Genomic DNA, 53677 nt, shown 5'->3' with positions numbered 1-53677 from the left:
GGATCGCGGCCGCCGGGCTGCTGGCCCAGGCCGTCGCGCCGACCACCGTGGTCACCGTCGCCGCGGGGGCGGGCGTCGTGGTCGCCTTCGTCGCCGGAGCGGGCTGGTCACGGGCGGTGTCGTCCCGCCGCGGCCCGGAGGATCCCGAAGATCCCGTGGGGCCAGCCGGCGGGACGACACCCGTTGGCGAGCATGGTTCCTGACTCGATCGGCTCATCACGTCCAGTTGTTGTCACGACGGGTCGTCCAGTTGTTGTCACGCACCGCTTTCACCTCCCTTCGCGAAGCCGCTCGCTCGTGGGCGAGATCACTCACGTCCAGTTGTTGTCACGCCGAGTGGTCCAGTTGTTGTCCCGCATGCCGTTCACCTCCCTCGAAATAGCGATGTATCAGGCGAAACATTCACCAGTTGTTGTCCTGCATCGGTGCACCTCCCTCGTTCCGGTTGGGCTGTCCGGGGGAATTCGAGGCCGCGCTTCTTATCGTCCGGACAACGACGGTCGTCGCAGTCCCGGTTCGATTACGGTGTAGATCACCGACGGAAGAGGGTGTGTGGACGGACGACTCGGCGGCGCGCGGCGGAGGCTCGGGGCCTGGCACCTGTGGAGCCTGCCGCGACCTGTGCGTTCCTACGTCCTGGTCGTGAATCTCATCGCGGTCCTCTCGACCGCCGCGACGGCCTGGCTCGTCCCGGTGACCGGTACCGACCTGGTCCGCTTCGGCGTCTTGACGCTGTGCGCGGCCATCGCGATCGAGGGCACCCGGCAGATCGAACGCCAACGGGAGTACGACAGAGCACCGTCGGTCGCCTACGTCGACACCAAGGCGGTCTGGAGCGTCGCCGCCGTCATCGCGCTGCCGCCGGTGCTCGCCGCCGCGATGGTCGTGATGACCTACACCATCGCATGGCTGCGGATCTGGCCACACCAACGGCCGGTTCTCCCCCATCGGTGGATCTTTTCCGCCGCGACGGTGCTGTGCGGCACGCAGGCCGCCGTCGTCGTCCTCAGCCTCGGCCTGCGGCACTACCCCGGTCCGCCCGACTCCGGACTGCTCGCCGGGCTGGGCGATCTGGCCGTCATCATCGTGGCCGCGGCCCTGCGCTGGGCGATCAACACCGTGCTGGTGATGATCGCGATCGCGCTCTCGTCGCCCCCGAAGTCGATCGGGGAGCTGTTCTCCGGTTTCGGCGACCAGATCCTCGAAGCTGGCGCGCTCGGCCTCGGCCTCGTGACCGCCGTCGTCCTCGTCCAAGCCAACCCGCTGGTGCTGGTCGGGGTAGTCATCGCGCTGGTCGCGCTGCACCGCGGGCTGCTGCTGACGCAGTACCGGCGCGACGCGCACACCGACGCCACCACCGGGCTCGTCACGAAACGCCGCTGGCGTCAGCTGGCCGAAGAGCACCTCGGCCGGACACGCGCCGGGCGCAAACTCGGGGTGTTGTTCCTCGATCTCGACAACTTCAAGACGATCAACGACACCTACGGTCACCCCAACGGCGACCTCGTCCTGCGGGCGGTCGGTGACGCGCTGCGCGCCGAGATCCGCGAACAGGACGTCTGCGGACGGTGGGGCGGCGAGGAATTCGCGATCGTCATCCCGGACATCCACGGCGAAGAAACGCTTCGCCAGGTGGCCGAACGGATCCGGCACCAGGTGGCGGTGGTCTCGGTCGCGCTGCCCGATCGCGACACCGTGCTGACCGACCTGACGGTGTCGATCGGCGGGGCGTTGTACCCGGCGGCCAACATCACGAGCGTCGACGACCTGCTTGTGGCCACCGATACCGCCCTCTACCAGGCGAAGCAGGGTGGCCGCAATCGTGTCGAGTTGGCGCCTCCCACGCAGTAGATTTCGCTTTCCTCTCACCGCGCCAGGACCGATCCGCGATTTCCCTTCGCTCCGACTCGTCGGCACTGTCGCCGAACCATTCGTTGCCGAAAATCGGCGACGGTCTTCATGGCCGGAATTGTCGGTGGCCGGTTGTACGGTTCTCCACGTGGACACTTCTAGAGCCTTTTTGGCTTCATACAAGGATTCCTCTACTTTGACCGACGAGGAATGCGTGTTGCTCGCGCAGGAGGCGTCGGCGGATATCGCGCGACTGGAGGCAGTCCGGTTCCGCGCGATCGCGCGGTTGTCCCGCCATCGTGGTGGTACTTCGAGCGTAGTGCAGGAGGTGGCATTCGCACTGTCTGTTGTGGACGGTCATGCGGCGGCGCTGGTGTCGACGGCGGAGGCGTTGACGACTCGTCTGCCGCGCACGTTGGGGTTGATGGATCAGGGGTTGGTGAGTGGCGCGGGCGCGGCGAAGGTCGCCGCGGCGACCGCGTGGCTGTCCGACGACGACGCGCGCGCCGCGGACGCGATGCTGGAGGATCGGCTGGAGGGCCGGAATACCGAGCAGATCCGGAAAGCGGCGAGTCACGCGGCGGGGGTGGTGGACAAGGAAGGGGCCGCGCGGCGTACCGAGCACAGTCGTGCCGGGCGTCGTCTGATGGTGCGGCAAGGTGAGAGCGGGGTGGCGTCGATCGAGGTCGAGGACGGCCCGGTCGAGAAGGTGGCTGCCGCGTATACGCGGATCGATCGGGAGGCGCGGGCGTTACGGGCTGGTGGTGAGACGCGGACTTTGGATCAGTTGCGTGCCGATGTGGCGTTGGATCTGTTGCTGGGCGGGCAGGGCGGTGCCGGGGAGCGGGCGGAGGTGTTCCTTTATCTGGACTTGGCCACCTATCTCGGTCTGAACGAGGATCCGGCGGAGTTGGCGGGGCATGGGGATATTCCGGCGTCGCTGGCGCGGGAGATCGCTACCGGGGCGGATACGGTGTTGCGGCGGATCATCACGGATCCGTTGTCCGGGCAGGTGCTGGATCTGGGCCGGGAGCGGTACCGGCCGACCGCCGGTCTCGGCGAGTTCGTGCGGGTGCGGGACCGGGAATGCCGAAGACCCGGTTGCCACCGTGTCGCGCAGGCCTGCGATCTCGACCATTCCGTGCCCTGGCAGTTCGGTGGTCACACCAGCGCCGCCGACCTCGCCGCGTTGTGCCGCCGTGATCATCGGCTGAAGGACGAACCCGGCTGGATCTATCACCTCGCGCCCGACGGGGCGTTGACCGTCACCACCCCGACCGGGCAGCGCCACACCAGCGAACCGCCTCCTCTGCACGAACCCCGCCCGACAACGCCCCCGGACGACGAACCACCACCATTCTGAGCCCGTCGCCGAAAAACGGCCACGGAGACGCGGCATCGCCCACGCCTCACGCGCACCGAGCCACAGGGGCCCACCCGCCTTTGTCGCCGAAAATCGGCCACGGCCCCTCCAATGGGGCAGGCCTCCACAGGAAACCCTCGCCGGGCAACGAGAGTCCTGCCTGCGTCCCTCGTCGTGCGGTCGCGGTCATCGGCTCAAGGACGAACCTGGCTGGGTCAGCCGCCTCGCGCCCGGTGGCACGTTGATCGTCACCACCCTGCACGCACGTTGCCCGACAGTGTCCGCGGAAGACGAGCCGCCGTTCTGAGCCCGTCGCCGAAAAATGGCCACGGAGACGCGGCTTCGCCTACGCCTTACGCGCACCAAGCCACAGCGACCCATCCGCCTTCGTCGCCGAAAATCGGCCACGCCGTCTCCAATGGAGCAGGCCTCCACCGGAAAACCCCCTCCGGGCAACGAGACTCCTGCCTGCGTCCCTCGCCGTGCCGCCGCGACCACCGGTGGAAAGACAAACCCGGCCAGCCCCGCGCCCTCGCCTGGACGACGAACCACCACGCGTTCTGACCCCGTCGCCGAAAAAAGACCACGGAGACGCGGCTTCGCCTACGTCTCACGCGTACCAAGCCATAGGGCCGACCCCGCGTCGCCAAAAAACGGCCACCCCGCCCCTGCCCGAGCATCACTCCCCACGAAGCGCGTAGCCTCGTCCCCCAACCGAGCGCCCCAGCCGAGCACCGTCGCCGAAAACCGGCCACGAACCTCAAGTGAGCACCCCCGGCCCCAACCCTCGACGCCCAGCGCCGCGACGAGCACCCCGCGCCGGGCCAGCCGTCCCGGCAACCCCGATGAAACCGGGCGTGAACACCTGATGACAGCTCACGAACCCGACTAGCAAGTCCAACCCCCGATTGTCCACTTCATCACGTCATCAGGGCCCTCTACTAGGTGTTCCAGGACACTTTTTGGCGGGTTCCTACAAGCACCGGCCCTCGGCATGCGTCACCGACGACATTCTCGTACCGGCCGGTAAGAGGCAGGCTGTTAGACAGGTACAGGAGACTGTCCCCCGTGTGATCCGGCGGGACGTCACCCTGTTGTGCTGCGTACTTGGGAGGCTCAGTCGGTGTTCAGTCGTGTCGCCATCGTCAACCGCGGAGAGGCCGCGATGCGGCTCATCCATGCCGTCCGCGAGCTGTCGGCGGAGACCGGACAGCGGATCGAGACCGTCGCTCTCTACACGGACGCGGACCGGTCGGCGACGTTCGTGCGGGAAGCCGACCTCAGCCACAACCTCGGTCCCGCGTCGGCACGTCCGTATCTGGACTTCGCCGTACTGGAGCGGGCGCTGACCGAGACCGGGGCCGACGCGGCCTGGGTCGGTTGGGGCTTCGTGGCCGAGGACCCGGCCTTCGCCGAGCTGTGTGAGCGGCTGGGCGTCACCTTCATCGGCCCGAGCGCGGACGCGATGCGCAAGCTCGGCGACAAGATCGGCGCGAAGCTGATCGCCGAGGAGGTCGGCGTGCCCGTGGCGCCGTGGAGCCGCGGCGCCGTCGCGGACCTCGACGCGGCCATCAGCGCGGCCGAGGACATCGGCTACCCGCTGATGCTCAAGGCGACCGCCGGCGGTGGCGGCCGCGGTATCCGCGTCATCACCTCCGCCGACGAGCTCAAGGACGCCTACGAGCGCACCAGCCTGGAGGCCGAGCGGGCCTTCGGCAGCGGCGTCGTGTTCCTGGAGCGCCTGGTCACCGGCGCCCGGCACGTCGAGGTCCAGGTCATCGCCGACGGCCAGGGCACCGCGTGGGCGCTCGGCGTCCGCGACTGTTCGGTGCAGCGCCGCAACCAGAAGATCATCGAGGAGTCCGCCTCCCCGGTGCTGAGCCCCGAGCAGGCCGACGAGCTCAAGCGGTCCGCCGAGCGGCTCGCGCTCGCGGTCGACTACCGCGGCGCCGGCACGGTCGAGTTCCTCTACCACCCGGGCGACAAGCTGTTCGCCTTCCTCGAGGTCAACACCCGCCTTCAGGTCGAGCACCCGATCACCGAGCTGACCACCGGCATGGACCTGGTCAAGGCCCAGCTGCACGTCGCGTCCGGCGGCAAGCTCGACGGCGTCCAGCCCGCCGAGTTCGGTCACGCCGTCGAAGCGCGGCTCAACGCCGAGGACCCGGACCGCGACTTCGCCCCGTCACCCGGCCGCATCGCCCGCCTGGACCTGCCCGCCGGACCCGGCATCCGGGTCGACACCGGGGTCAGCGAAGGCGACACGATCCCGGCCGACTTCGACTCGATGATCGCGAAGATCATCGCCTACGGCCGCGACCGTGACGAGGCGCTCGGTCGTCTGCGCCGGGCGATGGCGCAGACCACGGTCATCATCGAGGGCGGCGCGACCAACAAGAGCTTCGTCCTCGACCTGCTCGACCAGCCCGAGGTGATCGACGGCAGCGCCGACACCGGCTGGATCGACCGCGTCCGCGGCGAGGGCAAGCTGGTCACCCACCGCCATTCGGCGATCGCGCTCGCGGCCGCCGCCATCGAGGCCTACGAGGACGAGGAAGCCGTTGAGCGCCAACGTCTTCTGTCCACCGCGCACGGTGGCCGCCCGCAGGTTCAGCACGAGAGCGGCCGCCCGCTCGACCTCAAACTGCGTGGCGCCGCGTACCGCGTGAGCGTGGCCCGGATCGGTCACCGCCGGTTCCGGGTCGGCGTCTCCGCGGGCGGCGGCGACATCCACCCCGCCGACGTCGAGGTCGACCGGTTCGACGAGCACACCGGCCAGATCACCGTCAACGGGACCCGGTTCCGCCTGGTCACCGGCACGCACGGACCGATCCACCTGGTCGAGGTCGACGGCGTGACCCACCGCATCAGCCGCGACGAGGGCGGCGTCGTCCGCTCCCCCGCGCCCGCGCTCGTCGTCGCGACGCCGCTCGAGGTCGGCGCGGAGGTCGAGGCAGGCGCACCCGTGCTGGTGCTGGAAAGCATGAAGATGGAGACGGTGCTCCGCGCGCCGTTCCGGGCGAAGCTGCGTGAGTGCGTCGTCTCGGTCGGCAGCCAGGTCGAGACCGGCGCTCCCCTGCTGCGGCTCGAACCGCTGGCGGAGGAAGGCGAAGAGGTCGCCGAGGACACCGGCAGTATCGAGATCGAGCTGCCCACCGAACCGGACGGCACGTCGGCGGCGCAGCGGATCACGCGCGGGCAGCAGGACCTGCGCAGCCTCCTGCTCGGCTTCGACGTCGACCCGCACGACGAGCGCCGCACGCTCAGCACGTACCTGGCCGCCCGTGCCGAACTGGAGGGCAACGGCGACCGCCCGCTGGAGGGCGAGGTCGAACTGCTGACCGTGTTCGCCGACCTGTCCGAGCTGATGCGCAACAAGCCGGCGCGCGAAGAGGCCAAGTCGGACACCCGGGTGCACAGCTCCCGCGAGTTCTTCCACACCTACCTCCAGAGTCTCGACGTCGAACGCGCCGGGCTGTCGGAGTCGTTCCAGAACAAGCTCAAGAAGGTCCTGGCCCACTACGGCATCACGGACCTGGAGCGGACGCCGGAGCTGGAGGAGGCGGTCTTCCGCATCTTCCTCGCCCAGCAGCGGACCTCGTCCGACGTCGCGGTCGTCACCGCGCTGCTGCGGCAGTGGCTCACCGAGGCGCAGCCGTTCGAGTCGATGCGCGAGCCCGCGGGCAAGGCGCTGGAGGCGCTCATCGCCGCCACCCAGCTCCGCTTCCCGGTGGTCGGCGACCTGGCGCGCAGCGTGGTGTTCCGCTGGTTCGCCCAGCCGCTGCTCCGCCGCACCCGCGCCGAGGTCTACAGCGAGGTCCGAAAGCACCTGCGCCACCTCGACGTGAACCCGGACTCCCCGGATCGCGCCGAGCGGATCGCCAGCATGCAGGCCAGCGCGCAGCCGCTGGTGCGCCTGCTCGGACAGCGGATCGGGCGCCCCGGCACCGATCACACCCCGCTGCTCGAAGTGCTGAGCCGCCGCTACTACGGCAACCGCGCGCTCACCGGCGTCGGCCAGCTCACCGTCGGCGGCTGCACCTTCGTCACCGGTGACTACGCCGACGAGAACGAGCGGTTCCACATGGCCACCACCGCCGTCGACCGGGCCGGGCTGCCCGGCGCGATCAAGGCGGTCGCCGATCTCGCCGCCCAGCTGCCCGCCGACACCGACGTCGAGGCGGACCTCTACCTCACCTGGGACGACGAGTCGGCCGACGACGACGCGATGGCGGCGGGCCTGCGTGAGATCCTCACCGCCGAGTCGCTGCCGAGCCGGATCCGGCGCGTCACCACCACCGTCGCCGGGCACGGCGGCGCGGTGACGCACCACCACTTCACCTTCCGCCCGTCCTCGACCGGTTTCAGCGAGGAGCGGCTGATCCGCGGTCTGCACCCGCTGATCGCCCAGCGGATGCAGTTGCAGCGGCTGGCGAACTTCGACCTCACCCGGCTGCCGTCCGGTGACGAGGACGTGTACCTGTTCAAGTGCGTCTCGCCGATGAACCCGTCGGATCAGCGGCTGGTCGCGCTCGCCCAGGTCCGTGACCTGACCCCGTTGCGGGACAACGACGGCAAGCTGCTGGCCCTGCCCGCGGTCGAAGGCACGCTGGCGGGCTGCCTCGACGCGATCCGCGAGGTGCAGGCGAAGCTTCCGCCGAAGAAGCGCTTCGACACCAACCGGATCATGCTGTACGTGTGGCCGACCAGTGAGCTCACCGGCGAAGAGCTGGACACGGTCGCGCAGCGCGTGCAGCCGTCGACGGCGGGCGCGGGTCTCGAAGAGGTCCAGTTCCTCGGCAGGCAGCGCGACCGCGTGACCGGTGACGTCACCGAGGTCGCCGTGCGCATCGGCTACGACGTCAGCGGTGGCGTGCAGATGTCGCTGTCCGAGCCGACCACCGAGCCGATCCTCCCGCTCGACGACTACCGCCAGAACGTGCTGCGCGCCCGCCGTCGCGACACGGTGTACCCGTACGAGCTGACCGAGATGCTCGGCTCGTTCAGCGAGTACGACATGGACGACACCAACACGCTCGTCCCGGTCGACCGGAAGAAGGGGCGCAACACGGCCGCGATCGTGGCCGGTGTGGTCACCACGCCGACCGAGCGCCACCCGGAGGGCGTCAAGCGCGTGGTGCTGCTGGGCGACCCGACGAAGGCGCTCGGCGCGCTGTCGGAGCCGGAGTGCTCCCGGGTGATCGCGGCGCTGGATCTGGCCGAGCGGCTGCGGGTCCCGCTGGAGTGGTACGCGCTGTCGGCCGGCGCCCGGATCTCGATGGAGTCCGGCACCGAGAACATGGACTGGGTCGCGGCCGCGCTCAAGCGCATCGTGCACTTCACCCAGGACGGCGGCGAGATCAACATCGTCGTCGCCGGGATCAACGTCGGCGCCCAGCCCTACTGGAACGCCGAAGCGACGATGCTCATGCACACCAAGGGAATCCTGGTGATGACGCCGGATTCCGCGATGGTGCTGACCGGCAAGCAGTCGCTCGACTTCTCCGGTGGCGTCTCGGCCGAAGACAACTTCGGCATCGGCGGCTACGACCGCGTCATGGGCCCGAACGGCCAGGCGCAGTACTGGGCGCCGAACCTCGCCGCGGCCCGCGACGTGCTGATGTCGCACTACGACCACACCTACGTGGCGCCGGAGGAGACCGGCCCGCGCAAGGCGGTCACGAACGACCCGATCGAGCGGGACATCTCGCCGTTCCCGCACGCGGCCGTCGACAGCGACTTCACCACGGTCGGCCAGATCTTCTCGCGGGAGGCCAACCCCGACCGCAAGAAGCCGTTCGACATCCGCACGGTGATGCGCGCGCTGTCCGACCAGGACCACCCGGTGCTGGAGCGCTGGCCGGGCATGGCCGACGCGGAGACCGCGGCCGTGCAGGACGTGCACCTCGGCGGGCGGCCGGTCTGCCTGCTCGGCATCGAGTCGCGTTCGGTGCCGCGCCGCGGCTTCCCGCCCACCGACGGCCCGGACACCTACACCGCGGGCACGCTGTTCCCGCGGTCGTCGAAGAAGGCGGCGCGGGCGATCAACGCGGCCAGCGGCAACCGGCCGCTGGTGGTGCTGGCGAACCTGTCCGGCTTCGACGGTTCGCCGGAGTCGATGCGGAAGCTCCAGCTGGAGTACGGCGCGGAGATCGGCCGGGCGATCGTCAACTTCGAAGGCCCGATCGTGTTCACCGTGATCTCGCGGTACCACGGCGGCGCGTTCGTGGTCTTCTCCAAGGCGCTGAACCCGAACATGACCGTGCTGGCGCTGGAAGGCTCGTTCGCCTCCGTACTCGGTGGCGCGCCCGCCGCGGCGGTCGTGTTCGCCGGTGAGGTCAACGCGCGGACCGCGGCGGATCAGCGGGTGCGGTCGCTCTCGGACAAGCTCAGCGGGGCGACCGGCGCCGAACGCGCCGCGCTGGCCGCGGAACTGGCCGAGGTCCAGTCTTCGGTGCGGGCCGAGAAGCTGGGCGCGGTCGCTTCGGAGTTCGACGGCGTGCACAGCATCGAGCGCGCGGTGAAGGTCGGTTCGGTGGACGCGATCATCAGCGCGGCGGAGATGCGGCCGCGCATCATCGAGGCGATCGAGCGAGGCCTCGCGAAGAAGTAGTACTCGACTGCAATGAAGGGGCCTTTCATAGCAAATTTTGCTATGAAAGGCCCCTTCATTGCACGGGTCAGTGGCCAGGTCCGGCGTCAGGTGGCAGGTCCCCGAAGTCCTCCGGCACGATCTTGTCCAGCGCCGCCCGGAACTTCTCGACCTCTCGCTCCTGCGCGACCGGATCCGGCGGCACCGACGGCAGTTCCGCGTCAGGCCCCGCCCCCACGATCTCGACCCGCACCGAAGCGACCTCCAGCACCGAATCCGCCACCTCGATCACGACACCGGCGCGCAGGCCGATCGCGACCGCGTCGCTCGGCCGGGCCGAGATGCGGATACCGGACTCGAACACCAGGTCGGCGAAGAAGATGCCGTCCCGCAGCGCGGTCACCTCGACCCCGGTCACCCGGTGCCCGAACGACTCGACCACCTTGCCGATCAGTTCGATCGTGCCGGGCCGCGGCAGCCGGATCTTCTCCTGCGCGAGTGCCACGGCGCTCGCCTCGGGGCCACCGATCGTGATCGCCAGCCAGCGGCGTTCACCCTCGCGCTCCCGCAGCAGCATCACCGGAGCCGCCTCCGGAGCCAGGACTGCCATCCCTTCGACGTCCATCGGGATCATGCGCGGTACCTCATTCCTTCGGTCGACTGGAGTGTCCCTCGGCGCGCAACCGGGGGACCATGTGCGGGTAGTGGAGTTCGAACGCCGGCCGTTCGGACCGGATCTTCGGCAGATCGAAGAAGTTATGCCGGGGAGGCGGGCAGGTCGTCGCCCATTCCAGGGAGTTCCCGTGTCCCCAGGGGTCGTCGACTTCGACGACCTCCCCGAACCTGAAGCTGCGGACCACGTTCCAGAGGAACGGCAGCACCGACGCGCCGAGCAGGAAGGCGCCGATCGTGGAAATCGTGTTGAGCGCGGTGAATCCGTCCGACGTGAGGTAGTCGGCGTAGCGGCGCGGCATGCCTTCGTCGCCGAGCCAGTGCTGGACGAGGAACGTCGTGTGGAAGCCGATGAACGTGGTCCAGAAATGCCATTTCGCGAGCCGCTCGTCGAGCATCCGGCCGGTCATCTTGGGGAACCAGAAGTAGATCCCGGCGAAAGTGGCGAACACGATGGTGCCGAACAGCACGTAGTGGAAGTGCGCGACCACGAAATAGCTGTCGTGCACATGGAAGTCCAGCGGCGGTGAAGCGAGGATGATCCCGGTCAGCCCGCCGAGCAGGAACGTCACCATGAACCCGACCGACCACAGCATCGGCGATTCGAAGGTCAGCTGCCCTTTCCACATCGTGCCGATCCAGTTGAAGAACTTGATCCCGGTCGGCACCGCGATGAGGAACGTCATGATCGAGAAGAACGGCAGCAGCACCGCGCCGGTCGCGAACATGTGGTGCGCCCACACCGCGATCGACAGCGCGGTGATCGAGATCGTCGCGAACACCATCGTCTTGTAGCCGAACAACGGTTTCCGGCTGAACACCGGGACGATCTCGGTCACGATGCCGAAATACGGCAACGCGACGATGTAGACCTCGGGATGGCCGAAGAACCAGAACAGGTGCTGCCACAGGATCGCGCCACCGTTGGCCGGGTCGAAGACGTGCGCGCCCAGCCGTCTGTCGGCTTCCAGCGCGAACAGCGCGGCGGTGAGGATCGGGAACGCGATCAGGATCAGGATCGTGGTGAAGAGGATGTTCCAGGTGAACAGCGGCAGCCGCCACATGGTCATCCCCGGCCCGCGCAGACAGAGGATCGTCGTGATCATGTTGACCGCGCCGAGGATCGTGCCCAGCCCGGAAACGATCAGGCCCATGATCCACAGGTCGGCGCCGACTCCCGGCGCGTGCGCGGCGGCCGAGAGCGGGGTGTAGGCCGTCCAGCCGAAGTCGGGTGCGCCGCCCGGCGTGACGAACGACGTCAGCGTCATCGTGCCGCCGAAAAGGTAAAGCCAGTAGGAAAACGCGTTCAGCCGGGGAAACGCGACGTCGGGCGACCCGATCTGCAACGGGAGGATGTAGTTGGCGAAGGCGAAGAGATTCGGCGTCGCGTACAACAGCAGCATGATCGTGCCGTGCATGGTGAACAGCTGGTTGTACTGCTCCGGTGAAAGGAATTGCAACCCCGGCCTGCCGAGTTCGGCGCGCATCAGCAGCGCCATGATCCCGCCGGCGAGGAAGAACGCGAACGACGTACCGAGGTAGAGCAGGCCGATCGTCTTGTGGTCGGTGGTGCGGACGACGCTGAGGAACACGGAGCCTTTGGGGGCGCGAGGCCGCCCGCCGAAGCGGATGGCCTCCGGTCGGGGCGTTGTCTTCACTGTGGTCACGGCGACTCCCAGCACGAGGACACACCTTCGGAAAGCTGGTACCCCTCCAGGAGAGTCCCTACACGCGAGCTTTTCAAGGGCTAGCCGAGTAGGGCCTCCAGGTGGTCGGCCGCCGTCGACGCCCCGCCCGCCTCCCGGAACGAGTCACCCACCTTTGCGGCGGCCGAGCGATACGCCGGATCGTCCAGCACCTTGGTCACCGCGGCCGCGATCCGGTCGGGTTTCGCGCGGCCGAACGCGGACCACCGGGTCGCTGTCGAACCGGCGATCACGCCAGCCCTCGATCTGCGCCCACACCCGGCCGCGGTGGACCAGCTGGACGTCGGCTTCGAGTTCCGAGCCGGTGACCGAGACGACGCGGACGACACAGTCGAGCCGCTCCCCCGGCAAGGGGTGCTCGCCGTAGAACCGGATCCGCCGCATCCCCACCGGGAACACCGTGGTGCGATCGCTCAGCCGGGACATGATCCAGTACCCGAGCAGCTGGCCGGCGTTGTCCAGCAGCGCCCCCGGCGCCTCGGGGGTCCGCAGTACTCCGCGCACGTGCCGCTCACCCACCGCGACCAGGTCCTCGACGCCCTGGTACTTCGGCCCGTGGAACATCCAGCGCTCGGTGTAGAGCTGCTCGGCGAGCAGGTCCGGCGTCTGCTCGCTCCCGTCCGGGAACGTCCAGGGCCGAGGCCGATCGGAGGGGAACCCGGCGGCCAGGCCGACGACGGCCCGGGAGTACTCGCCGAGCGACACACCGGCCTGGGAAGTGCCCTGGGGCGCCACGTTCACCGGCACGTCCAGCGTCGGGGTCGCGGCGATCCACTGGTCCAGCCGGACGTCCTCCAGTTCGACCGCGCGGCCGCCCGGCGCCGCCTGTTCGGCGAAGTCCATCAGGTGCCCGATCACCGTCGTGGCGGGTACGACCGGCCACGCGTCGGAGGGCTGTTCGAAGACGCAATAGTCGAGCAGGTACGGCATCGTCTCGACGGAGACCCGCAGTTCGGTGCGCAGCGGCTGGAGGCGGGGCGCCTGCCTGGCGGCGGACAGCTCGGCCGCCAGCGGGTCGCGCTCCCCGATCCGGTCCAAAGTGGACGCCCGGGCCGCGCGAGGGCGAAAGGCGCGCCAGACGCTCTCGTCCAGCGACAGCGGTGGCCCGCCGAGGTCGAGGCGGATCGTCCGGCCGCGCTTCCCGCCGTCGCGGCCCGGCAGGAGCTCGAACGCCGGATCGCCGCCGTCGGCCCACAAGGCGGTGGCGACCCGCAGCAGCTGCGGAAGACCCTGCCGGTGCGCGGAATGCGCGGCGACGACCAGGTGCTCGCGGTCGTGCAGCGTGTTCCCGATCAGCGACCCGAGCTGACCGGCACCCGCCTGCACGAAGGCGCGGAACCCGGCCGCGTACATGTTCTCGACGAGACCGCGGAACCGCACCGGTTCCAGCAGGTGCCGGACGAACAGCGCGCGGATCTCCCTGGCCGACGGCGGATAGCGCTCCCCCGTCGTGGCGGACCAGACCGGGAGATTCGCCGGACGCAGGGTGCAGCGCTCGGCGGCCTCGCGGATCGGGCCGAGGTACGGCGCGAGCATCGGGCTGTGGAACCCGGACCGGAACGGCAGCGCCTGGGAGATCACACCGTCGGCGCGGAAGGCGAGTACGAAATCTTCGACGGCTTCCGAAGGGCCGCAGATCATCGACTGGTTGGGCGCGTTGTCATGCGAGAGGACCACTTCGGACTGTCCTTCGAGGACTTTCGTGACGACGCAGGCGTCCGCGCCGATCACCGCGAAAGCCAGTCCAGGCAGCTTGAACTCGTCTGGATCGAAGCCCGCCAGGAGCGCGTCGACGTCCGCGTCGGCGTGGATCCCGGCGGCGGCCATGGCGGTCCACTCCCCCAGGCTGTGCCCGGCGACCGCGTCCGGCGTCACGCGAAGCCCGCGCAACACCGTGTCGAGCAGCCTGCCCAGCCGGAACACACCCTTGCCGTGCCCGCCGACGGTGACGTCCGGTGAATCCCAGCGAAGGCCGAAGTGCCGGGCGACGTCGTCGGCATGGGCCTCGAAGTCGTTCTCCAGGCCGGGGAAGACGAACGCGAGCTTGCCGCCTGCCGCGCCGAGCAGCGGTTCCGGGACGAACCAGAGGTCGTTGCGACCGCGCCAGGACCTGCCCTTCGCGACCACTTTCCTGGCCAGGTTGAGCCGCTTGGGCGTCGGATCCACAAGGCCGAGCCGGATCCGGCCGCGTCCGCTTTCGCCGTCGCTCAGGAGGTCGTCCCGGTCGAGCAGGCAGCCCATCTCGGCGACGGTCGGCGCGGACAACCGCAGCACACGTTCGGGTTCGGAGACCGTGACGGCCGCCCGCGCCGCGGCCTGTTCCAGGACGACGTGGGCGTTGATCCCGGCCCGGCGCACGAGCCGCCGGTCGTCGGTCTGCCACACCTTCGCACCGGCGGGCGGCTCCTCGCAGTACGAGGTCGGTGGGAGAACCCCGTGGTACACGGCCAAAGCGGCCTTGACCAATCCGGCGACGCCCACCGCGGGCTGCCCGACCACCTCCGCGGTGGTCCGGCCATCGCCGGCCACGCCGGTGCCGGTGACGACGGCGTAGACCCGGTCGCCGTCGCGTTCGGCGTCTTCGAACCGCTTCAGCACGACGACGCCGGTGACGTCGTGGCAATGGTGCGCGTCACCGGCCAGCACCACGTCGCAGCGCCCGGTCGCCAGTTCGCGCACGGCGTGGTCGACGGCGACGAGCGACGACGCGCAGGCGGCGTCCACCGTGTAGGCGGGGCCGCGCAGGTCGAGCCGGTTCGCCAGCCGGGAGGCGGCCAGGTCGGGCACTAGCCCGATCCCGGCTTCGGGGGCTTCGGGCATCACGCCGCGGCCGAGGATGACGCCGGTCCGCTGCCGGTCGGCGGGCAGCCGCTGCTCGCCGCCGGCGTCGGCGATGGCCTGCGCGGCCACCCGCAGCGCGATCAGCTGATCGGATTCGGCGCCCGGGTCCCAGCGGCCCGCCGACATCCCGACGATCGCGATCGGGGGTGTTTCGGCCACCGGTCACCACCCCGAGGCGGTGCAGGTGACGGCGGTGAGGCCTTCTCCGGGGTCGATCGGTTCGATCCCGCGCCGGGCGCAGTCCCGCATCAGGCCGGCGCCGAAGGGATGCGCCGCGATGAACAGATCCGCCGTACCGGTCGACAATGGGGCAGGAGAAGTGTCGGAGCCACGAAGCGACTTAAACGCAGGTGCGGCTTCACGTCAATACTCGGCAGTAGGATTTCCGGTCACAGGAACCGGATGGCCGTACGCCGGCCTGCGAAACGCGAGGATCGCCGAGTTTTCCCGCAGTACCAGGGAAATGTCGTCAACGACCAGGTGTCCCAACAGCCGATACGCCATCCGGTCTGTTACCCGGAGTTCACGGTTCCCTATTCGCCAGTACGCCGTAAATGGCGACACTCGCCCATTCCGGGGAATTGAGAACGATTCGCCCTATCGTCGGTATCCACGCGGACAGGGCTTTCGGTATCACGCGCGAATGAAGGGCCGTTCACAGAAGGACAGGAATGGACTCATCGGGATTTCGCGTTCCGGACCGCGATCGCCAGCAACGCCGCGGCCGGTCCGGCGAGCCGCCGCCCGGCGGGCCACACCGCGCGCAGTTCCCGGCCGAAGTCGACACCCTCGACGGCGACCGGGACGAGCCTCCCTTCGGCGACGTCCCGGACGATGGCGAGTTCACTGATCACCGCCGGACCGGCACCCGCGATCACCGCGTTGCCGACCGCGGAGGCGGAACCCAGTTCCAGCAACGGTTTCGCCGGTCCGACCCCGGCCTTGCGCAGCGCGGCGTCCACGGTCTCCCTTGTCCCGGAACCAGGTTCGCGGACCACGAGTGGTGTGATCGCCAGTTCGGCCGCGGTCACGGGACGGCGCTTGCGCGCCCACGGATGACTTCCGGGCACGACGAGGACCAGGTGATCGGTGGCCACCCGCCTCGACGAAAGTCCGGGCAAGGAACCGGGCGACTCGACGAATCCGAGGTCGACCTTGCCCTCCCTCGCCAGTTCCGCGGCCTGATCGGAGTTGGTGACCTCCAGGCCGAGGTAGAGCCCGGGGTCGCCGCGTTTGAGCTCGCCGATCCAGCCCGGCACCAGATATTCGGCCAGTGTCATGCTCGCGGCGACCCGCAGCTGCGCCTCGTGCTGGGTGCGCAGCGCTTCGGCACCGTCGAGCAGACCGTCGAGTTCGGACAGCACGCGCTGCGCCCAGCCCGCGATGACCCGGCCGTCGGGGGTGAGCGCGGACCCCCGCCGCGTACGGTCGACCAGCACCAGCCCGAGCCGTCGCTCGACTGTGGACAGTCGTTTGCTCGCCGACGGCTGAGCGATCCCGAGACTGGCCGCCGCCTGCCCGATGCTGCCGAGCTCGTCCACGAGTACCAGCAGGCGGAGAGAGTCCAGGTCGGGTGCGGTCATAGCCCGAGTGTATGACCTACCCCTCGCATTCCCGGCTACCGACGCCACCCCGTCCGGGCGAGGCTCGGACCATGAGCACCACGCACGCGAGACCGACGAAGCCCTATCTGACCGCTTTGGCCGTCACCGGTGCCGGGGTGGCCGCCGCGTACCTGGTCGGTACGGCGTTCCCGGTCGTCAGCGCGCTCACCATCGCCGTCGTGCTCGGCATCCTCACCGGCTCGCTGCCGTCGTGGTCGGACGAGACCCGGAAGGCGATCTCCGGGGTCACCAAGAAGCTGCTTCGCGCCGGTGTGGTGCTGCTGGGCTTGCAGCTCTCGCTCCCGTCGGTCCTGGCGCTGGGGCCCGGGACGCTGCTCGCCGTCGTCCTCACGGTCGGTGTCACCTTCCTCGGCACGATCGGCCTCGGCAGGCTCCTCGGCGTGCCGCGTGGCCTGGCGATGCTGGTCGCGACCGGGTTCTCGATCTGCGGCGCGTCCGCCATCGCCGCCATGGAAGGCGTGGTCAAACGCGAGGATTCCGACGTCGCGACCGCTGTCGCCCTGGTCACCTTCTACGGCGGGCTCGCCATCGCGGCCGTCCCGCTGATCGGCGGCTGGCTGCACCTGGACGCGGCCCGGATCGGCGAATGGGCCGGGCTCTCCGTGCACGAAGTCGCGCAGGTCGTCGCCGCGGCGACCCCGGCCGGGAGCGCCGCCATCGCGGTCGCGATCGTGATCAAGCTCAGCCGGGTGGTCCTGCTGGCCCCGATGGTCGCCGCGGTCGGCGTGGCCGAACGCCACCGTCCCGCCGACGGGAAGCGGCCGCCGCTGGTCCCGCTGTTCGTCCTCGGTTTCCTGGCGATGGCCGCCCTGCGCAGCACCGGGATCGTGCCGGGGTTCGCGCTCGACATCGCCAAGGTCGCCTGCACGCTGCTGCTGGCCGGCGCCCTGTTCGGGCTGGGCTGCGCGGTCCGGATCGGGAACCTCGTCCGCACCGGGGGCCGTGCCCTGCTGCTCGGCCTGCTCTCCACCCTGCTGGTCGGGACCACCGCGCTGGTCACGCTGACCGCGCTCGGCTGAGCACGCCGACCGCGAGCGACGCGAGCACCCCTCCCACGACCATCACGGTGGGGATCGAGACCCAGTCGACGACGAACCCGCCGAGCAGCGCGCCCGCCGAGAGGGTCGCCTGGAACGACGAGGTGAACAGCACCGACGCCGCTTCGGGCGCCCGCGGCGCCGCGCGCGCGAACCACGTTCCCGAACAGACCGGGACGGCTCCGTAGGCGAAACCCCAGACCACCAGCAGCGCGAGCGCTCCGGCCTTCGAGTCGCCGACGAACGGCAGCGCGCACGTCGCGACCCCGATCAACCCGGCGGCGGCGAGGAAGGTCAGCCGGAGGTCGCGGGCGATCGCCGCGCCGGCGACGAAGTTGCCGGCGATCCCGGCGGTGCCGTAGACCAGCAGGAAGACGGTGATCAGCTCCGGGCTCACCTGCGTCACCTGCCGCAGGAGCGGCGTGATGTAGGTGTAGGTCCCGAAGTGGGCGAGGACGACCAGCACCGTGACGAGCAGGCCGAGCCGCGTCGCCCGCTCCCGGGTCATCTCGCGCAGGACACCGAGCCTGGTCGCGCCTTCGGCTGGCAGTGGAGGCAGCGCCCACGCCAGCGCCACGAGGACGCCGATCGTGAAGATCGCCAGCGCGGCGAAGGCCGCCCGCCAGCCGAACAGCTCACCGACGAAGGTCCCGGCGGGCACGCCCAGCACGGAACCGAGCGGCACCGCGGAGAAGATCACCGCGGTCGCGCGGCCCGCGTGCCCGGGTCCGACGAGCCGCGCGGCGAGCCCGGAGCCGATCGCCCAGAACGCGCCGATCACCAGTCCGACCAGGACTCGCGAGATCAGCACCGCCCAGTAGGCCTGCGCGGTCGCCGCGAGGACGTCGGCCAGCGCGAGCACCACCATCAGCGCGCAGAGCAGGATCCGGCGGTCGAGCCGTCCGGCGGCGACGGTGACGGCCGGGGCGGCGAGCGCGGCGAGGAACCCGGGCAGGGTCATGGTCAGGCCCGCCGTCCCCGGCGTGATCCGGAAGTCCTCGCCGATCGGGGTCAGGAGGCCGATCGGCAGGATCTCCGTGGTGACGAGGGAGAAGATCCCCAGCGTCACCGCGAGGACGGCGAGCCATCCCTTCAGCGGGGTCCGGGTGGAGGTGTCGAGGGTCGAAGCGGTCATGTGCTCCAGCCCATCACCACGCGGACACCGCGGTCTGGCGGATTCGCGACGTTGATCTAGCTCCGCGAACGCTGGGTCACGACGATGCAGGCGACGACGATCAGCGCCGTCACGGGCGCAGCCGCCGGGAGGTGCTCACCGAGCAGCAGGACCGCCCAGACCAGGGTCAGCAGCGGCTGGGCGAGCTGCAGCTGGCTCGCCCGCGCGACGCCGATCTCGGCCATTCCCCGGTACCAGGCGAAGAAGCCGCCGAACTGCGAGATGAGCGCGACGTAGAGCAGGCCGACGATCCCCTCGCCGGTGACGTGCAGCGGCTCGGTCGCCAGTCCGAAGACGGCGAACCCGGCGGTGAACGGCAGCGCGAGGACCAGCGCCCACGCGATGACGTGCCAGCCGGCCATCTCCCTGGCCAGCCTGCCGCCCTCGGCGTACCCGAAGGCGCACAGCACGAGCGCGCCGAACAGGAACAGGTCCGCCGTGGACAGTCCACCGCCGCTCTGGCCCACGGTGAACACGACCACCGCGCTCGCGCCGACCGCGGCGGCGAGCCAGAACCGGCGGGACGGCCGGTGCCCGGTCAGCCTCGACGAGATGACGGCGGTGGCCATCGGCAGCAGCCCGATCACCACCGCGGAATGCGCCGTCGACGACGTCTGCAACGCGAGGGTGGTCAGGATCGGGAACGCCAGGACACAGCCGAGCGCGACGACGGCCAGACCGCGCCACTGGTCCCGCCTCGGCAACGGGACACGGAAGACGCGAAGACAGGTGCCGGCGACCAGCGCGGCGAGGACGCTTCGCAGACCGGTGGCCGTCCAGGGTTCGAAGCCCTTGAGCGCCCACACGGTGGCGGGGAACGTGAACGAGAAGGCGAGGACACCCAGCGCCGCCAGCAAGGTCCCGGAGCGGACCGCTACTGCCCGGTCCGCGATAGCGCTATCATCCAGTCTCATGTCCGATGGTAGCAGCGTCGCCAGCCTGGTCACACAGCTGAGGTCCGAGCTTGAGCGCTATCCGATCGAAGGAAAGCTCCCGTCCAGCCGGGAACTGGTCCGGCAGCTGAAGGTGAGCCCGGTGACGGTCTCGCGCGCGATCTCCGCGCTGGCCGCCGAAGGCCTGGTGATCACCCGTCCCGGCGCCGGTGTCTTCCGCGCCCCGCCGCCCCGCGAGGTGGTGGTGACCGGCGACGTGTCGTGGCAGGAGGTGGCGCTGAGCTCGCAGTCCGGCACCCGCGCGATCGACGCGAGCGGCGTGCTCACCGCGCTGAGCGACCCGCCGTCGGGCGTCATCGACCTGAACGGCGGCTACACGCATCCGAGCCTCCAGCCGGAACGCGAGCTCGCGGCGGCGTCGGCCCGCGCCGGACGCCGTCCCGGCGCGTGGACACGGCCGCCGATCTGCGGTCTGCCCGAACTGCGGGCCTGGTTCGCCCGCGACATCGGCAGCCCGGTGAACGTCGAGAACGTGCTGGTCACCTCGGGTGGGCAGAGCGCGCTGACGACGGCGTTGCGCGCGCTCGGCGCCCCCGGCGCGCCCGTGCTGGTGGAATCCCCGACGTACCCGGGCATGCTGGCCATCGCGCGGGCCTCGGGGCTGCGCCCGGTCCCGGTGCCGATGGACCGTGACGGCGTCCGGCCCGAACTGCTCGCGGACGCCTTCCGCGACACCGGCGCCCGCCTGTTCGTCTGCCAGCCCGCGTTCCAGAATCCGACCGGCGCGGTGCTGTGCGCCGAACGCCGGGCCGAGGTCCTGCGGATCGCGCGGGACGCGGGCGCTTTCGTCATCGAGGACGATTTCGCGCGGCTGATGGCGCATCCCGGCAGCCCCGCTCCCCCACCGCCGCTCGTGGCCGACGACCCCGACGGCGTCGTGGTGCACATCCGGTCGCTCACCAAGCCGGCGTCACCGAGCCTGCGGATCAGCGCGCTGGCCGCCCGCGGCCCGGCGCTGGAACGGCTGCGCGGCCTCCACGCCGTCGAGAGCTTCTTCGTGCCGCGGCCGTTGCAGGAAACCGCGCTCGAGCTGGTGAGCTCCCCCGCCTGGACGCGTCACCTGCGGACTCTCGCCGCCTCGTTGCGGGAGCGCCGCGACGTCGCCGTCTCGGCACTGCGGGAGTTCCTGCCCTCGTGGGCCACCGTCCCGGTCCCGACCGGCGGGTATCACCTGTGGCAGCCGCTCCCCGGTTTCGCCGACGAAACGGCGCTGACCAGCGCTGCTTTCCGAGCCGGAGTAGCGGTCACCCCCGGCAGGCTCTACTTCGCGGCCGAGGCGCCGGGGCCCTATCTGCGCCTGAGCTACGTCAGCGCCGCGACGGGCACCCAGCTGCGGGACGGCATCCGGCGCCTTTCCCAGGCATACCAAGAGATCCCCGGTTAACCCCCGGCGCGGTTTGCTCGTACCATCGCGCACGGAGGCGACGAAAAGGAATGACACAGCCCGCGGCGGAGCCGCAAGATTCACCCGGCAGGCTCTGGGAGCTGCTCGACGACGGTCAGCGCAAGGCGCTGCGCGCCGAGGCCGAGCTGCGCCGGTACCCGGCCGGGACGGTGATCATCCGCGAGGGTGACCGGTCGGACTGGGTGCTGATCCTGATGACCGGGCGGGTCAAGATCACGTCGGTGTCCACCGGCGGGTACGACGCCGTGCTGGCCGTCCGCGATCCGGGCGACATCATCGGCGAGATGGCGTCGATGGACGGCAGCCTGCGCTCGGCCACGGCGATCGCCGTCGAACCGGTCACCGGGCTGTGGCTGTCCGCGCGCGCGTTCAGCGCCGTGCTCCGCGAACAGCCCGGCATCTCCGTGGTCCTGCTCCGGATCATCACCTCGCGGCTGCGCTACGCCAACTCGCGCCGCACCGAATTCGGGGACAGCACGGCCGCGGAACGCATCGCCGCGATCCTGGTCGACCTCGCCGAGCGGTACGGCGTACCCGTACCCGACGGCACCCTGATCGCCCTGCGGATCAGCCAGCGCGATCTGGCGGGACTCGCGTCCGCGTCACGGGAAGCCGTCGCGAGGACCCTTCGGACGCTGCGCGCCGACGGGCTGCTCAGCACCGGGCGCCAGCGGCTGGTCGTCCGGAGCCTGCGCGACCTCAAACAGCTCGCACCCGACGAGCACTGAGCCGCCACGGCAGGCCGAAGTGCCGTTCCACGCGCGCTCCGGTGGCGGAGAACAGTTTCCGCACGCGCGGCTCGTTCTCCGGGTCGAAGTCCGGCGTGGTCTCGATCAGCGTCGCGAGTTCGCGGGTGAGCCTGGCCGCGGCCTTCCCGGGCACCAGCAGGACCCGCACCGGCGCGAGGCTGCGCACGGCGGGCGGCGGCGCGATCAGGTCGATCCGGGCGCGAACGAGGCCGGTCAGTCTCACCAGCCAGAGGACGGCCCCGGTGAGCGTCCAGGCCAGGATTTCCGCCAGGAGGAACGGCGACAGGATCAGCGCGAGCCCGGCCGTCTGCGTGACGGCGAACACCAGCATCAGCACGTCTTCGAAGCCCAGGCGTTCCCTCTCGGCCGACCGGCCGCGGTGCCGGGTGAACGACACTTCCCGGTAGCGCTCGCTTTCGGTGACGATGGCGATCGGGCGGATCCGGCGCAGCCACGGCGCGAACCGGCGCACGACCAGCCACTCGCCGCCGCCGGGATCGGTCACCCGCATCGCGTTCCCCCTTCATCGGTGCGCGGATCTTGACACAGATCTCCGACGAAGCAGGGTCCGGTGCCGTTCCACGCGCACGCCGAACCGGGTGAGGACCTCGCGCACGTCCGGGTCGCCGGGGTCGAACGTGACGCGTTCACGGAGCAGGCCGCGCAACTCGGTCACCAAGGGCACCGCAAGGTCGTCGTGGACCTTGAGGATCGTCAGCGAGGCCAGGCCGTTCTGTTTCCTGTGCCAACCGGCGACGTCGACCCTTCCCGGTGCCCGCCGGAACCGCCGGACGGCCAGGGCGACGGATCCCGCGATGCCTTGGCCCAGCAGTTCCAGCAGCAGGAACGGCAGCAGGAGAAGCCCCAGCAGCACGTACACCGGGAGCTGCACGAGCGCTTCCACCGCGACCAGCAGCCCGAACAGGCCCGTCGCCACCTTCGCGAGGGCGCCGTCATCGCGGCGCTCGGCGTCGTCGGCACGGGCCTCGGACGCGTCGTCGAAGTCGAGCCACCAGTCCGGCGCGAGCCGGTAGCGCCGGTAACCGCCCTTGAACAGAGCGAACGGCTGCACCCACCGACGCCACGGCGCGAACCGGCGATCGATCGTCCATTCACGCCCCTCCGGATCGAACACCTTCATCGGCCCTCCCCCTTCCGATCTCGCGCCGTGGCCGGCGAGATCGAGCTTGGCAGCGGAAGCGCCCTCGTTCTGCGTCACCTGACACAGAACGCGAAACCGGGTTGTACGCGCCTTGTACGACGGCTGTACGAGCCGGAAGGACTCTGATGCCCCGTCACCCGGAACCCAACCCAGGACGGAGCATTCCCGTGAAGATCTCCCGCGTCGCACAGGGCCTTTTCGCGGCCCTCGTCGCCACCGCGGCGGTCGGCGCATCCCCGGCCACCTCACTCGCCACCCCGGCCACCGGCGACCGGATCTCGGCGGCCGCCGTCGGGAACACGGTGGTGTACAAACAGAAAACAGAAGGTTACGACTGCTTCAGGATCCCCGCGATCGTCAAGGCGAACAACGGCGAACTGCTCGCGTTCGCCGAAGGCCGCCGAGGCGGCGCCAGCTTCTGCAACGACCGCGGCGACATCGATCTGGTCGTGAAACGCTCCGCGGACAACGGCAAGACCTGGAGCGCCCCGAAGATCGTCATCGAGGGTTTCGGTGACACCAAAGGAAACCCGACACCGATCGTGATCCCGTCCACCGGGCGGATCGTGCTGCTCTCGGTGATGGAATGCGTCAAGAACCCCGACTGCAACCGGATTCCGCGCGTCTCGATCAGCGACGACCACGGCAAGACCTGGACCGCGCCGAAGGTGCTCACCACACAACTCGGATTCGACGCCGCACCGGGCTGGCTCGCGACCGGCCCCTCGCACGGCATCGTGCTGACGCGCGGCGCGCACGCCGGCCGCATCGTCGCCGGCATGAGCTACACCGACGACGACAAAAACAGCGGCGCGCTCATCTACAGCGATGATCAGGGTGTCACCTGGAAACGCGGCGCCACCGAAACCCTGGCGAAGTCGGCCCCGCTGAACCCGCAGGAGATCAGCGTCACCGAACTACTCGACGGCCGGGTCTACGCGGCGGCGCGCAACCAGGCCAACAACGGCGACAAATGCCTCAGCGGTGGCGCGAAGAACCGCGCCTACGCCATCAGTTCCGACGGCGGAGCCAGCTTCTCCACCAAGTTCACCTTCGAGGAGGACCTGATCACCCCGGTCGTGCAGGGCTCGACCGCGCGGATGACCGCGACCGACAAGGCGGGCAAGTACAACCGGATCCTGTTCGCCGCGCCGTCGGTCTGCGACCGTCGCAAGGAACTCGTCGTGCGGTCGTCGTTCGACGAGGGCGCGAACTGGCAGGGCAACTCCGCCGGAACGCTGGTGTGGAGCGGTGACGCCGCGTACTCCGACATGGTCCAGCTGTCCTCGGGCTCGGTCGGCGTGCTGTACGAAGCGGGCCCGGCGGGGAACGCCAACGAGACCATCCGCTTCTCGACCGTCACCGAGACGACGCTCGGCGCCCCGGTGTGCGGCGGCGGGTACGGCGTCATCGACTCGGCTCCGCTCGGCACGGCGGGCACGGTCTACCTGTCCTACAACGCTTCCAACGGGCAGAACTGTGTCAGCACGATGAAGAGCGCGTCGGCGGGCACCGCGACCGCGACCTCGGCTTACCTCGAGGTCGCGGGGTCGTCCCGGAACACCGACTCCGGGTCGTTCTCGTGGTTCGCCGGACCGGTGAAGGCGGCCGCGGCGGACAAATGCGTGAAGTGGGGCGGTTCCGCGGGCGGGGTCAAGTACGACAGCCCGTCCGAGCACTGCGGCTGACCTGTCTGCCCGTCCCTCGTTCAAGTACATGAAGGCCCCCTTCCTTGCATTATTGAGGGGTAAGGCAGACGTGTCGTTGGGGTGTGCGCCGAATGTGGCATTGGGGACGTTGAGTGTCCCCAATGCCACATTCGTGGCACCCGGGATCGGTGCCGCGACTTGGGACATGCTCCAGCGAGGCCCGGGCACCGGCGGGGCTTGACGCGAAGGGAGCCTTCCCCGCGTGCGATGCGGCGAAAGTCCCTTCACCCCGGTCACTCGCGACAGGTCACTTCGGTGGCCGCAGCCGCGGTGAAAGCTTCGTCAGCGCCAGCTTCTCCAACTGCCCCGCGATCTCCGCGAGCCCGGCGTCGAACCGGTCCAGGTCCACGCCCCGGCCGGACAGGTCGTCGCGGACGTGCTGCTCGACCTTCGCCCAGTCGTTGCGGTACCGGGTCGCGAGTTCCTTCCACGGCACGCCCGCCAGTTCCTCGGCGAGGCCGCCGTCGTAAGCGATCACGCCGCGCTCCATCAGGTACGCGATGCCCGGGTAGCCGAGGTATCCCTGCCAGTAGGACCCGTTGTCGTTGGCCGTGATCGAGCCCGCGGCCGGATCGTGGCGGACGTCGTAGGTCTTGGCCTTGTCCGACGACGCGACACGCGCCGTGTCACCGTCGATCTCGACCCGCCCGTCGGCCACCGCGCCGAGCGCCTCGTAGATCTTGATGACCGGCGACGGCTTCCAATCCGCGGCCAATTAGCCCTCCAGCCTTTCGAGCAGGACGACGTCCACGATGTCGCCCTCTTCCTTGCCGATCGCCTTGCGCACGTCGGCCTTCACGGGGAGCTTGTGGGTGCCGTCGCCCAGCGCCATGAACGAACTCCGGAACGGATGCCCGTCGATGGTCCCGCGCACCTTCACCAGTCCCCTGGTGCCGAAGAACTCGGCGGAGCCGGGCATGACCACGTACGTCCAGCCGCCCTTCTCAGGGCTCTTGAGCAGCGTCGCGGTGAACTTCTTGTCCATCATCGCACCCTACGACAGGGCACCGACGAAACCCGTACTTCAAAGTGCGACGCGGATGCGGACGCGGCGGCCGACGTCGCGCGCCCAGGCCCGGATCGACGGCCAGTCGCGGAAGTCCCCCGCCCACGGGCCCATGGCCCTGATCTTCCAGAGCGGACCGTGCGCGGTGGCCGGCGTGAGCCTGCCGCCGAAGGTGGCCGTGCGTTCGGCGTCGATCCGCGCGGCGAGCAAGGCGACCCCCGCGGGCAGGCTGACGTGTTTGCCCGCGGCGAACGGCCCGCAGGGCCCGCTGTGGAACAGCCAGACCGGACGGTTCCGGAGCGCCTCCTCGTGCTCGGTGAGCAGGCGCACCGCCTCCGGACGCCATCGCCGGTGGTGCAACGCGCTCCCGACGATCACCGCGCCGTAGGGTTCGACGTCCTCGACCTCGGCGGCGTCCAGCAGATCGGCCGTGAGCCCGCCTTCCCTCAGCTCGGCGACGATCACCTCGGCGATCTCCCTTGTCCCACCGGACCGGCCGGCGTGGGCGACGAGCACTGCGGTCATGCCTCCATTGTCCGCGCGGCCGCAACCCATGCCACCGTCCGGCTTATCGACACGCCGCATTCGGCTCACCTCTTCACCCGTCAGTGCCCTACCCAGGAGGCAGGAACGCCGGTCTCGCGGCCGGATCGGGTTCGTCGTAGTAGCGGTGGAAAACCGCGGTCTGCCCGCCGGACAACGGCGGGACGATCCAGCTCCACTCGGCCCGGCAACGACGGCCCGCGCGTTCTTCCTTGGCGATGTGCGTGAGGAACCGCCGCGATTCGGTGTGGTGATCGGCGACGGTCACGCCCGCCGCGTCGAAGGAGTGCTGGACGGCGAGGGTCAGCTCGACCAGTGAGCGGTCGCGCCACAGGGTGCGTTCCGATTTCGTCGACAGCCCCATCAGGTCCGCGATCACCGGCAGCAGGTCGTAGCGGTCGGTGTCGGCCAGGTTGCGCGCGCCGACCTCGGTGGCGAGGTACCAGCCGTTGAACGGCGCCGCGGGATAGGTGATCCCGCCGATCACCAGCCGCATGTTGCTGATCGCCGGCACCGCGTGCCAGCGCAGCCCGAGCCCGGCGAACCACCGGTGGTCGGGATGCGACAGCGGGACCTCCAGCACGGCGTCCGAGGGCAGCCCGAACAGCTGCCGGTCCCCCTGTTCGGCTTCGATGAGCAGCGGCAGGACGTCGAAGGAGCCTTTGCGTTCGGGCGGGCGCCAGCCGTGCTCCTGGACGGTCTCGGTGAAGTCGGCGTGGCGCGGATCGCCCAGTACCGAGCCGTCGCTGAGCCGATAGCCCGCGTAGCGGATGAGCTGGTCGTTGTGGATCTTCGGTCCCGGTCCCGCCGGGCCGTCCGGCGCGAACACGGTGATCATCGAGCGGATCCGGCCGTCCCGGGTCGCCTCGCGCAGGTGGGCGACGCACTCGTCGGCGATGGCGTCCGCGCCTTCGACGTCACGGCGATCTCGCACCTTCAACCCCTGCCAGTACAGCCTGCCGATGCACCGCGCGGAATTCCGCCAGGCCACCCGGGCGCCGAACTCGACCTCGGCGGTGGTGTGCCGGTAGGTGCCGGTCTCGTCGATCTCCGCGCGAACCCGGTCGAGCCGCTCGCGCAGTCGCTCGGTCCCGCCGTCCGACTCGGCGTGGAAGAGCCGGAGGAAGTCCTCCGCCTCGGCCACGTCCACGTTCCGTCCCCGCGGCCTCACCTCCGGAGGCAAGCGAGGGATATCCGTCACCCGCATGGAGGCTGTCGATACCTCTGCCTCCCACTCTCCGAATTCGACGCCGGCACCGGCGGCGGGAACGATCACCATTCCTCCTGCACTCGGGAATGCCCGGAGGATCATGCCTGATCGGCGAGACGGCCGGGTCCGGACCAGACGAAAGAGGATACCCCACAGAAAGAAGAGCACGATCCACCAAACGGCAGAAGCCGCCGCCGAGATGACATTTTCGCAGGCAGAAAGCTTGTAGACGACAATATTTGGAATCGATTACCACTTCGCGGGATATTAACGGAATTGCACTCGGTAAAATGATCACGCTCACCCAAGATCAATTAAGTGATCGTTATTCATCACTCTTTCGAGCGTATTCATCCACCTGCTCTTCTGTTCTTTCCCCATGCCGGTGTATTGGCCCGCGTCCGCCATCGCTAGAGTGCGGGCATCCCGGCGGAAAGGAAAATCGTGGTCGACAGGCGGATTCCGGTCATCCTGGTAGCGGGCTTCCTCGGATCCGGCAAGACCACGCTGCTCAACCACCTGCTGGCCAACCGCCAGGGCGCGCGGATCGGGGTCGTGGTCAACGACTTCGGGAGCATCGCGGTCGACGCGATGGCCGTCTCCGGCCAGGTCGACACCATGATGTCGTTCGGCAACGGCTGCCTGTGCTGCGCCGTCGACGCGAGCGGCCTGGACGCCATGCTCGCCAAGCTTTCCGAGGCCGAGGCCGGCATCGACGTCATCGTGATCGAAGCCAGCGGGCTCGCCGAACCGCGTGACCTCATCCGCCTGATGATCGCCAGCGAGAACCCCGCCATCGCCTACGGCGGCCTCGTCGAACTCGTCGACGCGGCCGAGTTCGAGGCGACCAGGAAGCGGCATCCGGAACTGGACGAGCATCTCGGGTTCGCCGACCTGGTCGTGCTCAACAAGACCGACCGGGCCGACGAGGAGTCCCTGACCAAGCTGCGCGGCACGATCGACGAGATCGCGCCGGGCACCCCGGTGATCGCGACCTCCCACGGCCGGATCGACCCCACCCTGTTCTTCGACGCCCGGCCGCGCGAACGGGCCGGGCAGATGTCGTTCGACGACCTCCGCGAGGAGGAGCACGATCACGAACACCACTTCCACACCGCGTACGACAGCGTCGCCTTCACCACCGAGCGGCCGCTGGACCCGCGACGGCTGATGGACTTCCTCGAACAGCGCCCCGGCGGGCTCTACCGGATCAAGGGTTTCCTCGATTTCGGCCCGAACGGCCCCCGGTCCCGGTTCGGCCTGCACACGGTGGGCTCGTTCATCCAGCTGGAGCGCTCGGCGTGGCCGTCCGGACAGGCGCGCCGGAGCGAACTGGTGCTGATCGGTTCGGGAATCGACACCGAGGCCGTCACCGCGCGCCTCGAAGAATGCGTCGCGGACGATCCCGAGGTCGTCGACGAGCGGGGAATGCTGCGCGTCCTGCGGTTCATTCAGGACTGAGTTCGGCACTGACACGCCGAAAGGCCTCGAAATACCGGGTATCCCCGCGCGTCTCCTTGACACTGTTCCGCGGAAGGAATCTCGAGCTGGACCACCTGTATCGGGAGGACAGTTCCATGACGAACACCGCCGGACGCTGGTACCTGGTCGGCGCGCTGCCGGAGGACTCCCCCGCCGCGCATCTGATGACCCGCTCCGAAGACCTCCGCTACCGACGTTCCGCCTGCGGGGACAAGGAATCCCGGATGTGGACGCCGGTCGATCTCACCGCCGGCGACGTCGCCCCGTGCCCGCGCTGCGCCGCGACCCTGCCAAGCCACCGGTCCACGCGCAAGGCCGAACCCGCCGTGAACACGCAACTCGCCTTCGACCTGCCGCTCTGACCCGCATTTAGTCCTCTGGATGCGGTAGTTGCGCGCGCAAGGACCGCATCCAGAGGACTAAATGCGGTCCTTGCGGCGGGCCCGCGCCCTTACTCTTTCTTGGCGCGGCTCGGCGCCACCCGTGGCGGCTCATTCGGCATCTTCGGGTAGACGGGCGGCCAAGGCGCGTCCATGAGCCCGTTCTCCATGTCCTTCCGGGACATTTCCAGCAGCGGCTCGATCGACTGCGGTTTCGTTCCCTCCCAAGGGTCTCCGCGTTCGGCGAACCGAGCGGGCACAGTGGACAGTGTGAGCTTGTCCGGCTCGACGGTCTCCAGTTCGTCCCAGCCGATCGGCGTCGACACCTGACCGCCGACCCGCGGCCGCACGCACCAGGCGCCGAACACCGTCTTGTGCGGCGCGTTCTGATTGAAGTCGACGAACACGCGGGAGCCGCGCTCTTCCTTCCACCACTGCGCCGTCATCTCCTCCGGATGACGGCGCTCGAGCTCGCGGGCGAGCGCGACGGCCGCCGCGCGGACCTCGTAGGCGTCCCATTTCGGTTCCAGCGGCACGTAAAGATGCAAGCCTCGTGAGCCCGAAGTCTTGATCTGCGCGGTGATGCCCAGTTCGTCCAGCAGCGCCTTCGTCAGCACGGCACCGCGCCGCAGTTCGGGGAACCCGATGCCCGGCGACGGGTCGAGGTCGACGCGCAGCTGGTCGCTGATGTCCGGCGTGTCGGCGCGGTTCGGCCAGACGTGGAACCCGAGACAGCCCTGGTTCACCGCCCAGATGACGTGCGCGAGGTCCTTCGCCACGAGCGCGTCCGAAGTGGTGCCGTTCGGGGTGGACACCACCGTCGTGGTCAGCCAGCCGGGCGCGTTCTTCGGGACCCGCTTCTGGAACCACGACTTCCCGCCCGCGCCGTCGGGATAGCGTTCCAGCAACAGGGGCCTGCCACCGAGTTGCGCCAGCAGCGGCTTGGAAACCGCGCGGTAGTACTCGACCAGGTCCAGCTTGGTCTCGCCGTTCTCCGGGAAGTAGACCTTGCCCGGATTGGACACCGTGAACTCGACGCCGTCGAGGTCCAGCGTCAAGGGTTCCGACTTCATGTTTCCCCCAGCTCGGTGAACAACGTGGCCAGCTCGGCGGGCGGGACCTCTTCGAGCTGCGCGTACGTGCACGAGGCCGGCTCGCGGTCCGGACGGAAGCGCACCAGTCTGCCGCCGTGGCGGAACCGCGTGCCCTCGACGTGCTCGTAGCGGACCTCGGCGACCCATTCGATCCGGACCGGCTCCCAGCTCAAATCCTTCCCCGGCGCCCACCGGCTGCCCGCGCCCGGCATGCGGCCGCCCGCCTCCTCGTGGGCCTCGGCCCACTCGCGCCAGGGGTGGTTCTCCAGCGCGTTCTCGCGCAGCGGCGCGAGCTCGTCCACCAGCTCACGGCGCCTCGCGGCGGTGAAGCTGCTGGCCACGCCGACGTGCTGGAGGACGCCTTCGTCGGTGTAGAGGCCGAGCAGCAGCGACCCGACGCCGACGCCGTCCTTGTGCCGCCGGAACCCGGCGACGACGCAGTCCGCTGTCCGCTGGTGCTTGACCTTCCACATCACCCGCTTGTCCTGCTCGTACGGCGCGTCGGCGGGCTTCGCCATCACACCGTCGAAGCCCGCGCCCTCGAACCGGGTGAACCAGTCCTGGGCGACGTCGGGATCCTCCGACAGTGGCGTGAGGTGAACGCGGGCGAACTTCGTGTCGACGACGCTTTCGAGCAGCTTCCGCCGCTCCGCGAACGGTTCCTCCGTCAGGTCCCGGTCGTCCAGGGCCAGCAGGTCGAACACCACGAAACTGGCCGGCGTCTCGGCGGCCAGCTTGTTCACCCGGGACGCCGCCGGGTGCAGGCGCAACTGGAGCGCCTCGAAGTCGAGCCCGCCCTCGGTGACCAGCACGATCTCGCCGTCGATGACGCACCGCTCGGGCAGCGCCTCCTTGAGCAGCTCGACCAGTTCGGGGAAGTACCTCGTCAAGGGCCTGTCGTTACGCGAGCCCAGCACGACTTCGTCACCGTCGCGGAAGACCACGCAGCGGAAGCCGTCCCACTTCGGCTCGTACAGCAACCCGGGCGTGCGCGGCAGTTCGTGCACGGCCTTGGCCAGCATCGGCTTAACGGGTGGCATCACGGGCAGTTCCACGAGGTGATCCTAAGCCGGACCACCGACAAAAGCGCGACGTCAAAGCTCCGCCAGCAGGAGCCCGCTACGCGGTTTCGGCGTGAAGTACGTGGCCTTCCTCGGCATCCGCGCACCGGCCGCGTGCACGGCGAGCACCTCCGCGTACGGGACCGGGGCCAGCAACAACACCGCCTCGGCGTCCTCGGGCACCGGGGCCCCCGGAAGCAAGGGCCGCACCCCCGGACCTTCCGGGTCGACGCCGAGCGCCTCGCGGAGCAGTCCCTGCTCGACCACGGCGTGATCACCGCCCGCCTTGCCGAGCACGACCCGGTACGCCGACGCCCCCGCCAGCACGGTGACCTCTCCCGGTTCGACGGGCGGCTCCGGTGGGCCCGGGTGGACGTCGAACCCCGCCTCCGTCCATCGCCGGATCAGCGTCGCCGCGTGGAGACCGGTGCCGGTGAGCACCCGGTGGATGGGCCCGATCCGCAGCCCAGGTCCGCCGGTGACCAGCGCCAGCAACGCGCCCCGCCCCGACGCGGCGGCGGCCGCGACCCGGTGGTTGCCGTCCGCGACCAGGAGATCCAGTCCGTCGAGGGTCGCCAGCAGTTCGTCCTGGCCTTCGCCGGGGCCGGCGAGCCACAGCTCGTGCTTGCGGCCCGCGCCGTCCACTGTGGACAAGGCGGGCACCTGTCCCCGGCAGATCAGTTCGATCTGCGCGGTCAGCTCCCGGCCGCCCGTCGCCGGGACCAGCATGGCGGCGCTCGTCGCGATGCCGAGCCCGGCGAGCATCGCGGCCCGGTCCGCGACGACGTCCGGATAGACGTCCTCGGTGTGCCGGACCCGGGTCACGCCGTCGTCGCGGACCGCCGCCGGGTCGACGAGGCACAGCACGCCCAGCGCGACGCCGTCCGGCCCGTCGATGCGATACGGCGCGACGACGGCGGACACCGGGCGATAGTGCTGTTCCCGGATCCGCTCGAAAGTCGCTCTGGCCTGCGGCAACGCCTCCTCGATCGAGAGACCGCCCGCCAGCGCGGCCGGGGTCCTGGCCGGATGCTGGACCGCCAGCAGGCTGTCTCCGCGCGCCTCGGCGAGCGCGGCGGCGACCCGGTCCGGATCGGCGAACTCGTCGACGTCGGGCCCCGGGACGGTGTCGCGGACAACCCAGCCACGGTCGATCGGGCGGATCCAGGTGCTCATCCGATCCATTTTGCGGGATACCTCACGGAAAAAATCGGTCCCATGACCGGGTGTCTCCATGGAATGCTTACCCATGCGAAGTAGTTGACGCCCTTCATGAGCCCGAGGAGAGCCCCTCAGATGACCACCCCGGCCCCGGTCGCCGCGAAGGAAGGGGTCGGTTTCCGTTCCGAACGCGGCCCCGTCCTGATCGCCGTGATGCTGTGTTCCGGCCTGATCGCCCTCGACTCGACCATCATCGCGACGGCGGTGCCCTCGGTGGTCGCCGATCTCGGCGGGTTCTCGCAGTTCCCGTGGCTGTTCTCGATCTACCTGCTGACCCAGGCGGTCACCGTCCCCCTCTACGGCAAGTTCGCCGACGTGCTCGGCAGGCGGCCGGTGATGTTCTTCGGGATCGCGGCGTTCCTGTTGGGCTCGGTGCTGTGCGGCGCGGCCTGGAGCATGCCGGTGCTGATCGCCGCCCGCGCGGTGCAGGGCATCGGCGCGGGCGCCATCCAGCCGATCGCGCTGACCATGGTCGGCGACATGTACACCGTCGAGGAACGCGCCAGGGTGCAGGGCTATCTCGCCAGCGTGTGGGCCATCTCGTCGGTGGTCGGGCCGACGCTGGGCGGTGTGTTCGCCGAGTACCTCGACTGGCGCTGGATCTTCTTCATCAACCTGCCGCTCGGCGCGCTGGCGGCGTGGATGCTGTTCCGGAACTTCCGCGAACGCGTCGACCGCCGCTCGCACCGCATCGACTACCTCGGCGCCACCCTGCTCACCCTCGGCTGCTCACTGCTGATCCTCGGCCTGCTGGAGGGCGGGGTCGCCTGGGGCTGGGCGTCCGTGCCGAGCCTGGCGATCTTCGCCGGTGCGGTGCTCCTGCTGACGGCGTTCGTGTTCGTGGAGCGCAAGGCCGAAGAACCCGTGCTGCCGCTGTGGATCTTCACCAAACGGACGCTGATCGGCGGCAACCTGGTCGCCGTCGTCGTCGGCATGCTGCTGATGGGACTCACCTCGTACCTGCCGACATTTTCCCAAGGCGTACTCGGCACCGGCGCGCTCGTCGCCGGATTCGCACTGGCCGCGCTGACCGTCGGCTGGCCGATCTCGGCGTCGCTGGCGGGCCGGATCTACATGCGGATCGGGTTCCGGGACACCGCGCTGATCGGCAGCGGGGCCGTCATCGCGGGCGCGGGGCTGACCGTGTTCCTGTCGGCGGGGTCGTCGATCTGGCTGGCCGCCTCGGCGGCGTTCGTCCTGGGGCTGGGACTGGGCCTGACGTCGAGCCCGACGCTGATCGCCGTGCAGTCCACCATCGGCTGGGAACGCCGCGGCGTCGTCACCGCGACCAACATGTTCAGCCGGTCGCTGGGCAGCGCGGTCGGCGTGGCGATGTTCGGCGCGATCGCGAACGCCACCCTGGCGGGCCGCTTCGCCAACCCGCCCGCCGGGGTCTCCGGCCTGCCGTCCGGTGTCGACGCGACCAGCGTCGTCCTGGGCGGCGACGGCCCGGACACCCCGACGACGACGTTCGTGCGCGACGCCCTCGCGGGCGCCACGCACCACGTCTTCCTGGCGATGCTGGTGGTCGCGGTGCTCAGCGTCGGCGCGCTGCTGCTGATGCCGCGGCGGACCGAAGAGCTGAAGTTCGACTAGGTCTGCAGCGGGATCGCGTGTTCGGCGAAGTTCTCGACGAACCGCTCGATCGGCTCCGGCCCGGCCGGGTACAGCACGAACTTGCTGAGCCCGGCGTCGATGTGCTCGGCGATCAGATCGCGGGCGGCGCGCCAGCTGCCCGCGATCAGCCGGGACGGATCCGCGTCGGACCGTGCCGCGATCGAAGCCGCGAGCGCGTCCGGGATCCCGTCCTCGGCCACGATGAGACTGATCCCGAAATGGTCGGCCTCGACCTCCCGATCCGCCTCGGCGGCGGCCTTCTGGATCGCCTCGCGCCCGGCCCGGGCTTCCTCGGGCGTGAGGAAACTTGCCAGCCAGCCGTCCGCGAGCCTGCCGACCCGCCGCAGCGCGCCGGGTGCCTTCCCGCCGAGCCAGAGGTCGAGCCGTTTCACCGGGCGCGTGCCCAGACCCACGCCCTCGACGCGGAAGAACTCGCCCTCGAAGGTCACCTCTTCCTGTTCCAGCAACGCCTTGATCAGGAGCAACGACTCGTCGAACACCGCGGCGCGACGGCCTTGCGGTACCGGGAAGAGCGGTAGTTCCGCGTCTCGGGCGGGCTTCAGGCCGAAGACCGGGAGGACCCTTTTCGGCGCGAGAGCGGCGAGTGAGGCGAGTTGTTTGGCGACGAGCACCGGGTCGCGGCCGGGCAGCACCATCACGCCGGTGCCGACCTTCAGTTTCGAGGTGCGGGCGAGGGCGTGCGTCAGCCCGACGACCGGGTCGATCCTGGGCGAGTACACCGCCTCGGGCAGCCAGAGCGAATCGACTCCCGCCCGCTCCAACAGGTCGACGGCGGCGCCGAACTCCTCGGGCGCCGTCCCGGTCCCCAGCCCCGCGCCGACCCTGATCTTCAGGTCCTCCGCCACACTCGCTCCCTTCCGCCTGGCCCGGATCCGGGCCGGAGTCCGGTGTTCACACCGGACCCTGACGTGAACAACCCCGCACACCCATGGACTCTTCCCTCGAATTCCCCGTACATTCGAGTGTCGTGCGGGCCGTTCCCGCACGGATTGGGGGACTTTTCCATGGCAGGGCAGGCTCTTCGCGGTTGGACACGGTGCTTCCATCCGGCGCCGGCGGCCGAGACGCGGCTCATCGCCTTCCCGCACGCCGGTGGCTCGGCGAGCGCGTACCGGTCGCTTTCGGCGGCTCTCTCGCCCACCGTCGAGGTGCACACCGCCCAGTACCCGGGACGGCAGGATCGCATGGACGAGCCGGTCATCGACGATCTGCACGTCCTCGCCGAGCGGCTGGTGGACGTCGTCGCCGCGATCCCGAAGCCTTTCGCCCTCTTCGGCCACAGCATGGGCGCCATCCTCGCGTTCGAGATCGCCCGGCGGCTGGAAGCGCGCGGACTCGTTCCGGCGGCGTTGTTCGTTTCGGCCCGGCGCGGCCCGGACATCTTCAAGGAGCGGTCGCACCACCTCGCCGACGACGACACCTTCCTCGCCGAAGTCAGCAGGCTCGGTGGCACGGACGCGTCGATCTTCGACGACCCGGACATCCGCGCGCTCGCGTTGCCCGCGCTGCGCGGCGACTACAAGGCCGTCGAGACCTATCGCTACCGGCCCGGCCCCGACGTGACCTGCCCGATCGTGGCGCTCGCCGGGGACTCGGACCCCGTCCTGGAGCTGCCGGACGCCGAAAACTGGCGCGAGCACACCACCGGCACCTTCGAGATGGACGTGTTCCAGGGCGGGCACTTCTTCGTCGACGCCAACCTGGACGCCGTCGCCGCGCGCATCCTCGGCAAGCTGACCGTCAGCCCCTGAGCGTCAGGCCCAGGCGGAAAGTTCCTTGGCGAGCGCGGTCGGTCCGCCGGCGGTGCGCAACGTGGGCGCACCGGGCCAGCAGTCCTGGTGGTCACCGGTTCGCAGGGTCTCGGCGAACCGGGCCACCAGCCTCGGCTGCGACGCCACCGTCCGGCCGCCGAGGTAGGCGACGACGACATGGTGGTCGTCGTCCGCGTGCGTCGCGACGGCGGCGGACCAGCCGTGCTCTTCGTGCCACATCAGGTCGACGTCGCGTTCGGGGAAGCCGGGAAGGCGCCAGTTCAGCCTCATCCGGGCGGTGACCGGGCCGGTGAGGTCCGCCGTGCACGAATCCATCCGTATCCCCAGTGCCGCTGCCACGTCCTCCAGATAGGCGTTCAGCCTGGTCATGAGATCCAGACCGGCTTCCGTGGGGGCGGGGGTCGAGGTGGTCACGGTCCCTCAGCTTCCTGTCATTTTGAGTTGGCGTGACGGGAATTACCCACCCCGACACGGCTTCACACCCTCATTTCGTCACACCACGGTTTCGGTTCGCTCAAGCCGTGGCTTCGATGACCCGCGTCAGCGCTTTGTGCAGCGCTTCCAGCTCGGAGACCTCCATGCCGAGCTTCTCGACGACGCGGTACGGGATCTTTTCCGCCTCCGCGCGCAGCGCGCGACCGGATTCCGTCAGCTCGACCGTCAGCAGCCGCTCGTCCTCGGCGCTGCGCCTGCGCGTGACGTATCCGATCGTCTCCAGTCGCTTGAGCAGCGGTGACAGCGTCGCGGGTTCGGCGCGCAGAGCGGTGCTGAGGTCCTTCACCGCCTGCGGTCCCCGCTCCCACAACGCCAGCATGACGAGGTACTGCGGATGGGTGAGCCCGTGGGGCTCCAGCAACGGGCGGTAGATCGCGATGACGCTGCGCGAAGCGACCGACAGCGCGAAACACACCTGACGCTCCAGCGCGAGCGGATCCTCGCCCAGATCGATCGACTTCATCTCCGGCCCTTCCGAGTTCATGCCGCGAATCCTAGCCGTGTCCTGCGCGACACTAAAGATTAGCGTGCTAATCATTAGTGTACTGTGACGGACATCGAAGGAAGGAGTCGCCCGATGCCCCTGCCCCGCAAGCGTCCGGACGTGTTCCGCTGGCTGTGGTACTCACTCGGCGGCAGGCTGCCCGAGCGCTACCACGACTGGATCCTCCACGACGCGACCACCGGAAGCTGGCGCTGGCGGCACGTCGCCCGCAGCACGGTGATGATCGCCCCGCTCTGCGCGGTGTGGCTGCTCCTGCCCGGCCCGCTCCCCCTGCGGCTGGCGATCGTGCTGATGGCCGCGCTCGTGGCGTACTTCTACTCGATGGCCTACATGGAGGAGAGCATCGAACACCGGCTCGCCAAGAACGGCTTCCCGCCGGGGATCGGCCGCCGGACGCGTGCCGAGGCCATCGCTGTCGCGGAGGCTGAGGTGACCGAGCGGTATCTCGCGCGGTACCGCGACCAGGCAGACTGAGTCGCCACACTGGGGTGCTGCCGCGTGGCGAGGGCGTTGCGAAAGCCACTTTCGCAACGTTGAAGGTTGCGAACGTGGCTTTCGCAACGCCGCGGCAGCGAGTCATGCGGCTCCGCTTCGGGCAGTGGCGGCCCGATAAGCCGCGACGAGCTCGGCGGCAACACGCTTCGGCTCTGTCCGCAGTCGGCTGGGCAAAGTCTGGAGAACCACGATTCCGGCGGCGGCATACCTGGCGTTTCTCGCCACTGTCGCGGCGTAGTGCTGCTTGCCGAAGTGGAAATCGTACGAATCGATCTCCCAGGCCAAGGCCACCGCTGCGAAGTAGCCATCGGCGGTCGCGATGTACTCGCCGTTTTCGTCCCGCAGTTCATGATTCCACCGAGGCTCGGGCAACCCACTCATTCGCCAGACTCGCATCGCGTCGACCTCCGCGGCCGATCGGGCTCCGTCAGCGATCCGATGCAGCGCTTCGCGCGGGATCGCGGTGCCGCGACTACTCCCGGCATCGAGTTCCGCGAACAGCTCCGGAAGGCTCACACCCCGCTGCACCGCCTCGGCGAGAAGAGCCGAAACCTCCTGCCGTGAGCCGAGCCGACGGCACTCGTCGAGGACGGCCCGGACTAAAGGCGCCAGCGGCACCCCGTCAAACACGACCGCTTGCGGCTGCCGGATCGTGCGTTCGATGGTCACATGCTCGGAACTTCCGACCTTGTGTTCAAGGGGGACGAGCAGATGGACGCGAAAAGGGTGGTCCGGCAGAGCCCGCAGCCCCTGCCGTCGGCACGCGGTCGCTCCCGTCACCACCGCATCCGGCCCCGCATACAGGAGCGCGGCGTCGATCAGCTGCCGCCGCGTCGGCTCGCCGGAGTTCAGCAGGAGGACTCCCGGCAGCAGTCGTCGCCACGACTTCCCGGGACGGCACCGGCGATAGCAGGTCATGGAGGGAACGCCGAGTTCCGCGAGCCGGGCGACGGTGATCACGCCACCACGGCTGTGTCGATAGAGCCCCTCGGGATCACGGGCCCAGTCTCCGGTTTTCACCTCATGATCGTCGGCGCCGCGATCGATCGCACACCACCTCCTTTCGCCGATCTGTGGACAACTCGCCACATCAGCCCCACTTGTGGATAACTCTCGGGACGTTGCGAAAGCCACGTTCGCAACGTTGAAGGTTGCGAACGTGGCTTTCGCAACGCGCGACAACCCGTCCGACCTGGTCGCGGCTAAAGTGCGGGGGGATGAGACGCAAGCTCCGCCCGCCGCTCCCGCCCCGTCACGGGCTCGACCCCGCGAGGCTCAAGATGCCCACCGAGGGGCCGTGGACGACGTTGCGGGAGCACCTCGTCGAGCGGCTCCCCCGCGTCGCGCCCGAGCGGATCGAGGAGATGCTCCGCGAGGAGCGCATCGTCGGACTGGACGGGCCGCTGAGCGTCGATTCTCCGTTCGTGCCGGACTCGTTCGTCTGGTTCCATCGCGATCTGCCCGACGAGGTCGAGGTCCCGTTCGAGGTCTCCGTGCTGCACCGCGACGAGCATTTCCTGATCGCCGACAAACCGCATTTCCTCGCGACGATCCCGCGCGGGCGGCATATTCTGCAGACCGCGCTGGTCCGTCTCCGCCGCGAACTCGATCTCCCGGCGCTCGTCCCCGCCCACCGGCTCGACCGGGTCACCGCCGGGCTCATCCTGTTCGTGATCACTCCCGAAGTCCGCGGCAAGTACCAGACGATGTTCCGGGATCGCTTGGTACACAAGGAATACGAGGCGATCGCGCGGTACGACCCTGACATCGCGATGCCGCGCGAGATCAGCAGCCGCATCGTCAAGGAACGCGGGGTCATCGCCGCCCAGGAGGTCGACGGACCGCCCAACGCCGAAACCCGTGTCGAGCTGATCGAGCACCGTGACGGGTTCGGCCGCTACCGCCTGCTTCCCGCGACCGGCCGCACCCATCAGCTCAGGTTGCACATGAGCGGCCTCGGGTTGCCGATTCTCGGCGACGACTTCTACCCGGAGCTGACCGAGACCCCGCTCGACGACTTCACCGAACCCTTGCAGCTGCTGGCGAAGGTCCTCGAATTCACCGATCCGGTCACCAGGGAACGCCGCCGGTTCGAAAGCGGGCAGACCCTCGAAGCGTGGACGGACCTCGACGCGTGGCGCCGAGGTCCGTGACACCGGCTCACTTCCGCCAGAACTTGATCCCGCTCCAAGTCACCTTGACCGGCCCGGCCCCGCTGGCCGTCCGGTAAGCGCCGAACTTGTCGTAGTAGCTGCCACTGCTACTGCTCACCGTCTGCTTCAGCGATCCGTTGATGTACACCTTGTGCGTGCTCCCGACCTGGTGCACGGTGTTGACCCGCACCGACGTCCCGACGGTCGCCCCGCTTCCCAGCGTCTCCCCGCCGTGGACGGCGTAGAGCCGTCCGCCGCGTTCGACCGCGAGCATGAAGTACGGTCCGGCGGTCGGGGCGTCGCGGAAGGTCTGCTTCAGGCTGATCCGGGTGCCCGCCATGCTGGTGATCCGGAACGAGCCCTCGAACTGCCGGGTCCCGCCGGTGTAGGTCACGTAGCGTCGTTCGGCCCGCTGGTCCCCGCTCCCGGTGGAACAGGTCAGTTCGAAGTTCAGCCCATCGACGTTGCCACATCCGCGTTCCTGGACATTGAACGAGGGGTTCTCCGTCGTCCACGGCCCGGTGCCGACCTGGGCGTTCGCCGGCATCGCCGTCGCCACCAGGCCGAGTACGGCCGCCGCGACCACCCCGGTGGTCCGAAGTCGTCTCCGCATCCTGCCTCCTGCACACTCAGGGCGGCGGTGGTGGTCCAGACCAGGACCAGGCTGCGACTGTACGAGTACGAACCGTCATCGGACAAGACGTTGACGCTCCGGCGTCCCGCTGATCGGGCAACGACGGTGAACCACGACCGTTTGTCCAAGATGGACAGACACCCCGCGCGGCGCGGCCTATCTCCGGCTCACCGAGGATCCCGGTAGAACGCGCTGAGTTCCGGTACGAGCCGCTCCGGCGGGACACTGTGGAACTCCCCGTCGAGTTCGACCTGCCTCGCTCCCGGGATCGCTTTCGCGGTGGCGAGAGCGGCGGCCTTCAGCCAGTCCGTGCTGCCGTTGCTGTTCACGACGAGGACGGGCGTCGCGATCGACGCCAGCTCGTCCGGCACCTTCGAGTCGCCCAGCACGAAGGCGTCGTAGACGAGCGTGGGCGCGTAGGACCGGAGCTCGGCCCACATCGGCGTCGCCTTGGCCGCGGCGACGGCCTCCGCGGGTGTGCCGACGGCGGACATCGTGAACAGCGCGACGGCGTCGTCCCACCGATCGGCCGCGACCAGGTCGCGCATCTCGTCCGCGTACCCCTCGGGGACGTCTTCGGTTTCGCCGCGATACGGCGACTCGAAGACCGAAAGCCGCGCCATCGGCACTCCCGCCGCGGCGGCGAGGAGCGCCAGCGTGCCGCCCGAGGAGATGCCGTGCACGATCACCGGCTCGTCGAACGCGGCGACGACGGCGGCGAGGTCCTCGATCTCGCGCTCGACCGCGTACGGCGCGGTGTCCCCACTGTCGCCCCGGCCCCGGCGGTCGTAGGTCACCACGGAGAACTCGGCCACGAACTCCGCGACCAGCGGTTCGTCTCCGTGCCGGTCGTTGCCGGCGCCCGCGACGATCACCACCACCGGCCCCGCGCCGCGTCGTTCGAACGCGATCGGCGTTCCGTCCGCGGACCTGACTGTGTCGATCATGCGGCCCATCGTGCCCCGTGTCGCCGCCGGGCGCAGGTCATTATTCCGAGAGCATGCTTCGCGGTATGGAGCGCGTCAGGGTCGGCAGGGTTCCGGACGGCAACGGTTCGACCAGGATCAATCCAGATCGGCCCAAGACCAGCGGGGGGCCTCGGTTCCGTCCGGTTCGCGACCGAAGCGGAAACGGGTCCGATTTTCTCCCCGCGTCAAGAACAAGTCGAAGTAACCTTCGGCAGCCAATCTCTCGGTGAGTGCTGCCGCCTGGGCATCGCATCCTGATGCCGGCATCGCATTCAGAAGTTCCGACAGGCCGGACGAATCGCTCAGCCTGGCGCCAGCGGCAGCCCTCCAGGCCAGCACGGCGAGCGGCTCGGTCTCTCCCAGCTCTTGCAGGGCTTCCACCAGCTGTACCACCTTGGCCGGGTAACGCACATCGGCACCTTCCGCCACTCTCCCTGCCAGCAAGGTGACGAGCTCGGTCAACCGCGTCTCGCGGAACGTTTTCAGCAGCGCGCTCATCGCTTCAGGGTCCTCGACAGCCCCCTCTCCGGCCATGCGTCCTGCCAATACGAAGAACTGTTCGACGGCACCCAGGTCCCTCAGTGTGTTCAGCAGTTTCATCGCGGCGAACGGCTTGTCGACGGCGAAGTGTTCGGCCACTCGCCGGGTCAGTATCGCGAACAGCTCCGCGGTACCCATTTCCCTGAGCGTGCTCAGGAATTTCGCCACCATGTAGTTGTTTTCGAGGGGGAGGTCCATGGCCACCCGGCTTGCCAGCACGGTGAACGGTCGCAGGGCGGCCGTCTCACCGAACTTGCTCAGGAGCGAATCGACGACGTATGCGTCGTCGAGGGAGACACTCGCGGCCACCTGACCAGCCATCTTCGCGAACTCGTCGTGGGCGTCGGCCGCCCACAAGGCGGTCAGCAGGTCGGAGATCCCGCGGACGTCCTCGAGGTGTGCGGCCGCGGTCAGCCGCCGGGTCAGCACCTCGAACGGTCCCGTGGCGCCCTGGGATCGCAGCACGTTCACGAGGCCGTCCAGGCCGTAGGCATCGACTGGGACGCACTCCGCCGCTCGCGCCGCGAGTTTTCCGGCTTCCTCGAGGTAACCCAGTTCGTGCATTTTCTCCAGCAGGATCCCCGGCGCGATGGCGGTTTCCAGGCCGGCTTGGGCCGCCAGCCGCTCGGCCAGCATCGTGGCTTGGTCGGCATCCGACTTCCGCACTGCCTCCAAGAGCCTGAGTGCCCCGTGATGATCGGTGAGAACAGCGTCGGCGGCCGCTCGGCGAGCCAATATCGCCGCCTGTTCCGGGAAACCCCGGTCTCCCAGCGAATCCAGCAACCGGGCCACGGCATCGGCCCGATCGAGCGCGGTGTGCTGGGCCGCGCGTGCGGCGAGCGCTGCCACCTGCTCCGGTCTTGCCCGCCTCAGTTCGAGCAGGAGCCACGACACCACGTCCGGCTTCGCCACGGCCATGTGGGAAGCGGCCAGATCGATCCGGTCCGCATCGTGGAGCACGTACAGAAGCAAGGCAGCCCGGGGCAGGTCGTCCACGGTGAGCTGTATCAGTGCCTGCCGCGCCAGCGTCTCGAAATACTCGGGCTGGTTCAGCTGGTGCAAGACCGTCAGCACGCTCCACGTTTCGACCAGGTCGGCGTGCGTGTCATCGGCGAGGATCCTGCGAACCAGGACGCCCATCTCGGCGACGGCACCGGCGCCGTGCAACGATGCCAGCAGAGTGCTCCTCCAGCCGCGGTCTTCACCGGTGACGTGCTCGGCCACGCTGCGAGCCATGTCCGCGACGTGCTCGTCGGCGCCCGCGAGGCGCAAGGCCTCCAGCAAGTCGACCGCCGAGGCCGCGCTGGTGGGAGCGCCCAGTGCGGTGATCCGTTCTGCCAGAACGGCAGCCTTCGCGGTCTCACCCGCATTGCTCAGTATGACGAGCAGATCTGCCACGATCGGCGCGTGGTACAGCGGTGCCCGCGTGGCCATGCGACGAGCGAGCAGCTCCATTTGCTCGATGAAGCCCCATTGGCGCAGCCACCAAAGGAGCTCGAACACACGCGGATCGTCGACGGCTGAATGGTCGGCCGCCCGCTTGGCCAAAACCTCGGCCTGCTCCCTGGCTTCCAGGGCGCGCAACATTCTCAGCGCGTCGATCACGCCGTCGAAATGGTTCAGGTCGACGTTCGCGATGACCCGCCGGGCCAACGCGCCCCTTTCCGGCCCCTCGCTGGGCAGAGCAGTCATCAACAACGACACGAGCCTGGAGCCAAGAGGCGAATCCTGAGCGGCGGTCCAGCACGCGATTCGGCTGTCGCCGGGATGCAGTGCGCCCATTATTTCGACGAGCCGATATGCGGCTTCGAGATCGCCGTGCGCGGCGGCGTTCTTGTAGAGCTGAGCAGCGTCGCGGTACAGGCCACGCAGCCAGGCGGACCAGCCGAGACTCGTCTGGTCGTCCGGTCGGCCGTGATCGGCGACAGCGGCCCAGAAGTCCAGACCGGGTACCTGGTCGGCACGATGCATACGTCCCCACTGATCGAGGTAGTCGGCCAAGCGGTACTCCGGAGGGCCGTCAGCGGATCCCGCCCGGCCGTTACGACGAGTGCGCCTGGCGGGAATCCGGGTGAGTGGACCAGGTGCGCCTTTCGCGGGACGAGTGACGTACGCCAAGGCCCGATCGAGCGAGTCGTCTCCGGATTCACTCAGCTGGAGATCTGTGAGATAGGCGGCCGCCGCCTGTTCCAGCAGCGGCAGGGGCAGCCCCAGCCGGTGCCCGAGGCGGCGGGCGTCCATCGCAGCCTGGACAAGGGCTTTGGCGGCGGGTGGGGCGGTCTGGAACCGGTTGAGCAGTTCCGGGCCGCCTGCCACCTCTTGTGTGATGCGTCCGCCGGGGGCATGACTCACCGCCCAAGCCAGTCTGGGGTCGGTGCGGGCGGCTTCGATCATGTTGGCCAGTTCGGGGCCGGTGAAGGCATCGGGAACCGGGATGGCCGCGCCGTCGATCAGGAGTCGTACCTGTGAGTCGTGTGCACGGGTCAGGGCGTCGTGGTGCTGAGGCCACAGCGTGCCCAAGACGAGTACCGGTGCCCGGGTACCGTCGGCGAGCAGGGCGCGCAGGGCCGCGGCGATCCTCTGACCGTCCTGATTATCGAGGTAGTTCTGGGTTTCGTTGAGCCAGACAACCGTGCGAGGCGCCACCTGCTCCAGGTCGTGGAGCAGGATGTCAGGACGGGTGGAGTCGGGATGCCACAGCCGCCAGTCCCCTGCCTCACGCAACGGTGTGAGCGCTTCCCAGCACGCACGGGTCTTACCCGCCGAGGACCCGGCGACCAGAACCGCGAGGCCGCTGGTACCTCCCGCGGCGTCGGTGACGAGGTCTGCAAGGCGGCGGTCGTGGGCGCGAGGCACGTACGGGGGCAGATCCGGCAGGCCTTGAACGCCTTCGATCGTGACTGGCCGGTGAACCTCCAGGGCGAAGGGGTTTTCGGCGGCGTTCAGTGGCTCACCAGGAGGGACGTGCAGACTGGCGGCGACCCACAGATCGCGGGTGCGGGCGGCGGCGTCGGCGGTATCCCAGCAGGCCAGCCTCGCCAGCACGGTGGCCAAAGTGACGGTGTCGGCTTGCGAAGGCGGCAGGACGGGATCACGCAGGATGCGGTGGACGCTGTCCCGGTTGGGAGAGCCGGGGAGTTCGTCGTCCGCCCGGATATGGCTTGTGATCACGTCCAGCGAAGGCACGCCTGCTTCCACGTGCAGCCGGTGAAGCAGGGTTTTGAGCTCACTCAGGGGCCCGGACGGCAAGCGAGGCACCGGGATTCCTCGTGGCCGTCGCCGCGGCGTGCTTGTTTTGCCGGTCTTGTCGCCACTCATCGCGCAGCATCATCGCGCCCGAAGCCGTCAGAACGGGCTGACAGGCGTGATTCAAGGACACGGGCCACTCGTTTGTCGCAATCGGTGGCCGGCCGTGGATCAGGCCACACGCTCGTCTCCGACAGGCCGTCCACCGGGGGTGGCCTCGACCATCGGAGGTTCCTGATGTCCCGAGTCCGCCGTCGCAGGCCTGCCCGTCCCGAACAACGCACGCTGACTGCCGCAACCTTGCGCGGAATGGTCAGCGGACTGGTCGGCGCCATGGCCAGATGGCTGCTGGACCACTTCGTCGGCTGAGCAACCGACCGGCTTCCCGATCCACTCGAACACGCGTTCGACAAATGGCCGGAACCGGGGTAGGTTCGGTCACCATGACACCCGCGCTTCAAGCCTCGCTCTTCGACGAGTGCGCCGCCCTCGGGCTCGGCTCGCTCGGCGGATTGCGGCGCACCGAGCTGACCCGGGGTGCCTGGATCGACGTGCTGCCCGGCTGGCTCGCGGGCGCCGACGAACTGTTCACCCGGCTCGCCGAAGACGTGCCCTGGCACGCCGAACGACGGCAGATGTACGACCGCGTCGTCGCCGTGCCCCGGCTGCTGAGCTACTACCGCGAGGGCATGCCGCTCCCCCATCCGATCCTCACCGAGGCACGGGAAACACTCTCGGCGCACTACGCGGACGAGCTCGGCGAGCCGTTCGTGACCTCCGGTCTGTGCTTCTACCGGGACGGGCGTGACAGCGTCGCCTGGCACGGCGACGACACCGGCCGCTCGCGCACCGAGGACACCATGGTCGCGATCGTCTCGGTCGGCGCCGCCCGCCAACTGGCGCTGCGCCCGCGCGGCGGCGGCGAGACAGTCCGGCACGCCCTCGGGCACGGCGACCTCATCGTCATGGGCGGCAGCTGTCAGCGGACCTGGGAACACGCCATCCCGAAGACCGCCAAACCCGTCGGGCCGAGGATCAGTGTCCAGTTCCGGCCGAGAGGAGTCGCCTGAGCATCAGTCCAGCAGCACGGGCAGCGCGTCGACGCCGTAGACGATCGAGACCTTCCGGAAGCCCACCTCGTCCGGTTCGATCGCCAGCCGCATCTCCGGGAACCTGCGCACCAGCGCGGGATACGCGGTGCGCAGCTCCATCCTGGCCAGTTCCGCGCCGATGCACCGGTGGATGCCCCAGCCGAAGGCGAGGTGCGAAGTCGGCTCGCGGGTCGCGTCGAACTTCTCCATGTCCTCGCCAAGGACACCGTCGCGGTTCGCGACGCTGAGCGAGCACAGGACGATGTCGCCCTTCGCGATCCGGACGCCGGCGACCTCCATGTCTTCCTTGGCGAAACGCGGGAAGGCCATCTGCACGACGGTCAGGTACCGCAGCAGTTCCTCGACGAACTTGTGGACGGCGTCGTCGTCACCGCGGACGGTGTCGAACAGCGAACGGTCTTTCAGCAGGACGAGCGCGCCGAGGGCGAGCATGCTCGCCGTGGTCTCCAGCCCGCCGGTGAGCACACCGTCGGCGAGACCCGCCAGTTCGCGGTCGTCGATCTCGTCGCCGTGCTCCTTGATGAGCATGCCGAGGAGACCGTCGCCCGGGTTCTCCCGCTGCTTCTTGACGATGTCGTCCAGATAGGACAGTGACTCCGTCATCGCGCCGAGTGACGCGCCCGCGCCGCCGAAGAGATCGAACCGCGCGGTGCTCAGGCGCTGGAAGTCGTCACGGTCCTCGTACGGGACGCCCAGCAGCTCGCAGATGGTCAGCGACGGGATCGGCAGGGCGAAGGCCTCCCACAGGTCGACGGGCCCGTCCGCCTTCTCCATCGCGTCGAGCTGGTCGGCGACGATCTCGTCGATCCGCGGCGCCAGCCGGGACAGCCGCCGCATGGTGAACTCCGGCGTGAGCAGCCGCCGCAGCCTGGTGTGCACCGGCGGATCGGCGAACCCGAGCCCGCCGGGGTTCTGGTCCTCGGTCACGCCCGCGTTCCCGACCAGGTTCGTGAAGTCGCTGCTGAACTCGGTCACCTTGCCGAGCACGGCCTTGGCCTCGTCGTAACCGGTGACCAGCCAGGCGTTCATCCCGAACGGCAGGTCCAGCTTGCTGATCGGCTCTTCCGCGCGGATCCGGCCCAGCTCGGCCACCGGGTCGAGGCCGTCGCGTTTGAGCGGCCTCAGCGCGTTTTCCGGGATGATCGACATCTTGGCCAGGTCGAAGCCGTTTTTCTGCTGACGCGCGAGGTAGCGGCGGCCGATCCACGCCAGCACGCGCGAGCGAATGCTCCCCATACTCCGCACCCTACTCCAGCCACTGACCACCTGACCTGGCACAACAGGCCGCCTTCGCCCGGCCGGGCAGGAATTTCGACGGCTGTTCACCCGCCGTCCCACTCGATTCGTCACGTCCAGAAAGTCGGATTCGGGCCGCGGACGGTTCCCGGTGGCCGGGAGACCTCGGTCACGGTCGGTCACGACGGACCGGAGAGAACGCCTGACAGCCGGCCGGTGTCGTGAGATTGTCGGACCTTCCTGGGAGGATTCGGACATGTCACCCTCGCTCATCGGACGAGACCATCCCGCGGGTGTGCTCCGCGCGGAGATCGCCCGCGCCGCCGAAAGCCACGGCGGGCTGGTGCTGGTCACCGGCGAGGCCGGGATCGGCAAGACCACGCTGGTCACCGGCGCCGCCGAAGAGGCGAAGCGCCTCGGCGCCCTGGTGCTCAACGGGTCTTGCTGGGACTCGTCGAGCGCACCGGGCTATTGGCCGTGGACGCAGGTGGTGCGCGGGTTGCGGCGCGCGGTCGGGCAGGGCTGCTGGGCCGCGATGGCGGACAGCGAGCTCGACGTCCTGCTCGGCGAGACCCGCGGCGACGGGGCGGCGGACGGGTTCCGCCTGTACGACGCGGTGACGAGCGTGCTGGTGACAGCGTCCCAGGACCAGCCGGTCGTGGTGGTGCTCGACGACCTGCACTGGGCCGACGCCGCGTCGCTGCGGCTGCTCGAATTCGCCGCGCGGCACACCTGGTTCGAACGGCTGTTGCTGATCGGCACGTATCGGGACGTCGAGGTCGAGACGACCGATCACCCGCTTCGCTCACTCATGCTGCCGTTGCTCGCGAAGGCCACTTCGGTCACTCTCACCGGGCTCGAACCGGAAGAGGTCGGCACGCTCATGGCCAGGACGGCGGGCGCGGAGCCGGACAGCGCGCTGGTCGCCGAGGTCCACCGCCGCACCGGCGGCAACCCGTTCTTCGTGGAGCAGACAGCGCGGCTCTGGCACAGTGGCGGTTCCGCCGAGACCATCGCGCCCGGGGTGGCCGACGCGTTGCAACGACGGCTTTCCCTGCTCCCCCAACCTGTTCTCGAGCTGCTGACCACCGCGTCGGTACTCGGCAGGGAGTTCCACCGGAGACTGCTCGCGGGCGTGGCGTCGGCACCGGTGCCCCAGGTCGACAGGCTGCTCGACCAGGCCGTCGCGGCGCGGCTGGCCGTGGTGCACGGGCAGGGCCGGTTCGCCTTCGCGCACGACCTCGTCCGCGAAACGCTGTACGCGAGCCTGTCCGAAGCGGACAGGCGGAAACAGCACGCCGCGGTGATCGCGACGGTTCGTGAAGCCCCGGCGTCACCGGACAGGCTCTTCCCCGCGGACATGGCCCGCCACGCACTGCTCGCAGGCCGGGAACTCGATCCGGGCGAGGCCGTCGACCTGTTGCTCGCCGCCGCGATCGACGCCACCGGCCGCATGGCGCTCGAGGAATCGGCCACTCATTACCGGCGAGCGATGGAGGTCGTGGTGGATCGCCGCCGCCGCGCGGTGATCGCCCTCGAACTGGGCGCCCACCTCACACGGAACCAGAGTTCCGAAGAAGGGCAAGAGGTTCTCGACGGTGCGAAGGCGCTCATCCGCGAACTCGACGACGACGATCTGCTCGCCCGGCTCGCGCTGACCCTGATCCGGGCCGATCACAAAGGGCTGCGAGCCGAGGAGACCACCGCCTTGCTTACCGAGGCGCACCAACGGCTCTGCGGCGGTAAGCCCGGCGACGACGTCTCCGTCGACCAGATGACCCAGGAGGTGACCGCGCGGATCATGATGACCGCCCGCGACGATCACGACGACTCCGCGCTGCTGTTCGGGCTGTGGGCGCGCCACGACGCGATCTGGGGGCCCGGCACCGCCGTGGAACGGCAACGGCTCACCGAAGAGCTGATCGCCGTCGGCCGCCGCACGGGGAACTCGGAACTGGAGCATTTCGCGTCGTCGTTCCGCTGGGTGGCGTTGCTGGAGCAGGGTGATCCACGTTATCTGGAGCAGTACCGGGACTTCCTCGCGATGGCGAGCGCCAACCTGGTGCCGAGTTCGTACCTGGCTTCGATGATCGACCAGAACATCATCGCGACGCTCCAGGGCCGGTTCGCCGAGGCGGAGGCGTTCCTGGAGCAGCTGGCGCACTGTGAAGACGACCACGACCATCCCTACTTCGGCAATCTGCACCAGTTGCAGCGGTGGGCGCGATGGTGTCTGCAAGGCCGTTTCGAGGACCTCGTCGGATTGCACCGGGAGATCGCGCGCAGCGGCTACGGCTACAGCAGGCTGCTGGAAGCGATCACCGCCGCGCAACGGGAGGACGTCGCGGAAGCCGTGCGGCTCACCGATCTCGCGGCCGAGGCGAGGCCGTTCCCGCGCGAACTGGAGCCGCTGTGGCTGCGCTGCCAGGCGCAGGCGGCCGCGCTGTCCGGAGATCCCGACCGCTGCGAGGCGGCCCGCGCGACGCTCGCGCCGCACAGCGGCGAGTGGGTGGTCTCGCTCTACGGCTGTGAGGTCTCCGGCCCCGTCGACCTGTGGCTCGGCAGACTCGACCTGGCCCAGCACCGATGGAACGAGGCGGCCGGAAAGCTGCGGGACGCGGCGCTTTCGGCCGACCGGATGCAGTCCACGCCGTGGGCGGTCGAAGCGAAGTCGTGGCTGGCGAAAGCCTTGCTGGGCAGGAATCTCGAAGAAGACCCGGCCGAAGCGGCGGCACTCTTGTCCGAAGTGGACAGAGAAGCGGGCGCGATCGGCATGAATCACGTCGTGGCGCGGGTGGAAGAGACCCGGAAAAGCGTGCGGACCCCGCCCGTTCCCGCCGCCGAGTTCCGCCGCGACGATGCTGTGTGGACCTTGCACTTCGACGGCGTCACCGCGCACCTTCCGGATTCGAAAGGCTTGCGGGACTTGCATTTCCTGCTCGGCAGGCCGGGTTCGGACGTGACGGCCGTGCGGCTTCTCGACCCCGAGGGCGGCGAGGTGGTCGTCGCCGCCAAGAGCCTCGGCGGGGACGCCGTCCTCGACGACGAGGCGAAGGCCCGCTACCGGGCGCGGCTGGACGAACTCGACGAACTGATCGACTCCGCGACCGCGCTGGGCCAGGACACCCGCGCCGCCGCGCTGGATCGTGAACGGGACGCGCTGCTCGCGGAACTGCGATCCGCCGCCGGGCTCGGCGGGCGCACCCGGCGGCTCGGCGACGAGGCCGAACGCGCGCGCAAGACGGTGACCGCCCGGATCCGGGACACCCTGCGCAAACTCGACGAGCAGCACCCGGCGCTGGCCACGCACCTGCGCGCGTCGGTCACCACCGGGTCTTCGTGCCGTTACGCGCCGGACGACAAGGTCCCTTGGCGGCTGTAGCCACCAAGGGACCTTGTCACCCCCAGCTCATTTACGGTTGTAGAGCCTCATCGTCAGCGTCCCGAAGACCGCGAGGATGACCGCGCCGGCGATCAGCACCCAGGTGATCTCGCCGCCGTCCCAGTTGCCGTCCATCATCGAGCGGACCGCCGCGACCACGTGGGTCACCGGGTTGACCTCGACGAACGCCTGCAACCAGCTCGGCATCGTCTCCGGGTTGACGTAGATGTTGCTGAGGAAGGTCAGCGGGAACAGCACCATCATGCTGACGCCCATCACCGACTTCTCGCTGCGCAGCAGCAGGCCGAACATCGTCCAGATCCACGAGAACGCGAACGAGAACGCCAGCAGCAGGAGGATCGCGGCGGCCACGCCACCGACCCCGCCGCCGGGCCGGAAGCCCATGATCAGCCCGACGCCGAGGATCACCAGCGCCGCGATGAGGTAGCGCAGCATGTCGCCGAGCAGGTAGCCGACCATCGCCGACGGCCGCCAGATCGGCAGCGTGCGAAACCGGTCGAAGACACCCTTCTCGATGTCGGTGTTGACCGAAATCCCGGTGTACATGGTGATCATCAGGATGCTGCTCGCCATGATGCCCGGCAGCACGAACTGCAGGTACTGCGTCGGCGAGCCGGACAGCGCGCCGCCGAACAGGTAGGTGAACATCAGCGTCATCATGATCGGGAACGCCGTGACGTCGAACAGCTGCTCGGGCACGTGCTTGATCTTCAGCATCGCGCGCCACCCGAAGGTGACCGATGCCGACAGCGCGCTGGGGCGCTGAGGGCGGTTCTTCGCGATCAGGACGGCGGCGAGATCCTCCGCCTTCGGTGCCGCGAGAACGGGTTCGTTTTCTTTGACTGCCGTGGTGCTCAAGCTGTTTCCTCCTCTTTGCCGCGCGCGTCCGCGATCGGGTCGCCAGGGCGCACGTTCGAGATGACACTTCTGTCAGAGAGACTGGTTGCCCTGCCGCCCCGGTAGCGGGGCATGGCCGACGCGCGCCTTGTGGTCGCCGAGAGTTCGGGCGTCCGGTTCGACTCCGTGCTCAAGCTGCACTCTCCTCAGGCGTGGCGGTGCGGTCGGTGAGGGCCAGGAAAACCTCGTCGAGGCTCGGCTGGCCGAGGGAGAAGGTGTCGACGACGATGCCCGCGCGGGCGAGTTCGGCCAGGGCGCGCGCGGCGTGCTCGGCGGCACCCTGTTCGCTGCTCTCGCCCGAAAGCCGGGCGGTCAGCGAGACCGGGTCCGGTTCGAGCACCACCTGCGCCTCCAGGTTGCGGACGAGCAGCGCTTCGGCCTCGGGCCGCTGATCGGCCTCGCGCAACCGGACGTGGATGGCACCCGCGCCGACCGACGCCTTCAGCTGCCCCTTGGTGCCTTCGGCGATCACCTTGCCGTGGTCGATGACGGCGATCCGTGACGCCAGCTGGTCGGCCTCGTCGAGGTACTGCGTGGTCAGCAGGACGGTGGTGCCGTGCCGCACGATCGCGCGGACGATGTCCCAGACCTGGTTGCGGCTGCGGGGGTCGAGCCCGGTCGTCGGCTCGTCGAGGAAGAGCACGTCCGGGGTGTTGAGGATGCTCGCGGCGATGTCGATCCGCCGCCGCATCCCGCCGGAGTAGTTCTTCACCTGCCGCCCCGCGGCCTCGGTCAGGCCGAACGCCCCCAGCAGTTCCTCGGCCCGCGCGCGGGCGGCCGGTTTGCGGTGCCCGGTCAGCCTGCCGATCAGCACCAGGTTCTCGGTCCCGGTCAGGTCCTCGTCGACCGAGGCGTACTGCCCGGTCAGGCTCACCATGGACCGGACGGCGTCGGCCTCGCGGACGACGTCCTTGCCGAAGATGCGCGCCTCACCGCCGTTGGGGCGGAGCAGGGTCGCGAGCATCTTCACCGCGGTGGTCTTGCCGGCGCCGTTCGGGCCCAGGACGCCGTACACGGTGCCGGCCGGGACCTTCAGGTCGATCCCGTCGACCGCCCGCTTCTCCCCGAACACCTTGACCAGCCCCGAGGCTTCGATGGCCAGTTCACTCATTTTCCTTTTCCTTTCAGAAACTTTCAGCAGACGTAGGGACGCGCGGCACGCGCTGCGCGCAGGGCGAGGCCCCACCAGACGAGCTCGTCGAGCAGGGTGGTGACGGCCTGTCCTTGGCCGTCGGTGTCGAAAGGGGTGCCGTCGAGGAGGTTGAAGGCCACGGTGTCCCGCATGGTCACCGTGTGCAGCTCCGTGAAGACCGAGCGCAGTTGCTCGACGGCGTAAAGGCCCTGTGACCGGTAGCCGTAGGAGACGAAGCCGACCGGCTTCACGCGCCACTCGTCGTAGGCGCAGTCGATCGCCTGCTTGAGCGACGCCGGGAAACTGCGGTTGTACTCGGGAGTGACGACGATGTAGGCCTCCGCGTCGTCGATCCGCGCGGTGAGCCGCTTCATTCCCGGGGTCGGCTGCTCCGGCAGCGCGGCGGGCAGGTCGAAGTCGATCAGGTCGAGCACCTCGGTGACGAGGTCGTCCCGGCCTTCCGCGCGGCCGGTGAACCACTTGCCGACGGCGTCCCCCACCCGCCCTTCACGGGTACTGCCGATGATCACCGCGACCCGCAGCGGACTGTCGTTCACGACCGACCTCCTCTCGCCTCACCCTTCAGGCGCGAGAAAGCCGCCGGGCGTTCGCTAG

At 69.3% G+C, this 53677-nt stretch carries 42 protein-coding genes and 2 pseudogenes; 17 read left to right on the top strand and 27 right to left on the bottom strand.

Annotated features, from left to right (window positions below; translation table 11 throughout):
• The 4 genes and pseudogenes from CFP71_RS00940 to CFP71_RS00925 form a co-directional block, all read left to right on the top strand.
• Window positions 1-203 (top strand): annotated as a pseudogene (locus CFP71_RS00940) (MFS transporter); the annotation flags it as partial.
• A 349-nt stretch (window positions 204-552) separates the two neighbouring features.
• Window positions 553-1851 (top strand): GGDEF domain-containing protein, encoded by a 1299-nt coding sequence (locus tag CFP71_RS00935; RefSeq protein ID WP_425266587.1) that lies wholly within the window; start codon window positions 553-555, stop codon window positions 1849-1851.
• Between the two features lie 196 nt (window positions 1852-2047).
• Window positions 2048-3214, top strand: a complete 1167-nt coding sequence (locus CFP71_RS00930; protein ID WP_425266588.1) for an HNH endonuclease signature motif containing protein — start codon at window positions 2048-2050, stop codon at window positions 3212-3214.
• 1123 nt (window positions 3215-4337) lie between these two features.
• On the top strand, window positions 4338-9827 hold the full coding sequence (locus tag CFP71_RS00925) for an ATP-binding protein (RefSeq protein WP_093931900.1): 5490 nt from the start codon (window positions 4338-4340) through the stop codon (window positions 9825-9827).
• A gap of 67 nt (window positions 9828-9894) precedes the next feature.
• Here CFP71_RS00925 and CFP71_RS00920 read toward each other — a convergent pair whose 3' ends face one another.
• The 5 genes and pseudogenes from CFP71_RS00920 to CFP71_RS00900 form a co-directional block, all read right to left on the bottom strand.
• The gene (locus tag CFP71_RS00920) at window positions 9895-10440 is read right to left on the bottom strand and encodes a bifunctional nuclease family protein (RefSeq protein ID WP_093931899.1); all 546 of its coding nucleotides are present in this window, start codon (window positions 10438-10440) and stop codon (window positions 9895-9897) included.
• A 10-nt stretch (window positions 10441-10450) separates the two neighbouring features.
• Window positions 10451-12160 carry an aa3-type cytochrome oxidase subunit I gene (ctaD, locus tag CFP71_RS00915; protein WP_167405952.1) on the bottom strand — a complete coding sequence of 570 codons (1710 nt, stop codon included), beginning with the start codon at window positions 12158-12160 and terminating at the stop codon, window positions 10451-10453.
• Window positions 12161-12352: 192 nt separating this feature from the next.
• Window positions 12353-15151, bottom strand: a pseudogene (locus tag CFP71_RS00905) (beta-ketoacyl synthase N-terminal-like domain-containing protein); the annotation flags it as partial.
• 36 nt (window positions 15152-15187) lie between these two features.
• The gene (locus CFP71_RS43990) at window positions 15188-15331 is read right to left on the bottom strand and encodes a hypothetical protein (RefSeq protein ID WP_167405951.1); all 144 of its coding nucleotides are present in this window, start codon (window positions 15329-15331) and stop codon (window positions 15188-15190) included.
• Between the two features lie 371 nt (window positions 15332-15702).
• Complete coding sequence (locus tag CFP71_RS00900) at window positions 15703-16608, bottom strand: LysR family transcriptional regulator (protein ID WP_093931897.1); 906 nt, start codon at window positions 16606-16608, stop codon at window positions 15703-15705.
• Window positions 16609-16679: 71 nt separating this feature from the next.
• Here CFP71_RS00900 and CFP71_RS00895 point away from each other — a divergent pair, with 71 nt between their 5' ends.
• On the top strand, window positions 16680-17669 hold the full coding sequence (locus CFP71_RS00895) for a YeiH family protein (protein ID WP_093931896.1): 990 nt from the start codon (window positions 16680-16682) through the stop codon (window positions 17667-17669).
• Here CFP71_RS00895 and CFP71_RS00890 read toward each other — a convergent pair.
• Complete coding sequence (locus CFP71_RS00890; protein ID WP_093931895.1) at window positions 17647-18822, bottom strand: MFS transporter; 1176 nt, start codon at window positions 18820-18822, stop codon at window positions 17647-17649. The genes CFP71_RS00895 and CFP71_RS00890 overlap by 23 nt on opposite strands.
• A 56-nt stretch (window positions 18823-18878) precedes the next feature.
• Window positions 18879-19775, bottom strand: coding sequence for a DMT family transporter (locus tag CFP71_RS00885; RefSeq protein WP_093931894.1), 897 nt, complete (start codon window positions 19773-19775; stop codon window positions 18879-18881).
• Between CFP71_RS00885 and CFP71_RS00880 the strand changes: the two genes are divergently transcribed.
• Entirely contained in the window at window positions 19774-21198 is a 1425-nt protein-coding gene (locus CFP71_RS00880) for an aminotransferase-like domain-containing protein (protein WP_093931893.1), read from the top strand. The two genes, CFP71_RS00885 and CFP71_RS00880, sit on opposite strands and share 2 nt — an antisense overlap.
• A 50-nt stretch (window positions 21199-21248) precedes the next feature.
• Complete coding sequence (locus CFP71_RS00875; protein ID WP_093931892.1) at window positions 21249-21947, top strand: Crp/Fnr family transcriptional regulator; 699 nt, start codon at window positions 21249-21251, stop codon at window positions 21945-21947.
• Here CFP71_RS00875 and CFP71_RS00870 read toward each other — a convergent pair.
• Window positions 21919-22479 (bottom strand): hypothetical protein, encoded by a 561-nt coding sequence (locus CFP71_RS00870; protein WP_093931891.1) that lies wholly within the window; start codon window positions 22477-22479, stop codon window positions 21919-21921. The two genes, CFP71_RS00875 and CFP71_RS00870, sit on opposite strands and share 29 nt — an antisense overlap.
• Window positions 22480-22491: 12 nt before the next feature.
• A complete protein-coding gene (locus CFP71_RS00865; RefSeq protein ID WP_093931890.1) occupies window positions 22492-23109 on the bottom strand; it encodes a hypothetical protein in 618 nt (205 codons plus the stop codon).
• Between the two features lie 188 nt (window positions 23110-23297).
• Here CFP71_RS00865 and CFP71_RS00860 point away from each other — a divergent pair, with 188 nt between their 5' ends.
• Window positions 23298-24818 carry a sialidase family protein gene (locus CFP71_RS00860; protein ID WP_093931889.1) on the top strand — a complete coding sequence of 507 codons (1521 nt, stop codon included), beginning with the start codon at window positions 23298-23300 and terminating at the stop codon, window positions 24816-24818.
• Between the two features lie 268 nt (window positions 24819-25086).
• On the opposite strand, the gene CFP71_RS00855 is transcribed toward CFP71_RS00860, so the two are convergent.
• The 4 genes from CFP71_RS00855 to CFP71_RS00840 all read right to left on the bottom strand — a co-directional run bounded on the left by CFP71_RS00855 (window position 25087) and on the right by CFP71_RS00840 (window position 27667).
• Window positions 25087-25554, bottom strand: coding sequence for a hypothetical protein (locus tag CFP71_RS00855; protein WP_093931888.1), 468 nt, complete (start codon window positions 25552-25554; stop codon window positions 25087-25089).
• The gene (locus CFP71_RS00850; protein WP_093931908.1) at window positions 25555-25824 is read right to left on the bottom strand and encodes a DUF1905 domain-containing protein; all 270 of its coding nucleotides are present in this window, start codon (window positions 25822-25824) and stop codon (window positions 25555-25557) included.
• Between the two features lie 39 nt (window positions 25825-25863).
• Window positions 25864-26370: a flavodoxin domain-containing protein gene (locus CFP71_RS00845; RefSeq protein ID WP_093931887.1), complete on the bottom strand. Its 507-nt coding sequence runs from the start codon at window positions 26368-26370 to the stop codon at window positions 25864-25866.
• A gap of 88 nt (window positions 26371-26458) precedes the next feature.
• Window positions 26459-27667, bottom strand: a complete 1209-nt coding sequence (locus tag CFP71_RS00840; RefSeq protein ID WP_167405950.1) for a nitric oxide synthase oxygenase — start codon at window positions 27665-27667, stop codon at window positions 26459-26461.
• 375 nt (window positions 27668-28042) lie between these two features.
• On the opposite strand from CFP71_RS00840, the gene CFP71_RS00835 reads away from it, so the two are divergent.
• Both CFP71_RS00835 and CFP71_RS00830 read left to right on the top strand, forming a co-directional pair.
• Window positions 28043-29059 (top strand): CobW family GTP-binding protein, encoded by a 1017-nt coding sequence (locus tag CFP71_RS00835; protein WP_093931886.1) that lies wholly within the window; start codon window positions 28043-28045, stop codon window positions 29057-29059.
• A 116-nt stretch (window positions 29060-29175) separates the two neighbouring features.
• Window positions 29176-29442, top strand: coding sequence for a hypothetical protein (locus CFP71_RS00830; RefSeq protein WP_093931906.1), 267 nt, complete (start codon window positions 29176-29178; stop codon window positions 29440-29442).
• 89 nt (window positions 29443-29531) lie between these two features.
• On the opposite strand, the gene ligD is transcribed toward CFP71_RS00830, so the two are convergent.
• Genes ligD through CFP71_RS00815 form a run of 3 tightly spaced genes read right to left on the bottom strand, consistent with a single transcriptional unit; the run spans window position 29532 to window position 32800 of the window.
• Entirely contained in the window at window positions 29532-30533 is a 1002-nt protein-coding gene (gene ligD, locus CFP71_RS00825) for a non-homologous end-joining DNA ligase (protein WP_093931885.1), read from the bottom strand.
• Window positions 30530-31609 carry an ATP-dependent DNA ligase gene (locus tag CFP71_RS00820; protein WP_208635847.1) on the bottom strand — a complete coding sequence of 360 codons (1080 nt, stop codon included), beginning with the start codon at window positions 31607-31609 and terminating at the stop codon, window positions 30530-30532. Before CFP71_RS00820 ends, ligD begins: the two co-directional genes overlap by 4 nt.
• A gap of 39 nt (window positions 31610-31648) precedes the next feature.
• On the bottom strand, window positions 31649-32800 hold the full coding sequence (locus CFP71_RS00815) for a DUF1015 family protein (protein WP_093931884.1): 1152 nt from the start codon (window positions 32798-32800) through the stop codon (window positions 31649-31651).
• Window positions 32801-32911: 111 nt separating this feature from the next.
• Between CFP71_RS00815 and CFP71_RS00810 the strand changes: the two genes are divergently transcribed.
• Window positions 32912-34432 (top strand): MDR family MFS transporter, encoded by a 1521-nt coding sequence (locus tag CFP71_RS00810; RefSeq protein ID WP_093931883.1) that lies wholly within the window; start codon window positions 32912-32914, stop codon window positions 34430-34432.
• On the opposite strand, the gene CFP71_RS00805 is transcribed toward CFP71_RS00810, so the two are convergent.
• Window positions 34429-35319 carry a TIGR03854 family LLM class F420-dependent oxidoreductase gene (locus CFP71_RS00805; protein ID WP_093931882.1) on the bottom strand — a complete coding sequence of 297 codons (891 nt, stop codon included), beginning with the start codon at window positions 35317-35319 and terminating at the stop codon, window positions 34429-34431. The two genes, CFP71_RS00810 and CFP71_RS00805, sit on opposite strands and share 4 nt — an antisense overlap.
• Before the next feature lie 159 nt (window positions 35320-35478).
• On the opposite strand from CFP71_RS00805, the gene CFP71_RS00800 reads away from it, so the two are divergent.
• On the top strand, window positions 35479-36225 hold the full coding sequence (locus CFP71_RS00800; RefSeq protein ID WP_093931881.1) for a thioesterase II family protein: 747 nt from the start codon (window positions 35479-35481) through the stop codon (window positions 36223-36225).
• A 3-nt stretch (window positions 36226-36228) separates the two neighbouring features.
• Here CFP71_RS00800 and CFP71_RS00795 read toward each other — a convergent pair whose 3' ends face one another.
• Window positions 36229-36660, bottom strand: a complete 432-nt coding sequence (locus CFP71_RS00795; RefSeq protein WP_093931880.1) for a DUF6292 family protein — start codon at window positions 36658-36660, stop codon at window positions 36229-36231.
• 100 nt (window positions 36661-36760) lie between these two features.
• Window positions 36761-37204 carry a MarR family winged helix-turn-helix transcriptional regulator gene (locus CFP71_RS00790; protein WP_093931904.1) on the bottom strand — a complete coding sequence of 148 codons (444 nt, stop codon included), beginning with the start codon at window positions 37202-37204 and terminating at the stop codon, window positions 36761-36763.
• A gap of 114 nt (window positions 37205-37318) precedes the next feature.
• Here CFP71_RS00790 and CFP71_RS00785 point away from each other — a divergent pair, with 114 nt between their 5' ends.
• On the top strand, window positions 37319-37720 hold the full coding sequence (locus CFP71_RS00785) for a DUF5313 domain-containing protein (RefSeq protein WP_093931879.1): 402 nt from the start codon (window positions 37319-37321) through the stop codon (window positions 37718-37720).
• Window positions 37721-37822: 102 nt separating this feature from the next.
• Here the strand turns inward: CFP71_RS00785 and CFP71_RS43985 are convergent, their stop codons facing one another.
• Window positions 37823-38701 carry a hypothetical protein gene (locus CFP71_RS43985; RefSeq protein ID WP_244199513.1) on the bottom strand — a complete coding sequence of 293 codons (879 nt, stop codon included), beginning with the start codon at window positions 38699-38701 and terminating at the stop codon, window positions 37823-37825.
• A 257-nt stretch (window positions 38702-38958) separates the two neighbouring features.
• On the opposite strand from CFP71_RS43985, the gene CFP71_RS00775 reads away from it, so the two are divergent.
• Window positions 38959-39894: a pseudouridine synthase gene (locus tag CFP71_RS00775; protein WP_093931878.1), complete on the top strand. Its 936-nt coding sequence runs from the start codon at window positions 38959-38961 to the stop codon at window positions 39892-39894.
• A gap of 7 nt (window positions 39895-39901) precedes the next feature.
• Here CFP71_RS00775 and CFP71_RS00770 read toward each other — a convergent pair whose 3' ends face one another.
• The 3 genes from CFP71_RS00770 to CFP71_RS00760 form a co-directional block, all read right to left on the bottom strand.
• Window positions 39902-40507 (bottom strand): hypothetical protein, encoded by a 606-nt coding sequence (locus CFP71_RS00770; RefSeq protein ID WP_093931877.1) that lies wholly within the window; start codon window positions 40505-40507, stop codon window positions 39902-39904.
• 188 nt (window positions 40508-40695) lie between these two features.
• Window positions 40696-41475, bottom strand: a complete 780-nt coding sequence (locus tag CFP71_RS00765) for an alpha/beta fold hydrolase (RefSeq protein ID WP_244199512.1) — start codon at window positions 41473-41475, stop codon at window positions 40696-40698.
• Between the two features lie 117 nt (window positions 41476-41592).
• Window positions 41593-45222 (bottom strand): hypothetical protein, encoded by a 3630-nt coding sequence (locus CFP71_RS00760; protein WP_143267004.1) that lies wholly within the window; start codon window positions 45220-45222, stop codon window positions 41593-41595.
• Window positions 45223-45519: 297 nt separating this feature from the next.
• Between CFP71_RS00760 and CFP71_RS45290 the strand changes: the two genes are divergently transcribed.
• Window positions 45520-45651 carry a hypothetical protein gene (locus CFP71_RS45290; RefSeq protein WP_279629199.1) on the top strand — a complete coding sequence of 44 codons (132 nt, stop codon included), beginning with the start codon at window positions 45520-45522 and terminating at the stop codon, window positions 45649-45651.
• Window positions 45652-45725: 74 nt separating this feature from the next.
• Window positions 45726-46352 (top strand): alpha-ketoglutarate-dependent dioxygenase AlkB, encoded by a 627-nt coding sequence (locus tag CFP71_RS00755; RefSeq protein WP_093931902.1) that lies wholly within the window; start codon window positions 45726-45728, stop codon window positions 46350-46352.
• A 3-nt stretch (window positions 46353-46355) separates the two neighbouring features.
• On the opposite strand, the gene CFP71_RS00750 is transcribed toward CFP71_RS00755, so the two are convergent.
• Complete coding sequence (locus CFP71_RS00750; protein ID WP_167405949.1) at window positions 46356-47630, bottom strand: cytochrome P450; 1275 nt, start codon at window positions 47628-47630, stop codon at window positions 46356-46358.
• 256 nt (window positions 47631-47886) lie between these two features.
• Here CFP71_RS00750 and CFP71_RS00745 point away from each other — a divergent pair, with 256 nt between their 5' ends.
• A complete protein-coding gene (locus CFP71_RS00745; protein WP_093931874.1) occupies window positions 47887-51012 on the top strand; it encodes an ATP-binding protein in 3126 nt (1041 codons plus the stop codon).
• Between the two features lie 27 nt (window positions 51013-51039).
• Here the strand turns inward: CFP71_RS00745 and CFP71_RS00740 are convergent, their stop codons facing one another.
• From CFP71_RS00740 to CFP71_RS00730, 3 genes are all read right to left on the bottom strand, one after another.
• Window positions 51040-51891 (bottom strand): ABC transporter permease, encoded by an 852-nt coding sequence (locus tag CFP71_RS00740; RefSeq protein WP_093931873.1) that lies wholly within the window; start codon window positions 51889-51891, stop codon window positions 51040-51042.
• A gap of 169 nt (window positions 51892-52060) precedes the next feature.
• Window positions 52061-53041, bottom strand: a complete 981-nt coding sequence (locus CFP71_RS00735) for an ATP-binding cassette domain-containing protein (protein WP_093931872.1) — start codon at window positions 53039-53041, stop codon at window positions 52061-52063.
• A gap of 23 nt (window positions 53042-53064) precedes the next feature.
• Window positions 53065-53619, bottom strand: coding sequence for an NADPH-dependent FMN reductase (locus CFP71_RS00730; RefSeq protein ID WP_093931871.1), 555 nt, complete (start codon window positions 53617-53619; stop codon window positions 53065-53067).
• Window positions 53620-53677: the final 58 nt, after the last annotated feature.

Origin of the sequence: Amycolatopsis thailandensis (genome assembly GCF_002234405.1) — a bacterium.
Classification (GTDB): Bacteria; Actinomycetota; Actinomycetes; order Mycobacteriales; family Pseudonocardiaceae; genus Amycolatopsis; species Amycolatopsis thailandensis.
This window is presented reverse-complemented; position numbering and strand designations above follow the sequence as displayed.

Bases quoted from the DNA above. Each gene is read 5' to 3' on its own strand.
- CFP71_RS00920 (WP_093931899.1), bottom strand. From the start codon at position 10,440: ATGATCCCGATGGACGTCGAAGGGATGGCAGTCCTGGCTCCGGAGGCG.
- CFP71_RS00900 (WP_093931897.1), bottom strand. From the start codon at position 16,608: ATGACCGCACCCGACCTGGACTCTCTCCGCCTGCTGGTACTCGTGGAC.
- CFP71_RS00895 (WP_093931896.1), top strand. From the start codon at position 16,680: ATGAGCACCACGCACGCGAGACCGACGAAGCCCTATCTGACCGCTTTG.
- CFP71_RS00890 (WP_093931895.1), bottom strand. From the start codon at position 18,822: ATGACCGCTTCGACCCTCGACACCTCCACCCGGACCCCGCTGAAGGGA.
- CFP71_RS00880 (WP_093931893.1), top strand. From the start codon at position 19,774: ATGTCCGATGGTAGCAGCGTCGCCAGCCTGGTCACACAGCTGAGGTCC.
- CFP71_RS00885 (WP_093931894.1), bottom strand. From the start codon at position 19,775: ATGAGACTGGATGATAGCGCTATCGCGGACCGGGCAGTAGCGGTCCGC.
- CFP71_RS00875 (WP_093931892.1), top strand. From the start codon at position 21,249: ATGACACAGCCCGCGGCGGAGCCGCAAGATTCACCCGGCAGGCTCTGG.
- CFP71_RS00870 (WP_093931891.1), bottom strand. From the start codon at position 22,479: ATGCGGGTGACCGATCCCGGCGGCGGCGAGTGGCTGGTCGTGCGCCGG.
- CFP71_RS00865 (WP_093931890.1), bottom strand. From the start codon at position 23,109: ATGAAGGTGTTCGATCCGGAGGGGCGTGAATGGACGATCGATCGCCGG.
- CFP71_RS00850 (WP_093931908.1), bottom strand. From the start codon at position 25,824: ATGGACAAGAAGTTCACCGCGACGCTGCTCAAGAGCCCTGAGAAGGGC.
- CFP71_RS00845 (WP_093931887.1), bottom strand. From the start codon at position 26,370: ATGACCGCAGTGCTCGTCGCCCACGCCGGCCGGTCCGGTGGGACAAGG.
- CFP71_RS00840 (WP_167405950.1), bottom strand. From the start codon at position 27,667: ATGGTGATCGTTCCCGCCGCCGGTGCCGGCGTCGAATTCGGAGAGTGG.
- CFP71_RS00830 (WP_093931906.1), top strand. From the start codon at position 29,176: ATGACGAACACCGCCGGACGCTGGTACCTGGTCGGCGCGCTGCCGGAG.
- ligD (WP_093931885.1), bottom strand. From the start codon at position 30,533: ATGAAGTCGGAACCCTTGACGCTGGACCTCGACGGCGTCGAGTTCACG.
- CFP71_RS00815 (WP_093931884.1), bottom strand. From the start codon at position 32,800: ATGGATCGGATGAGCACCTGGATCCGCCCGATCGACCGTGGCTGGGTT.
- CFP71_RS00810 (WP_093931883.1), top strand. From the start codon at position 32,912: ATGACCACCCCGGCCCCGGTCGCCGCGAAGGAAGGGGTCGGTTTCCGT.
- CFP71_RS00800 (WP_093931881.1), top strand. From the start codon at position 35,479: ATGGCAGGGCAGGCTCTTCGCGGTTGGACACGGTGCTTCCATCCGGCG.
- CFP71_RS00790 (WP_093931904.1), bottom strand. From the start codon at position 37,204: ATGAAGTCGATCGATCTGGGCGAGGATCCGCTCGCGCTGGAGCGTCAG.
- CFP71_RS00785 (WP_093931879.1), top strand. From the start codon at position 37,319: ATGCCCCTGCCCCGCAAGCGTCCGGACGTGTTCCGCTGGCTGTGGTAC.
- CFP71_RS00775 (WP_093931878.1), top strand. From the start codon at position 38,959: ATGAGACGCAAGCTCCGCCCGCCGCTCCCGCCCCGTCACGGGCTCGAC.
- CFP71_RS00770 (WP_093931877.1), bottom strand. From the start codon at position 40,507: ATGCGGAGACGACTTCGGACCACCGGGGTGGTCGCGGCGGCCGTACTC.
- CFP71_RS00765 (WP_244199512.1), bottom strand. From the start codon at position 41,475: ATGATCGACACAGTCAGGTCCGCGGACGGAACGCCGATCGCGTTCGAA.
- CFP71_RS45290 (WP_279629199.1), top strand. From the start codon at position 45,520: ATGTCCCGAGTCCGCCGTCGCAGGCCTGCCCGTCCCGAACAACGCACG.
- CFP71_RS00755 (WP_093931902.1), top strand. From the start codon at position 45,726: ATGACACCCGCGCTTCAAGCCTCGCTCTTCGACGAGTGCGCCGCCCTC.
- CFP71_RS00750 (WP_167405949.1), bottom strand. From the start codon at position 47,630: ATGGGGAGCATTCGCTCGCGCGTGCTGGCGTGGATCGGCCGCCGCTAC.
- CFP71_RS00745 (WP_093931874.1), top strand. From the start codon at position 47,887: ATGTCACCCTCGCTCATCGGACGAGACCATCCCGCGGGTGTGCTCCGC.
- CFP71_RS00735 (WP_093931872.1), bottom strand. From the start codon at position 53,041: ATGAGTGAACTGGCCATCGAAGCCTCGGGGCTGGTCAAGGTGTTCGGG.